Genomic DNA, 56,639 nt, shown 5'->3' with positions numbered 1-56,639 from the left:
GGCATCACCAATGAACAGCGCGAACGCTACGCGGCGTTTGCCTGGTATTTTGCCGACAAATACAGCCTGATCGTACGCAAGGACAGCGGCGTGCAGACGCTGGCGGATTTCGCCGCCCGCAATGACGTGAAGCTGGGTGGCATCCTGAGCTTCCGCTACAGCAACACCATCAATCAGCTGGTGGACAAACTGGACCAGCAAGGACGGCTGATCGGCAGTTACGATTATGAAACCTTGTATCAGAACCTGCGCCAGGACCGCACCCAGGCCATCATCATCGAGCCGTTTGATTATTCCGACCTGGAAAAATACCAGGTGGCCAAGCTGGTCCGCATGGTGGAAACCAATGACCAGCCCACACCCCACGGCCTGATCATGTCGAAAAAAACCATCTCGCCCGAACAACAGGAGCGCTGGCGTGACCTGATCAACGACATGCGCCGCGATGGCACGCTGCTGAAAATATTCAGCAAGTACTTCAACCGGGAAGAAGCGCAGCAGATGACCAGCTTCTAGCCGCCCGGCCTGTCCGCTTGCGGCTGGCGGCGTGCATCAAACACCAGCTTCATCAGCAGCACCGCCATGCTCAGCAGCAAGGTCAGGCCATTGGCCAGCACCACCGGTCGTGAATGAATCAGCAGGCCGTAACTCAGCCACAAGGCCACGCCGCTGCACATCAGCAGATACATGCCCAGCGAGATATCCCCAGCCGATTTCTTGCGCCATACCAGCCACACCTGCGGCAAGAAAGACAGGGTTGTCAGGCAACCGGCCAACAGGCCCAGCCATTCCACCAGTGCGGCGTTCATCCGGCCTTACTCCGACAGCCATTGCATGGGTTGCAACAGGTCCAGCCGGTCGGTGCAGACGCTATCCACACCCCAGGCCATGATTTCGCGCGCCCGCGCCACATCGTTCACCGTGTAGCACAGCAACTGGTAACCGGCGGCCTTGATGGCGGCGGCCAGCTGCGGCGTCAGCGTGGCATGGTCGCAATGCAAGGCAATGCAGCCCAGCAACTGCAAGGTGGCCTGCCAATCCGCCGGAATCTCCTCCACCAGCCAGGCGCGTGGCAAATCCGGCTCGGCCAGCTGTGCGGCGCGCAGGGCGTCCACACTGAACGATGACAATAGCGGCGGCACGGCCGCACCAGCCCACAGTCGCGCAGCTTCTTGCGCCACCAGACGGCCGGTTTCATCATCGCGTCCCGGACAGGGTTTGATTTCCACATTCAGCAGCATGCCCTGCGCGCGGCAATAGGCCGCCACATTGGCAAAGCCGGGCAGCGCCTCGCCGGCAAACTGCGCACCCTTCCAGCCACCGGCATCCAGCTGCGAGAGCTGCGCCATGCTCAGCTCTGCGGCCAGACCATGGCCATTCGTGGTGCGATCCACCGTATCGTCGTGCAGCAGAAAGCACACATTGTCGGCGGACAGCTTCACATCACACTCGGCGGCCCGGTAGCCATATGCTACGCCGGCACGAAAACCGGCCAGCGTGTTTTCCGGAGCCATGACGCCGCCGCCACGATGAGCGACCAGCCGGGGATAGGGCCAGGGTGAGGTGTGCTGCTGCGACATGTGGTTCTCCATCCGGAAGGGTGTTCAGGAACAAGACAGATCATGCCTATCGTAACGCCAGGAATGCGCTCTGCCAGTGCTGATTTGCGGCTATTGCGTCAACGGCGGCCAAGGCAGGCCGCATTGTCCATTACACCGGCAAAAGGTTGCAATTATCTGGCCTGTATGTGACCCGGACATGACAAAACCCGACCTGCATGCGACAGGCCGGGCCGGAACCATCCACAATCACTGATATCGCAAAGTACCGGTCTTGCCCCAGAACACCCGGTAGGCAAAGGCGGTATAGCCGATGATGCAGGGCAGCACCAGCAGCGCGCCCCACAGCATGATCCACAAGGCTTCGGGGTCGCTGGCGGCCTGCCAGATATCCATGCGGCCCGGTATCACCTGCGGGAACACGCTATAGGCCAGCCCCCAGAAAGCCAGCAGCACCATGCCCACGGTGGTGGCAAACGGCAGCCAGCAATAGCTGTCGTTGCCGGCTGCCTGACGCCGGGCCAGCCGTGGCAGGGCCAGCCATTGCACCACGAACAGCGCCAGCGTCCCCAGCGGCAAGGGCAGCAGCAAGAACAGCTGCGGCAGGGCAAACCATTTGCCGGCGATGGCCGGATTGGCCAGCGGCGTCACGATGGACACCAGCAGCACGGCCAGGCCCGCGCCCGGCACACTGCGCCGCGCCCAGCCAAGTGCCTGCCTTTGCAAGGCACCTTCCGTCTTCATGATCAGCCAGCAGGCACCCAGCAAGGCATAGGCCGCAGTCAGCCCCGCTCCCACCAGCAAGGCAAACAGCCAGGGCAGCAAGCCGTCGGCAAAACCGGTCAGATAGCGGCCCAGCATCACGCCTTGCGCCAGCGAAGCCAACAAGGAACCGAAGGCAAAGATGGCATTCCACCATGGGCGGTGCGGGTCACGCGCCTTGACGCGAAAATCGAAGGCCACCCCGCGCAGGATCAGCCCCACCAGCATCAGCAGTACCGGAACGTACAAGGTACCAAACACCACACCGTGCGCCATGGGGAAGGCCACCAGCAACAGGCCCGCGCCCAGTACCAGCCAGGTTTCGTTGGCATCCCAGAACGGGCCGATGCTGGCCACCATGCGGTCCTTGCCGGCATCGTCCGCCAGTGGCAACAACAGGCCCACGCCCAGATCAAAGCCATCCAGCACCACATACACCAGCATGGCCAGCCCCATCAGCCCGGCGAAGATCACCGGCAACCAGTATGCAGCGTTCATGCTTGCACCTCCTTAAGCGCCACGGCAGCATCAGCCTGTCCTGCGGCTTTGCCGGCCAGATGAAACAGCACCGAGATGTAGGCCAGCAGCAGGCCGGCATACAAGGCGAGATAAGTCAGCAGCGAACCGGCCACCATGCTGCCGGTCGCCGCCCCGGCAGCCTGTGCGGTGGTGAGTACACCCGTCACCAGCCAGGGCTGGCGGCCGATTTCCGTCACATACCAGCCAGCCAGCGTGGCTACCCAGCCGGCAAAGGTCATGCCCACCAGCAAGTACAGCAGGCGACGGTCCAGTCCGGCAGCATCCCGGCGACGCAACTGCCAGGCAGTGAGCCAGGACGCCAGCAGCATCAGCACCCCTACCCCCACCATCACGCGGAAGCTCCAGAACACCTTGGCCACCGGTGGATGCTGGGCAAATTCGTTCAGGCCGCGGATTTCGCCGTCAGGGTCGTGCTTGATGATCAGGCTGGCGAGGCGCGGAATGCCCAGCGCGTAGTCATTGCTTTGGGTATCGGCATTGGGCAGGGCAAACAGCAGCAAGGGCGCGCCACGCTCGGTATGCCACACCCCTTCGATGGCCGCCAGCTTGGCCGGCTGGTGTGCCATGGTATTCAGGCCATGCGCGTCCCCCGCCAGGATTTGCAGCGGAATCAATAACGCCGCCAGCCATGCACCGGTTTTCAGTGCCACGGCATTGCCCGCGCTGCGGTCGGCCTTCAGCAGACGATAGGCCGACAACCCGGCCACCAGAAAGGCCACGGTCAGGCCGGAGGCCAACAACATGTGTGTCAACCGGTAAGGCATGGACGGGTTGAAAATCACCTCCAGCCAGCTGGTGACATGCGCGCGGCCATCCTTCATCACGAAACCGGCCGGAGTTTGCATCCAGGAATTGAGCGCGATGATCCAGAACGCCGACAGGCTGTTGCCAAAGGCCACCAGCAGCGTAGCCAGCGTATGTACCCGTTCTGATACCCGGCTGCGGCCAAACAGCATGATGCCGAGAAACCCCGCCTCCAGGAAAAACGCAGTGAGGATTTCATAGGCCAGCAAAGGCCCGGCGATATTGCCCACCGTTTGCATATAGCCCGGCCAGTTGGTGCCGAACTGGAAGCTCATGGTGACGCCGCTCACCACGCCCAGGGCAAAGGACAGTGCAAAAATCTTCACCCAGAACCCGTAGGCATCCATCCACGCCTGCCGGCCGGTGCGCAGGTAACGCAGCTTGAAGAACAACAGCACCCAGGCCAGCGCGATATTGATGCTGGGAAACAGGATATGAAAGCTGATATTGGCGGCAAACTGGGCACGTGCCAGTGCCAGGGCATCCAGTTCCATGACGGCTACTCCCTATCGGTATCTCGCCCGGTCAGCTTGCTCAGCGACTGGGTGAATTGCAGTACTTTCTGCACCTGCGAGCCCAGCTTCATCAGCCGCTGTAGGGTTTCCACATCCATGTGCTGGATGTCGGAGAACCAGGTGGTGACCAGCTCGATCAACTGATACATCTCGCTCATGCGCTGTTGTGCGTGACGCTCGGCATCGCTGGCCGGTTTCTCCATCATCGCCCCGCGCAACATGGTGAGGGTGGGTTCCACCTCGCGCTTTTTGCGCTCCTCGGCCAGGGTCTTGAAGATGGCCCAGACATCATCCGGGGTGGAAAAGTATTCGCGCCGGTCGCCGGGATAATGCTGCAGCTTCACCAGCCGCCACGACTCCAGCTCCTTCAGCCCCATGCTGACATTGGAACGGGAGAAACTCAGGCTTTCGGCAATTTCATCGGCATTGAGCGGTTTTTCGGAAACAAACAGCAGGGCATAAATCTGACCGACGGTGCGATTGATGCCCCAGCGGCTGCCCATTTCACCGAAATGCGCCACAAAGGACTGGACAAGGGGGGTGGTATTCATGACTTCCTCAATTTTCAGGAATTTCTGAAAGTTTGATAAAGATCATAATTTCATCACTTGGTTCTGGTCAATGCACAGATTGCTTGACCAAACAGCTTGCCAATCAGTACAGGCCATGGATGCAACATGTGCTTGCAGCCCGCCACCGCCGCGATGCTGGCCTGACACCCAGAGCCCGCTACGGTAGAATTCGCGTTTTGCGTCAGCGCCCCGCCTCGGTGGGGCGTTGTCATCTGCACCCGATATCAAAAGAGCACCACGCGCATGAGCACGCCCCAGCACACCCCGATGATGCAGCAGTACTTCGCCCTGAAAAGCCAGCATGCCGACAAGCTGCTGTTCTACCGCATGGGCGACTTTTACGAGCTGTTCTACGAGGATGCGGAAAAGGCGGCGCGCCTGCTGGACATCACCCTCACCACCCGCGGTGCCAGCGGCGGCAACCCGATCAAGATGGCAGGTGTGCCCTATCACGCTGCCGAAGGCTATCTGGCACGGCTGGTGAAAATGGGTGAATCGGTGGCCATTGCCGAGCAGATTGGCGACCCGGCACTAGCCAAAGGCCCGGTGGAACGCAAGGTGGTGCGCATCGTCACCCCCGGCACCCTCACCGATGCTGCGCTGCTGGACGACAAGCGCGACAACCTGGTGCTGGCGGTCAACATGATCAAGGGCACGCTGGGCCTGGCCTGGCTGTCCATGGCCAGTGGCGAATTCAAAATCATGCAAACCAGCGTGGAAGAGTTCGCCAGCGAAATGGAACGGCTGAAACCGGCCGAGCTGGTGCTGCCGGACGACAGCGGGCTGAATATCTTCGAACAGGTCAGCTGCCCGCGCAAAAAGCTGCCGCCCTGGCAGTTTGACCACGACTCCGCCCAGCTGGCGCTGACCCGCCACTTTGGCACGCATGATCTGGCAGGCTTTGGTGCCGACACCCTGCCGGTGGCGGTAGGTGCCGCCGGCGCGCTGCTGGAATACGTCAAATCCACCCAGAGCGTAAACCCGGCCCACATCGCCCAGCTGGCGGTGGAAGACGCGGGCGAGCTGATCCGCATGGATGCCGCCACCCGGCGCAATCTGGAACTGACCGAAACCATACGCGGCGAGCCCTCGCCCACACTGGCATCCATGCTGGACACCTGCGCCACCAGCATGGGCAGCCGCCTGCTGCGCCACTGGCTGCACCACCCCATCCGCCAGCACGGCAAGCTGCAACGCCGGCTGGAATCGGTACGCGCGCTGCTGCCGGTGCATCAGGATATCCACGCCCAGTTGCGCGAAGTGGCCGACATCGAACGCATTACCGCCCGCATTGCCTTGCGCAGCGCCCGTCCGCGCGACCTCGCCGCCCTGCGCGACTCGCTCAAGGCCCTGACCGGTGCCAAGCAACTGGCCGCCAGCCTGGACGCCCCGCTGCTGGGTGAACTGTCGCGCGTGCTGCCGGATGAGTCTCCGGTCGAACAACTGCTGAGCGCGGCCATCCTGCCCGAACCGGCAACTTTCCTGCGTGATGGTGGGGTGATCAATCACGGCCTGAATGCCGACCTGGACGAGCTGCGCGCCATCCAGACCGATTGCGGCGACTTCCTGCTGGCGCTGGAAGCGCGCGAGAAGGAGCGCACCGGTATCACCACCCTCAAGGTGGAATTCAACCGCGTGCACGGCTTCTATATTGAAGTCTCCCGCGCCCAGGGCGACAAGGTGCCGGACGACTATCGCCGTCGCCAGACCCTGAAAAATGCCGAGCGTTACATCACGCCGGAACTGAAGGAATTCGAAGACAAGGCACTGTCGGCGCAAGACCGTTCGCTGGCCCTGGAAAAGCAGTTGTACGAACAGCTGCTGGACCAGCTCGCGCCCTATATTCCCGATCTCAAGCTGATCGCCCAGGCCGTGGCCGGGCTGGACGTGCTGGCTGCCTTTGCCGAACGCGCCAGCAGCAATAATTATGTCGAACCGGAATTCGTCAGCGACACCCGGCTGGAAATCATCGAAGGCCGTCACCCGGTGGTGGAAGCCGAGGTGGAGCGCTTCATCGCCAACGACACACGCCTGAGTGACAGCCGCAAGCTGTTGCTGATCACCGGCCCCAATATGGGCGGTAAATCCACCTATATGCGGCAGAATGCGCTGATCACCCTGCTGGCACATATTGGCAGTTTTGTACCGGCCAACCGCGCCATCATCGGCCAGATCGACCGTATTTTCACCCGTATCGGTGCCTCGGACGACCTGGCAGGCGGCCGCTCCACCTTCATGGTGGAAATGACCGAAACGGCGAATATCTTAAACAACGCCACCGCCCAGTCACTTGTGCTGATGGACGAGGTGGGCCGTGGCACTTCCACCTTCGACGGCCTGGCGCTGGCCTGGGCCATTGCCAAGGCGCTGATCGAAAAAAGCCGTGCCTACACCCTGTTTGCCACCCACTATTTCGAGCTGACCACTCTCGCCGAGCAATACCCGTCCGTGGCCAATGTTCACCTGTCTGCCGTCGAGCACAAGGACCGCATCGTGTTCATGCACCATGTGGACGAAGGCCCAGCCAGCCAGAGTTACGGCCTGGCAGTGGCCCAGCTGGCCGGGGTGCCTCCCAAGGTGATTCGCGAGGCAAGACGCTATCTTGCCGAGCTGGAAAACCAGTCTGCCGCCCGCGTTCAACCCGACCTGTTTTCCGCTCCGCCAGTTACGGCAAGCACCGTGGAAACCGCACCGGATCCTGCCCTGGAAATGCTGGAAGAAATCGACCCTGACGAACTGACACCGCGCCAGGCACTTGAATTTCTCTATAAAGTGAAAAAAGTGCTGAAATGATTCAGCAAAATTTCTGCCGTCTTCTATGATGAAAAAATCATGACAACCAGAGAACAGGAGCATTAATCATGTCGTCGCAGAGCACTGCCAGTAATCCGGGATTGATTCGTCTGTTTGGTCACGCCGGAGAAGATGGCAGCATTTCCCTTCAAGCCATTCGCGATAGAGCCTCCAAGCAGTTGACACGTTTTGCCACGCTGGCAGAAGAAGAACTGGCTGCCCGCCAGATCAGCATGCCCCCGGCCATCAGCCTGGTCAGCTGTCCTGGTTGCAGTCTCACACTGGAAAACAATCACCCACAGGCCGACGACATCCTCACCTGGCTTGACGGCAATGCCAAAGTTTCCAGCCTGTTCAAAGAAGTGGAAGTCCTGTTTGAAATTATCCGCGCTACTGAGTACGCAGGTGAAACCTTCCCCGAATCATCCTGCTTCCATATCGGCCTGACCAGTGCGGGTCCGATTGCTTATTTTGAAGATCACGTGTGCAGTCAACAGTAATCCGCCAGGCCTGCGGCCTGACCGACAGGGAGACTCAGGTCTCCCTGTTTGCTTTTGGGCCTGACGTAATAGCTGGTCAATAGCCCTGGCCAGCCACCTGCAAAAGTGAAATTTCCTAGGGGATCATCAGACTCCCGGGTGCTCAAGTACTTCTACCATCAAGGTACGCACTTTTACTGGAGCCACCCCATGCCCCTCACCGAAACCATACGCCCGGCCATCGCGCCACAGCGCCCACCTTTGGCACCCCAAGAGCCTGGGCTGGCAGAAAACCTGTTATTGCAAGCCAAAACCCTGTTGGGCATGTTTGGCCAGCAAGCCCTGCAGGAAATGAAAGCCCGCAGCATCCATATCCCGCCAGCCATCTGCCTGATCAGCAACGCGGAAGGCACGCTGGAATTGCACAGCCAGCATCCGCAAGCCAGGGCCATACGCTTGTGGCTGTCCAACAGCCATGACTTGCGGCTGCCATTCCATGAAACACGCGCATTGTTTGAATTGCTCAATGCCTGCGCCCCCTCCAAAGGCTATGTACCAGGCATGTCCTTTTGCATCGGCCTCACCTCGGCCGGCCCACTTGCCTATTTTTCGCACTGAAACCAGGCCCCCGCCGCTGTCATCACAAAAAAAGGGGAAGCGACAGCTTCCCCTTGCTGCATTGATGCTCACACCTATAGCTGGCGAAAACGCATTTCCACCGGATACGGAAAAAAGTCCTCGATCACGCCATCCTTGATGCGCTGCTGACACTGCTGCCAGAACCGTGGATCCAGCAGGTCTCGGTGATAGTTGAGGAAAGTCTTGCGAATCTGCGGGTCACCCAGCAAAAAGGTGGCAAATTCTTCCGGAAAAACATCATGACGGCCAACCGGGTACCACACCTCGCCGGAGAGTTCCATTTCCGGATTGGGCGCAGGCGGTATGCGGCGGAAATGGCAGTCCGTCATGTATTCGATTTCATCGTAATCATAAAAAATCACCCGACCGTAGCGGGTCACACCAAAATTCTTGAACAACATGTCGCCCGGAAAAATATTGGCCGATGCCAACTCGCGGATAGCCATGCCGTAGTCGCGAATCACCCTCTCCTTTTCCGTCTCGTCGCATTGCATCAGGTATATGTTCAGCGGCTTCATGCGCCGCTCGATATACAGATGGCGAATGACAATGCTGTCGCCGCTTTCTTCTATCATTGATGCCGCCTGACTGCGCAGCTCATCTAGCAATTCCGGGGTAAAGCGGCTGCGTGGAAAGGCCACATTGGAAAACTCCAGCGTATCGGCCATGCGCCCTACCCGGTCATGCCGCTTTACCAGCCGGTATTTGCGCTTGACCGTATCGCGGTCCATTTCTTTGGGCCCGCCAAACACATCCTTGATCAGTTTGAACACATAGGGATAGGACGGCAGGGTAAACACCAGCATCACCAGGCCACGAATGCCGGGCGCAATGACAAACTGGTCATTCGAATGCTGCAGGTGCTGCACGAAATCGCGATAGAAGGTGTTCTTGCCCTGCTTTTGCAGGCCCAGCATGGTGTAAAGCTCGGCCTTGGTCTTGCTGGGCAGCATGCTGCGCAAAAACTGCACATAGGCCGACGGCACTTCCATGTCCACCAGGAAATAAGCCCGGCTGAAGGAAAACAGCACACCAATGCGCCATGGCTCCAGCAACACGGTGTCCAGATACAGCTTGCCGTTTTCATCGCGCAGTACCGGTACGGCAAACGGATAGCTCACGCCACCATTGATCACCTTGCCGAAAATATAAGCCGCCTTGTTGCGATAGAAAGCCGAAGACAATACCTGGATTTGCAGATTGGCTTCCGCACTTGGCCATTGGCCTGAAAAATACTGCGCTATCGCGCCCAGCACGCAGGCCAGATCCCGGTTCAAGCGGGCAAAAGGCAGCGCCCAGGCAAAATCTCGCACGATCTGCCGCATCACCTGGCGCAAACCACTGGCTGCCGGATAGTAACTACGATAGCAAGGGGGATCAGACTCGATATATTCGGTGGAAATGACCGGACGGATAAAGATGAAATCGTTGTTGAAGTAATCCCGGTGCAGCATGCGGGTGAACACCGAGTTGAAAAAGGTCTCGGCCAGTTCCGGCTGCTTGTGCTGGGTCAGCAGGCCGATGAAGTACAGCTTGGCCTGCTGCCAGATTTCATCATCCAGTAAATCAGCATGAAATTCGTGATGCAGCCGGCCAACCGTTTCTTCCACCCGCTCGTCGTAAAACTGGATGCGGTCGCGGATGGCCTGCTGCACGCCTTGCCAGTCCGCGCGCTCGAACAGGGATTTGGCCTGCTTGCTGCAGGCGCGAAACAAGCGGTAATGCTTGTTGAACCCGGCGACAAGCGCCAGGGCGATATCGCGGGCAACCGGGTTGTAGTACTCGGGAATATGCATGATGGGGCCTCATCGCTGTCGCGCATCCAGCCAGCCGCCCCAACGACAACAATCAGGACTTGTTTTTGCGGGCAAAACGGAAAGATGGTTGCGCTCGGGACTGACCGCCCCCCGCTCCCGCCTTCCCCTGGGGCAAGGGCGTCGGCTTGCCCAGACGCTCAGCATGGGACAGTGCCGGTAAATCTTCAAGACTCACCTCGATGCTGCGCAACTCGCCCGGCTGCATGTCACCCAGCCGCCACGGGCCAATGGCTGCGCGCACCAGTCGCAAGGTAGGCAGTCCCACCTTGGCCGTCATGCGGCGCACCTGACGGTTCTTGCCTTCGCTGATGATGATTTCCAGCCAGCAATCCGGTACGGTCTTGCGAAAACGCACAGGCGGCTTGCGCTCCCACAAGGCTGGCGGATCGATCTGGCGCACCTGGGCCGGTCGGGTGACAAAGTCGCCCAGATCCACCCCGGCGCGCAGCGCGGCCAATTGTTCTTCGCTGGCACGGCCTTCCACTTGCACCCAGTAGGTTTTGGGCAGTTTCCAGCGCGGGTCGCTGATGCGGTGTTGCAAGGCACCCTCCCCGGTCAGCAACAGCAAGCCTTCGCTGTCGGTATCCAGGCGGCCAGCCGGATAGATGCCCGGTGTGGAAATATGATCCTTCAGCGTCGGATGCAATTCGTGCCGGGAAAACTGGCAAATGACGCCATAAGGTTTATTGAACAGAAAAAGCGCGGGCATTGTGGCTGGACCATACAGAAAGTGAAGTCATGGCCCGGATGATACCAAGGAGCGCCAGCACTGGTCATGCCACCATTCCGCAACTTGCCGCATTGCCCCAGGCAAAGCACTCACTGCGACAAAGGAGGACAGCAAAAACCGGAACATGGAACTATGCTGTGGACTGCAACTCACAGCACCGGTGCGTAAAATTCACATTCGAACACGCGTTTAGCCAGTCGCAAGGGCAAAGTTCGGATACTTACAAACAGTGCGAACATTTGAGGGGTATAATTCACTTCCGAAAAGACAGCCGCAAGTTGAAGGCCATGCTGCCACGCCAAGGTCATTGCGACCAACGGGCAGCACGGTTGCATCATGCAGTATCTTTCCCACGCGCCTAGCGGAACATCCCCCGGTGTGCGAAAGCCGCCTCGCGCAGTCGTTCTGACGTCAAAATAATCATTGGAGATAGAGCAATGCCTTCGGAACAGCCGACCATCATCTACACCCTGACCGACGAAGCACCTGCGCTGGCCACCAGCGCCTTCCTGCCAGTCATCCGTACCTTTACCGGCAGCGCCGGCATCAATATTGAAACTGCCGACATCTCCGTCGCCGCCCGCGTACTGGCCGAATTCCCCGAATACCTGACCGACGAGCAAAAAGTACCGGATACGCTGAGCGAACTGGGCAAGCTGACCCAGGACCCGGACACCAACATCATCAAGCTGCCGAACATCAGTGCTTCGGTTTCGCAGCTGATTGCCTGCATCAAGGAACTGCAATCCAAGGGCTACGCCCTGCCGGACTACCCTGAACTGCCCACCACCGACGCCGATCACGCCTTGAAAGCCCGCTACGCCAAGTGTCTGGGTTCGGCCGTGAACCCGGTGCTGCGTGAAGGCAACTCCGACCGCCGCGCCCCGCTGGCGGTAAAGAATTACGCCAAGAAGCACCCGCACTCCATGGGCGAGTGGAAACAATGGTCGCAAACCCATGTTTCCCACATGCACCATGGCGACTTCTACCACGGCGAAAAGTCCATGACCCTGGACAAGGCCCGTGACGTGAAAATGGAACTGACCACCAAGAGCGGCCAGACCATCGTGCTCAAGCCCAAGCTTGCCCTGCAGGCCGGTGAAATCATCGACTCCATGTTCATGAGCAAGAAGGCACTGTGCGAATTCTACGAGCGCGAAATGGAAGACTGCCGTGAATCCGGCATCCTGTTCTCGCTGCACGTGAAAGCCACCATGATGAAGGTGTCCCACCCCATCGTGTTCGGTCACTGCGTCAAGATTTACTACAAGGACGCCTTCGAGAAACACGGCAAGCTGTTCGAAGAGCTGGGCGTGAACGTGAACAACGGCATGGCCAATCTGTACGAAAAGATCGAGACCCTACCGGCCACCAAGCGCGAAGAAATCATCCGCGACCTGCACGCCTGCCAGGAACACCGTCCGCGTCTGGCCATGGTGGACTCCGCCAAGGGCATCACCAACTTCCACTCGCCCAACGACGTGATTGTCGATGCCTCCATGCCGGCCATGATCCGTGGCGGTGGCAAGATGTGGGGTGCCGATGGCAAGCCCGCCGACTGCAAGGCCGTGATGCCGGAATCCACCTTTGCCCGTATCTATCAGGAGATGATCAACTTCTGCAAATGGCACGGCAACTTCGACCCGCGCACCATGGGCACCGTGCCCAACGTGGGCCTGATGGCGCAAAAGGCAGAAGAATACGGTTCGCACGACAAGACCTTTGAAATCGCTGAAGACGGCGTGGCCAACATCGTTGACCTGGCTACCGGCGAAGTCCTGCTGAGCCAGAACGTGGAAGCCGGTGACATCTGGCGTATGTGCCAGGTGAAGGACGCACCGATCCGCGACTGGGTGAAGCTGGCCGTGACCCGCGCCCGCAACTCCGGCATGCCGGCAGTGTTCTGGCTGGACCCGTACCGTCCGCACGAAAAGGAACTGATCAAGAAGGTAGAAACCTACCTGAAGGATTACGACACCAGCGGTCTGGAAATCCACATCATGTCGCAAGTCCGCGCCATGCGTTTCACCCTGGAACGCGTTGCCCGCGGTCTGGACACCATCTCGGTCACCGGCAACATCCTGCGAGACTACCTGACCGACCTGTTCCCCATCATGGAACTGGGTACCTCGGCCAAGATGCTGTCCATCGTACCGCTGATGGCTGGCGGCGGCATGTACGAAACCGGTGCCGGTGGTTCGGCTCCGAAACACGTACAGCAGCTGCTGGAAGAAAACCACCTGCGCTGGGATTCGCTGGGTGAGTTCCTCGCCCTGGCCGTTTCGCTGGAAGAACTGGGCATCAAGACCGGCAACAACAAGGCCAAGATTCTGGCCAAGACGCTGGATGCCGCCACCGGCAAACTGCTGGACAACGACAAGTCCCCGTCGCGCCGCACTGGCGAGCTGGACAACCGTGGCAGCCAGTACTACCTGGCCAGCTACTGGGCCGAGGCGCTGGCCAACCAGAGCGAAGACCTGGAGCTGCAAACCCAGTTTGCCCCGCTGGCCAAGCAACTGGCCGAGCAGGAAGCGCAAATCATTGCCGAACTGAAGGCCGTGCAAGGCAAACCGGCAGATATCGGTGGCTACTACCTGCCCGATGCAGCCAAGTGCCAGGCTGTGATGTGCCCGAGCAGCACCTTCAATGCCGCACTGAAGAGCGTTCACGCCTAAGTCCTCTTACCGGCCTTCACGGTCGGTAGCACCACACCAGCGCCAGGATTCCTCCTGGCGCTTTTTTATTGTCATGCCGGCATGCGTCAACCATCGGCCAATAAATTTGTCTGATCTTTCTCTGCAACAGCCGCGCCAAGGTCTAGGCTGAGTGAGTGGAAAACACTGCTGAACCCGGCAGTCCCTACCCTGTAACAAGGAGAGAACAACAATGAGTGCGTCCCATATCAAGGTTCCGGCTGAAGGACAGAAAATCATTCCGGGACAGGCCATTCCGGACAACCCCATCATTCCCTTCATTGAAGGGGATGGCATCGGGATCGACATCACCCCGGTAATGATCAAGGTCATCGACGCTGCCGTGGCAAAGGCCTATGCCGGGCGCAGGAAAATCCACTGGATGGAAGTGTATGCGGGGGAAAAATCCACCCGGCTGTATGGCCCGGACGAATGGCTGCCCAAGGAAACCTTCGATGCGCTGAAAGAATATTCGGTCTCCATCAAGGGGCCGATGACCACTCCGGTCGGCGGCGGCATCCGCTCGCTCAACGTCGCCCTGCGCCAGGAACTGGATTTATACCAGTGCGTGCGCCCGGTACAGTATTTCCAGGGCGTGCCATCCCCGCTCAAGCACCCGGAACTGGTCAATATGGTGATCTTTCGCGAGAACACCGAAGATATTTATGCCGGGATTGAATGGCAGGCCGGTTCGGATGCGGTGAAAAAGGTGATCGCCTTTTTGCAAAACGAAATGGGCGTGAAGAAAATCCGCTTTCCGGACAGCTCTGGTATCGGCATCAAGCCCATCTCGGTGGAAGGAACCGAGCGACTGGTGCGCGCTGCGCTCAATTACACCATCGCCAACGACCGCAAGAGCCTCACCATTGTCCACAAGGGCAATATCATGAAGTTCACCGAAGGTAACTTCCGTGATACGGCCTATGCGCTGGCCCGCAAGGAATTCGGGGCCGAGCCGATTGATGGTGGCCCGTGGTGCAAATTCAACAACCCCAATACCGGTCGGGAAATCATCGTCAAGGACGCCATTGCCGATGCCTTCCTGCAACAAATCCTGCTGCGCCCGGCCGAATACGATGTGATTGCCACCACCAACCTCAACGGCGACTACATCTCGGATGCACTGGCTGCCCAGGTTGGCGGCATCGGCATAGCACCGGGAGCCAATATTTCCGACCACTACGCCTGCTTTGAAGCCACCCACGGAACGGCACCCAAATATGCCGGCCTGGACAAGGTCAACCCCGGCTCGCTGATTCTGTCCGCGGAAATGATGCTGCGCCATCTGGGCTGGGTGGAAGCGGCGGATCTGGTGATCCGGTCCATGGAAGCAGCCATTGCCGACAAGCAGGTCACCTACGACTTTGCCCGCCTGATGGACGGCGCTACCGAAGTTTCCTGCTCGGAATTCGGCGATGCCATGATTGCCCGTATGTAACCCCTCCTCACATCATCCCCCGGCAAGGCCCGCTTCTATGCGGGCCTTGTGCGTTTCAACCGGCCACCAGCGCCCGCGCTGCATCCAGCACCTGTGCTTTGGCTGCATCCACCCGCTTGCCGGCACGCCAGGCCATCATCACTTCCCAGTGCCAGGCTGGCAGTTCTGGCACGCACAGGCGGACCAGGGTGCCATCCTGCAAATCAGCCTTGATCGACAACTCCGGCATGAAGGACACAAAACCATGACGCAACACCAGCTCGCGCGCAGCAGATGCCGGTTGCACCGCATGTATCGGGCTGGGCAGCTGCCGCAGCATGCGAATCTGCTGGATCAGGCTCTCACACTCATCCCCCCAGAACTGGGGCGCAATACGGTGCCGGGCAATATCAGCCAGTGCCAGCACCCCGCCAGCAGCGGCCAGGGGATGACTGGCAGCCACCACCGGAACAATAGGTGAGCGCCACAGCAGCTCCATCTGGATACCTGCCATGGCCGGGCATTTCAGTACAAACCCCACCTCAACCTGGCCAGTCAGCAAATCCTGCATGATTTGCTGGGAGTGATCGGTATTGCAGCGGATTTCCATCGGTGCGTCCGCCAGTTTCATCAGCAAGGGACCAAACACCGGAGAAGTCAGCGATGGCAGACAAGACAGGCGGATACGCCGTACCGCCGGCGTGCCCTGCATGGCATCCAGACCTTGCCGGTAAACCGTCAGCGACTGACGGGCAGACTCCAGAAAAGCCTCGCAGGCATTGGTGGCCACGGCGCCACGCCGATGACGGGTAAACAGGGTGACACCCCAGTGCTGCTCCAGCAAACCGATGCGCTGGCTGACCTGCGGCTGGGACCAGCCCCGTTTGGCCGCCGCCTGGCTGAAGCTGCCCAGTTCGGCCACATCCAGTAGAAGCTCCAGATCAGACAAGGCAACAGACATAATCAAAACCGATATGAAATATGAGGAGAAATAGACTTACATAATAGCAGGATGCCTCCCTAGAATGCTGTTCGAATGAGGAGAAGACATGGCATCCGCACAGCGTGCCCGCAAGCTTGGCAAGGCTTTCATCCTGCTGGACAACCTGCTGGTGATATTCGGTTTTTTCATGGTGTTTCCGCTGATCAGCCTGCACTTCGTCGATCAGCTGGGCTGGAGTGCCAGCACGGTCGGGCTGGCACTGGCACTACGCCAGTTCATGCAGCAGGGTCTTGGCTTGTTTGGCGGCTCGCTGGCCGATCGCTTTGGCGCCAAGCCGCTGATCGTCTCTGGCATGTTGCTGCGCGCAGCGGGCTTCGCCTGCATGGCCATCGCACATGCCCCCTGGCTGCTTTACCTGTCCTGCCTGCTCTCCGGCTTGGGCGGCACCCTGTTCGACCCACCCCGCACCGCACTGGTGGCCAAGCTGGTACTGGCCCGCCACCGCCCGCATTTCTACGCCCTGCTGATGATGCAGGACAGCGCAGGGGCGGTTGCTGCCGCCTTGCTGGGCAGCTGGCTGCTACAGTTTGACTTCCGCTGGGTTGGCCTGGCGGGCACCGCCATTTTTGTTCTGGCGGCCTTGGTCAATGCCTTGCTGCTCCCGCCCTACCGGGTTGCCACCGGTACCGCATCGCCCTGGCAATCCATGCGCGTGGTTCTGCAAGACCGCAGCTATATGCGCTTTGTACTGACCTTGAGCGGCTATTACATGCTTGCGGTGCAGGTCATGCTGCTGGTTCCGGTCACCATCAAGCAACTCACCGGCAGCTACCAGGCCGTCGGCTGGATGTACACGCTGGAAACCTGTCTGTCACTCAGCCTGCTCTACCCGTTGGCACGCTGGGGCGAACGTCACCTGCGCCGCGAGCAGCGCATGCTGATCGGACTCGGCCTGATGAGCCTGAGTCTGGCCGTCATGAGCAATGTGATGCATCCATTGGCCGCATTCAGCGTGCTGGGGTTGTTCTTTGTCGGCTCCATCATCATGGAACCGGCGCGGGAGACCCATGTTGCCAGCCTGGCGCGTCCACACGCCCGCGCCAGCTACCTGGGTTGCAGCCGGGTGGGGCTGGCTGTAGGCGGAGCACTGGGCTATGTCGGCGGCGGCTGGCTGCTGGATGCATCGCACCAGTGGCAGCTGCCCGCCTTGCCCTGGTTGTGCCTGTCACTGGTTGGCAGCATCACCTTGCTTGCCCTCTGGTCTCAGTGGCAACCGGACGCCAGCGGCAGCGCCTGTGCACGCAACAATGCATGAAAAACAAAACCCGCCAACTGGCGGGGTTCTGTTTGAAGCTGTCGGGACGTTGACCGGTCAGATCAGCGTGCCTGGCAATCCTGGCACATCCTCTGCCTGATCAGGCAGCCTGGATGTTCGACGCTTGCTTGCCTTTCGGGCCGCTAACAATGTCAAAGCTTACACGTTGCCCCTCTTTCAGGGTCTTGAAGCCTTGCATGTTGATGGCGGAGAAATGGGCAAACAGGTCTTCACCACCCTCATCCGGGGTAATAAAGCCAAAGCCTTTAGCGTCGTTGAACCACTTAACGGTACCAATTGACATGTTACTTCCTTGATTGACGATGGCTGGTGAGGCCGAACAACTTAAAGCCTGCTGTCCATTGCGGCTTATCCGACAATGCCAAACAGCTAAGCCAAGCACCTGACAGCATTTCTACGCAACCATTGTGATAGCGTCAAGCCCCTGAAGGAATTCGCACGCTCCCCTTGAAAAAAAGCCAGGGGGAACCAAAATTGAAGTAAACCGCGGTTTAACTGAAAGTCGACATGCCAACGCAGTTCAGCGAAGACGTCGTCAAAGAGGCGTCTCGGGTGAGGACCACCCCTCCCCCCATGTATAAGGTATTGTTATTGAACGATGATTTCACCCCAATGGAATTTGTGGTGGAAGTATTGCAACAGTTGTTCCACATGAATCGGGAAAAAGCGACCCAAGTCATGTTACAAGTCCATACGCAAGGTCACGGCGTGTGTGGCGTTTATACCAAAGACGTGGCTGCCACCAAGGTTGAACAGGTGTTGCAATTTGCCAAAGCACACCAGCATCCGCTTCAGTGCGTTATGGAGGAAAACTGATGATTGCCCAGGAGCTTGAAGTAAGCCTGCATATGGCGTTCATGGACGCCAGGCGCAAGCGCCACGAATTCATCAGCGTGGAGCACTTGCTGCTTGCCATGATCGACAACCCCTCCGCCGCCGATGTCTTGAGGGCCTGCGGGGCCAATCTCGACCAGCTGAAAAAGCAGCTGGGCGACTTCATTGACGAACACACACCTACCGTTCCGGGTGAAACCGAGGTGGAAACCCAGCCCACACTGGGGTTCCAGCGCGTTATCCAGCGCGCCATCCTGCACGTTCAGTCTTCCGGCAAAAAGGAAGTCACCGGCGCCAACATTCTGGTGGCCATCTTCGGTGAAAAAGACTCACATGCGGTGTACTACCTGCATCAGCAAGGTATTTCCCGCCTGGATGTGGTCAATTTCATTTCGCATGGCATCACCAAGCAACGCTCCCCGCAGCATCCGCCGGAATCGCGTGAACAGCACAATGAATCCGATGGCGAGGAGCAAAGCAACGGCCCAGGCGGCGCACTGGAAAACTATACGCTGAACCTCAATCAGCAAGCCCGTGACGGCAAGATCGACCCGCTGATTGGCCGTGAGCACGAGCTGGAACGCACCGTGCAAATCCTGTGCCGCCGCCGCAAGAACAACCCCTTGCTGGTGGGCGAGGCTGGCGTGGGCAAAACGGCCATCGCAGAAGGCTTGGCCCGACGCATCGTCAACAATGAAGTACCTGACGTACTGTCCAAGGCTACCGTCTACGCGCTGGACATGGGCGCGCTGCTGGCTGGCACCAAGTATCGCGGTGACTTCGAACAGCGCCTGAAGGCAGTCATCAAGCAGCTGACCGAAGATGAACACGCCATCTTGTTCATTGACGAAATTCACACGCTGATTGGTGCCGGTGCGGCCTCTGGCGGCACGCTGGATGCCTCCAACCTGCTCAAGCCGGCCTTGTCCAACGGCAGCCTGCGTTGCATTGGTGCCACTACCTACAACGAATATCGCGGCATTTTCGAGAAGGATAATGCCCTGTCACGCCGCTTCCAGAAGATTGACGTGGCTGAGCCCACCGTGGAGCAGACCATCGAAATCCTGAAGGGCCTGAAATCGCGCTTCGAGGCACATCATGGTGTGAAATACACCCAGTCGGCCCTGTCTACCGCTGCGGAATTGTCTGCCCGCTACATCAATGACCGTCACCTGCCGGACAAGGCCATCGACGTGATTGACGAAGCAGGTGCCGCACAGAAGATTCTGCCCAAGTCCAAGCAGAAGAAGGTGATCAACAAGGCAGAGATCGAAGAGATCGTCGCCAAGATTGCCCGCATTCCGCCCAAGACGGTCTCCAGCGACGACAAGAACGTGCTGAAGAACCTGGAGCGCGACCTCAAGAACGTGGTGTTTGGTCAGGACAAGGCCATCGAAAGCCTGGCCACCGCTATCAAGATGACGCGCTCGGGCCTGGGCAATCCGCACAAGCCGATCGGCTCTTTCTTGTTCTCCGGTCCTACCGGCGTGGGCAAGACCGAAGTAGCCAAGCAACTGGCTTATGTGCTGGGCGTGGAGCTGATCCGCTTCGACATGTCGGAATACATGGAACGTCATGCAGTAAGCCGGCTGATTGGTGCACCTCCGGGCTATGTCGGCTTCGAACAGGGCGGCCAAATGACCGAGGCCATCAACAAGCACCCCTATGCGGTGTTGCTGCTGGACGAAATCGAGAAGGCGCATCCGGACATCTACAACGTACTGTTGCAGGTAATGGATCACGGCACCCTGACCGACAACAACGGACGCAAGGCCGATTTCCGTAACGTGGTGATCATCATGACCACCAATGCCGGGGCTGAAGCCATGTCCAAGCCGACACTGGGCTTTACCCAGTCCAAGGAAACCGGGGATGAGATGGCGGACATCAAACGCCTGTTCAGCCCGGAATTCCGTAACCGGCTGGATGCCACCATTTCCTTCAAGATGCTGGATGAGCAGATCATCATGCAGGTGGTGGACAAGTTCCTGATGCAGCTTGAGCATCAGTTGGGCGACAAGAAGGTGGAAATCCACTTCACCGATGCCTTGCGCGCCTTCCTGGCCAAACGCGGCTTCGACCCGCTGATGGGTGCGCGTCCGATGGCCCGGCTGATTCAGGACACCATCCGCAAGGCACTGGCAGACGAACTGCTGTTTGGCCGACTGGCCCATGGCGGGGAAGTTACGGTGGATATCAATGACCAGGATGTGGTCGAGCTGCAATTCGACACCGAAGCACTGGCAGCAGAGCCCGCCTGAGCCTGATAACCAAATCGCCTCACAAAAACGCCCGCAATTGCGGGCGTTTTTTTGTACCGGACAAGGACATCATCACTCAGCCACGTGGATGATGCTGGGCATGCAGCTGCTTGAGTCGCTCGCGGGCAACGTGGGTGTAGATTTGTGTGGTGGATATATCCGAATGCCCCAGTAACAACTGTACAACACGCAGGTCAGCACCATGGTTCACCAGGTGGGTGGCAAAGGCATGTCGCAGCATGTGCGGCCCAACGGGTGGCAAACCTTGCGCACTGGCATAGCTGGCAATCAGATGCCAGGCCATCTGCCGGCTCATCCCGGCCTTGCGCTGGGTGACAAATACGGCATCGCACTGCGCTCCACCCAACAACAGCACACGGGCTTCCCTGAAGTAGCGCTCCAGCCATTCCAGGGCAATTTCTCCCAAGGGCACCATGCGCTCCTTGTTACCCTTGCCACGGGTGATGATCAGGCCCGTCACCATGTCCAGCTGCTGCAGCGTCAGCCCCACCAGCTCGGACACGCGCAAGCCGGTTGCATACAGCACTTCAAACATGGCCCGATCGCGTAGTCCCAGCGGCGTTTCCACATCCGGTGCCTGCAACAACAGCTCCACCTGCCCTTCAGATAGGGTTTTGGGCAGCCGCTGCCCCAGCCGGGGGTTATCCAGATACAGGCTGGGGTCGTCATTGCGCTGTTTTGTCCCTAGCAGATACTGGTAATAGCGCCGCAGACAGGACAGCTGCCTGGCTCGCGTGGCAGGTTTCTCGTGCTCGATACTTGCCAACAAGGCCTGCTGCAGCTGGACATGGCTGGCCGATTCCAGCGCGCTGTCCTGGCTTTGCAGCTGTTTTTGCATTTTGGCCAGATCACGGCGATAAGCCGCCAGGGTATTGGCAGACAAGCCATCTGTCAGCCACAGATGATCCAGAAACCGGTCTATGCTTTCCGTACTCATGATGTCGTTCCTGGCCGAAGACATAAAAAAAGCGCAAGGTGTGAACCTTGCGCTTTCATCATACCTGACGGTATCAGGATCAGCCTTGCTTGCGAGCCGGCAGTTTTTCCTTGATACGTGCGGACTTGCCGGTACGACCACGCAGGTAGTACAGCTTGGCGCGACGTACGTCACCACGGCGCTTCACTTCAACGGAAGCCACCAGCGGGGAGTAGGTCTGGAAAGTACGCTCAACACCTTCACCGGCGGACATCTTGCGCACGATGAAAGAGCTGTTCAGGCCACGGTTACGCTTGGCGATAACAACGCCTTCGTAAGCCTGCAGACGTTCGCGGTTACCTTCCTTTACCTTGACATTCACCACAACGGTATCGCCAGGAGCGAATTCCGGGATGGTTTTGCCCAGGCGGGCGATTTCTTCTTGCTCGAGTTTCTGGATCAGATCCATGTGTTACTCCGGTTTTTTACGGATATCTTGTTCCTGCTGGTACTCTGCCAGCAGCCGAGATTCCTGTTTTGTCAAAGTGCGGCCCTGCAACAGCTCTGGTCGACGTTGCCACGTTCTTCCCAGCGCCTGCTTGAGCCGCCATTTAGCAATCAGTGCATGATTTCCGGACATGAGTACATCCGGCACCCGCATGCCCTGATAGTCTTCGGGTCGGGTATAGTGCGGACAATCAAGGAGTCCGTTCACAAATGAGTCTTCATAAGCAGACTGGGCGTCGTTGAGAACACCGGGAAGCAGCCGGATGACCGCATCCATCAGCACCATGGCCGGTAGCTCGCCACCGGACAACACGTAGTCGCCAATGGAAACTTCCTCGTCCACCTGTCGCTCGATCAAGCGCTCGTCCACCCCTTCGTAACGTCCGCACAGCACAATCAGACCGGGACGACGGGACAGCTCAACCGCTTTTTCGTGCGTCAATGCACGCCCTTGCGGGGACAGGTAGATAACATGGCTCTCTTCGACACCTGCTGCCTGCTGACGTGCCTTGGCCGCCGTAATGGCAGCCTCCAGCGGTTCAATCAGCATCAGCATGCCAGGCCCACCACCATAAGGACGGTCGTCCACACGGCGGTAGTTGTCATGGGTGAAATCGCGTGGATTCCATTTCTGGAAATCCCAAATGCCCAGATCAAGCGCCCGCTGGCTTACACCAAAGCGGGCGATGGCATCGAACATTTCCGGAAACAGCGTAATGGCATCGATATGCATCAGTAATCCAGGCCCCAGTCGACTGAAATGCGGGCCTCGGCCAGACTGACATCCAATACGAACTGGCCAACGAAGGGAATCAGCCGCTGGCCGTGTTCACCTTCTACCACCAATACGTCGTTGGCACCGGTTTCCATCAATTCGGTCACCTTGCCAAGCACCACACCTTGCTGGTTGACGACAGACAGGCCGATCAGATCGGACCAGTAATATTCGTCAGCGCCAGCTTCCGGCAATTCACTACGGGGAACGGCTATTTGCAGGCCGCGCAGGGCTTCCGCCGCGTCACGATCTTCAATGCCCTGCAGCTTGACGGACAAGCCCTTGGGCTGCACCGCCCCGTTTTCAAATGTGTACGGCTTCCAGCTGTCATCCTTGCCCAGCCACCAGACCGGGTAGTCAAACAGACCGTCAGCGTATTCGGTATCGGCCTGGACTTTGATCCAGCCCTTGATACCGAAGGCGCCACGCACAAACCCCATCAAGACGAGATCTTCCTTGCGCATGCGCCTTAGTCCGCGAGTTGAGTCAACGAACGATTAGGCAGCAACCTTCTGCTCTTTCAGCAGCTTGGCTACAGCGTCGGTAACCTGGGCACCAACGCCGATCCAGTAGTTCAGACGATCGGAAGTCAGGCGCACGCGCTCTTCCTTCTCGTTAGCTACCGGGTTGTAGAAGCCAACGCGCTCGATGAAGCGACCGTCACGACGGTTACGGGAATCGGTCACCACGATGTTGTAGAACGGACGGTTCTTGGCGCCGCCACGTGCCAGACGAATCACTACCATTGTCGATTGTCCTTAGATAAAAACGGTATCGTAGAAAAGCCCACGATTCTATGGCACTTTTCCCTTATCTTGCAAGCGCTTAATACGCCTGCCAGTCCTGCCGCCCGATATCGGTCAGCAGAAGACCCCTGCTTTGACGAAAAAAACCACACCAGGGCGCTGCAATCAGCCAAGGGCACGGAGTGCAATGCATTAAAGAATCTTGGTGACGATGGTCAGCGCCCTGTCTTCCGGATGGGTTTCCACGGTAAAGCCCAGCTTGTGCATCAGCTTGAGCATGCCCTTGTTGCCGGCCAGCACTTCACCGCGCATCACGGTCAGCCCTTGCTCACGGGCGGCATCGAACAAGGCATTCATCAGGATGTAGCCAATGCCCTTGCCCTGCCATTTATCTGCTACTTCCAGCGCAAATTCGCAGCCTTCGTTGTCCGGATCGGTAATGAAACGGGCCACGGCTTGCTGCTCTTCACCGTTCTCGGTCTCGCACGTCATGGCCAGTGCCATTTCGCGGTCGTAGTCCAGCTGGGTAAAGCGCACAAGCATGGTTTGCGACAGCTGCTTGATGCTGGACATGTAACGGTTATAGCGGCTTTCGTCCGACAGCGTGCGGACAAACTCCTGCTGCATCTCGGCATCTTCCGGCCGCACCGGGCGAATGGTGACCTTCATGCCATCGTTCAGCGTGGCACTGCGCACCATATGCGTGGGGTAAGGCATGATGGCCATGTGACCGTAGCGTTTCACATCAGGCTTCAAGGGTTCAACGATGATGCGCGCATCCAGCGCAATGACCCCCTTCTCGTCCGCCACCAAGGGGTTGATGTCCATCTCGCGCAACTCTGGCAGCTCGCACACCATCTCCGACACATGCAGCAGCACATCCACCAGTTCTTCCATGTCGACGGCCGGCAGGTTCTTGAAGGCACCCAGCAATTGGCCGATACGGGTCTTGCGTATCATGCTGCCCACCAGGTACTGGTTCAGCGGCGGCAAGGACAGCGCACGGTCATGCATGACCTCCACCGCAATACCGCCGGCACCAAAGGTAATCACCGGGCCGAACGAGCTGTCGTGTGTCACCCCCACCATCACCTCGCGCGCAAAGCGGCGTTTACGCATGGGCTGTACCGAAATGCCATCAATGCGCGCCTCCGGCATGGCCTGGTGGGCCCGCTCCAGAATGCTGCGGAAGGCTGCGCGCAAGGTGGCTTCGTTACTGATGTTCAACTCCACACCGCCGACATCCGATTTGTAGATGATGTCCGGTGAATCGATCTTCAGCACCACCGGGTAGTGGATTTGCTCGGCCAGCACCACGGCTTCATCTTCGCTGCGCGCCAGCAAGGTGGGGTTGACCGGGATACGGAACGCCGCCAGCACCTCCTTGGACTCGCGCTCGGACAGAATGGTACGGCCTTCGGCCATGGCTCCGGCAATCACTGCACGGGCACGCAGCAGGTCTGGTGCTTCACGCTTGCCTTCCAGCGGCCCTGGGGTCTGCAACAGCAATTGCTGGTTGTAATGATAGGAAGCCAGGTTGCGGAATACCTCGATGCCGTATTCCGGCGCACGGAAATGCGCGCACTTGGCTTTGGAAAACAGATCGCGGCTTTCCGATACCTTGGCATCACCCAGCCAGGACAGGAACATCGGCTTGCTGGATTCCCGCTGCAAGCCAATCATCAACTGCGCCGTGGTCAGGTGGTCGGTACCGGCCTGCGGAGTGAATACCACCAGCACACCGTCGACATTCGGGTCGTCGATACAGGCCTTCACCGCAGTACGAAAACGCACCGGGCTGGCATCACCGATCAGGTCGATCGGGTTGCCGTGCGACCAGTTGCGTGGCAAGGCGTTATTGAGCAGGTCCATGGTGGCGTCGCTCAGCTTGGCCAGCTCCACACCATTGGTATATGCACTGTCGGCAGCCAGCACGCCGGGGCCGATCCCGTTGGTGACAATGGCCAGCCGCTTGCCTCCGACACGGAAATTGGCTGCCAGCACCTTGGCCGCAGTAAACAGCTGGGCAATGGAAGACACGCGCAGCACACCGGCTCGGGACAGCGCGGCATCGAAAACATCACCGCTTTCAATCAGGTTGCTCGAATGGGTGACACCGGTCACATCATCCTGATAACGGCCCGACTTGATCACCACCACCGGCTTGGTACGTGCGGCCGCACGCAGCGCACTCATGAAGCGGCGTGCATGATGGATGTGGTGAACATGCAACAAAATGCCCTGGGTGAAGTTATCCGCCACCAGGTAATCCAGAATTTCGCCGAAATCGACATCCAGCGCCTCACCCACCGAAATCACACTGGAAAAACCGATGCCCTTGCTGTCTGCCCAGTCCAGCATGGCCGTACACAGGGCTGACGACTGCGACACCAGCGCCATGTTTCCCGGACGGACCTTACTGGTGTAATTGGTGGCATTGAAGCCGGCCACTGGTCGCATCAGGCCCAATACATTCGGCCCCAGCACACGGATGCCATAGTGGCGGGCGATGGATACCGACTCATTCAGGATTTCCCGCTCCAGCTGCTCGCTATCGGAAAACTCCTTGGCCAGCAGCACGGCCTTGATGCCCTTCTTGCCACAATCCTTGATGATGGCCGGCAAAGTACGAATGGCTGTACAGACCACGGCCATGTCAACCGCCGGTTCGATCAGGCGTACCGAGGGAACGGCAGGAATGCCACCCACCACCTTGTGATTCAGATTGACCGGAAACAGCTTGCCTTGAAAATTGCCCGCCAACAGATTGGCAAACACCGCCTGGCCAATGGAGCCGGGCGTATCGCTGGCACCAACAACAGCAACAGTGCGCGGTGAAAACAGCGGAGTAAGGTAGTGAGGCTTCATGGAAGCGGTTCCAGTAGGGTTAATGCCAGCAGTCATCCAGCACGACACGCTGCCAGGGGCAGCCAGTCTTCTGGCCAGATCTGTTTGAATACATGGACTTGCAAAGGCAAATCCAGCTTGATACCTGTATGTTGCGATAGTATTGTGCAATGCACAATAAGGACAAACGAGCATGCGTCATGAAGCGACGGGACTGATCGGCCAAGCACAGCCTGTGCAGAATGACACCAACATGCTGCCGCAGACCTTGCCGCCTCATGTTGACCTCGGGCAAGCGCACCTCAGATGAATTTTATAGCAAAGACCGCCACCATCCGCGCATCGCACACAAGCTGGCGGTGGTAATCGCACTGCAATATTGCTACCCTTGACGGTTCAGCAGTCCACGGGAACTGCATCGCAACATATCAATTCAGCTCGCCTGCAACATGAAGCAGGGCGGGCAGGAGTCAGCCATCATGACGAAGCGCGTCGTCACCCTTGCCCACTACTACACCCAGCCGGAAATCCAGCAAATGGCTGACAAGGTGGGCGATAGCCTGGAACTGTCGCTGTATGCCAAGGAAGCCAACGCCGACATCATTGTGTTTGCCGGTGTCCGTTTCATGGCCGAAACCGCCAAAATCCTCAATCCGCAAGCCGAAGTCATCCTGCCGGATGCCGGTTCCACCTGTTCGCTGGTCACTCAGACCGATGTCACTGCACTCAAGGCATGGCGTGAACGTCACCCGGACCATGTCCATGTGTCGTACATCAACTCCAGCGCGGAACACAAGGCACTGTCGGACTGGATTGTCACCAGCCGCAATGTGGACGACATCATTGCCCACCTGTATGCCGAAGGCAAAAAAGTCATTTTCTCGCCGGACCGCAACATGGGCGGCTACCTGAACGACCAATACGGCTACGACATGCCGCTGTGGTCGGCCGTGTGTGAAGTACACGACAAGTTCAACGAAGCAGCGCTGGATGAGGCATTTGCCGCCGCAACGGGTGAAAAATACCTGATTGCCCACCCGGAAAGCCCGTTGCCGGTACTGAAAAAAGCCGATTACGTAGGCTCCACCTCCGGCATGCTGAACTGGGTAAAAGCTTTCAAGGGTGACAGCAAGGCCGTCATCTTCGTCGCAACCGAAGACGGTATCCTGTACAACATGGGTCTGGCGCGGCCCGACCTGGACCTGCGGCAGGCCCCCATCTACGCCGGTTGCCAGTGCAACTCCTGTCCTTACATGAAGATGAATACCATCGAGGCAGTCAAACGCGCCCAACAAGGCGAGGGCTTGCGCATCGACTACCTCACGGCAGAACAGATGGATGCAGCCCGCATCCCGATTGAACGCATGCTGGAATTCAGCCAGCGCTACTACGCCTGATCAGACCAACCCGCTGCGGCGGGTTTTTCTTTGTCTGAATGTGCTGCAATGGTTTCCCAGCACTCCCTCGCAGCGATACAATCATGCGTCCAACCCGGAAGCAGAGCATGAAGTTCCTCATCAGCAATGACGACGGTTATTTCTCACCCGGCATACGGGTACTGGCGGAAACCCTGGCACGCCATGGCGAAGTCGTCGTGGTCGCCCCGGAACGCGACCGAAGCGGCGCCAGCAATTCGCTCACCCTGGACCGCCCCCTGACCGTCCGCCAGGCCGCCAATGGCTTTTATTATGTCAATGGCACGCCTACCGACTGCGTTCACCTGGCAGTGACCGGCTTGCTGGATTTCCGTCCGGACATGATCTTCAGCGGTATCAACCATGGCCCGAACATGGGCGATGACACCATTTACTCCGGCACCGTCGCCGCCGCCAGCGAAGGCTTTTTGCTGGGCATTCCCTCCATCGCCATTTCGCTGGCCGGCTATAGCGGCAAGCACTTCGATACTGCAGCACTGGTGGTGGAACAACTGCTGGAACGCCATCGACAACATCCACTGAGCAGCCCTGTGCTGCTCAATGTCAATGTCCCGGACATCCCTGCCAACGAGCTGCAAGCGCTGCAAGTCACCCGTCTGGGGCGCCGGCATCATGCCGAACCGGTCATCAAAGCCAAGAATCCCCGTGGAGAAACGATATACTGGGTAGGCCCGGTGGGAGCGGCACAAGATGCCGGGCCAGGCACCGACTTTGCGGCCATTGCGGGCAAGCATGCCTCGCTGACTCCGCTCATGCTCGATCTAACTGCATTTGGCCAAATGGACGGAATCAATACATGGCTTCATCCGTGACACAAGACAGCCAAGCCTATGGCATGCTGTCTGACCGTACCCGCAAACGCATGGTGGAGCGCCTGCGACAATCCGGCATTCAGGACGAACGTGTCCTTGGTGCCATGTCTGATGTGCCACGTCACCTGTTTGTCGATCAGGCATTGGCAACACGCGCCTATGACGATGTATCCCTCCCCATCGGTCATGGCCAGACCATTTCGCAGCCGCTGACCGTAGCACGCATGACTGAAGTGCTACTTGCCGGTCGCAAGCCTGGCAAGGTGCTGGAAATCGGCACGGGATGCGGCTACCAGACAGCCGTATTGCTCAAGACCGGGGCTGAAGTGTATTCGATTGAACGACTCTCGGCCCTGCTGGACAAAGCAAGGCGGAATCTGCGTGCAGCCAAACTGGTTCACGCCCGGCTGGTTCACGGTGATGGTCACTTCGGGCTACCGGAAGCAGCACCGTTCGAAGGCATCATCATGACAGCAGCGGCTCGCAACATTCCGGAAGCACTGGTCGAACAATTGGCAGAAGGCGGCAGGCTCATCATGCCGGTCGGTGAAGCCGAGCAGTATTTGTGGCTGCTGGAGAAAACCACGCAGGGTTTGCAAAAGACCAGACTGGACCCGGTCAAGTTTGTACCTCTTCTGCCCGGTCGTAACTAACTCTTGCAAAAACACAACACATACCAAGTGTAAATGTTTACAAACCTCAATTAACTGACATATAAAATCCATAGGCATGCATAAACAGCATTCAAAGCATTGGCTGACCGCATCGTTAACCTCCGTTGTTCTGGCAGGTTGCAGCAGCATGGCACAACAAGCAGCACCGGTTGAGTCAGCCCGCCCCGCTCCGGTGGCAACGATAACGAGCACGGCCAGCAAGCCCCAGGCACCGGTTGCAGCAGACACTGCCGTGGCAACGCCTTACAAGAGCGGCGGCGGACTGACTGCCAAGAAGTTGGGCAATGATTCGGCAGAAAAGACACATGTTGTTCAGGCAGGTGAAAACCTGTTTCGCATTTCGCTGAATAATGGTTTGAAATACAAAGATGTTGCTGCATGGAATAATCTGTCAGACAACAATATCAAGGTTGGCCAGGTGTTACGTCTGACGCCACCGACCAGCAATGAAGCCACGCCCCAACCCGTCCTGAAACAGCAAACGACGGTACCGGCAACAGAACAACCAAAACCAGAACAAGCCACCATTGAAAGTGGTAATCCTGCCGCTGGCAGCAAAAACTATCCGAAAGCACTCAAACTGCCTTATTCGGAAGAAGCTGCCAAAACACTGGCACAACAGAGCGAAGGAAGTGGCAATAAAAAGACAATGCCACCCAAAGTAGCTGCGACGACGTCCGCAAACAGTCAATCCGACAAAAAGGACAGTAGTACTCCAGCTGCAATATCGGAAAATAAGAACAAAATTGAAGAAAAATCTCAGGCAACAATCAGTGAAGATGCAGTCGCCTGGGGTTGGCCGACCGAAGGAAAAGTGATACGCGGCTATTCGGAAAGCAATAAAGGTGTCGATATCAGTGGTCGTGCAGGTCAAAGTGTCATAGCAGCAGGTGATGGCAAGGTCGTTTACAGCGGAAATGGCTTGAGGGGCTACGGGAAGCTCATCATCATCAAGCACAACAAGACTTTTCTGTCTGCATACGCTCATAACAGTCAGTTGATGGTCAAGGAGGGCCAGTCTGTCAGGAAAGGGCAAAAGATTGCCGAAATGGGTAATACTGATGCCGATCAGGTAAAACTGCATTTTGAGATCCGCCGCTTCGGGAAACCGGTTGATCCGATGCAGTACCTAGACAACAAGTCCTGAACAGAGGTATTTCCCTCTGCCAGGATCCACCGTAGCGGGGGGAAATAATGAACCAAGACAGCGATATCCTCGAAGAAGAGGAAGTTCTTGAAGAAGAAGTTGCCGAAGACGTTGCCGCTGAAGCAGAAACCGAAGAGGCTGCCGAACGTCAGAGCGTGACCGAGGAAGTGGCCGATGTCACCCAGATTTACCTTAACGACATCGGAAACAATGCCTTGCTGACACCAGCCCAGGAACTGGAACTGGCACGTCGTGTAGTCGCTGGCGATTTTGATGCCCGTCAGAAGATGATCGAGCACAATCTGCGTCTGGTGGTCAATATTGCCAAACATTACATCAATCGCGGCCTTGCGCTGCTTGATCTGATCGAAGAGGGCAATATCGGGCTGATGCATGCGCTGGAAAAGTTTGATCCAGAACGCGGCTTCCGTTTTTCAACCTATGCAACGTGGTGGATTCGTCAGAGTATCGAACGGGCCATCATGAACCAGTCGCGCACCATCCGCCTGCCGGTTCATGTCATCAAGGAGCTGAACGTCTACCTGCGTGCTTCCCGTCAGCTGGAAAGCCAGATGGGACGTGAACCGACACTGGAAGAAATTGCCCAGCACGTCGGCAAACCGGTGGAAGATGTGCGCAAGGTGATGAACCTGAACGAACGCATGGCTTCTCTGGATGCCCCGCTCGACATAGACCCGATGCTGTCCATTGGTGAATCCATCCCTGATGAACAACACGAAGAGCCTGAAATCCAGTTGCATAACAATCAGCTGGAACTCTTCGTCAAGGAATGGCTGGCACAGCTCAATGACAAGCAGTGCATGGTGATCGAGCGCCGCTATGGCCTGAACGGTCATGAAATCTGCACGCTGGAAGAGCTGGCTGCTGCGCTTAACCTGACCCGGGAGCGCGTGCGTCAGATTCAGATAGAAGGGCTGGAGCAACTGCGTCGCATTCTGCGCCGCAAGGGTATTTCACGCGATTTTGTCCTGTAAGCATCGCGCCTTACCTGCCCTGCCAACAGCAGCATGACCCCGCCCTGAACGGCGGGGTTTTTGTTTGGTTGTGGCAAGACGCGCGACAAGTCTTATCTGGGGAAGGCCGATGCAGTCCGGCCCCACCCGACATCTTGCACATCCACTCAACTGCGCCGCCTCTGCTGCTTACGCGCCTGCTGCGCAAAACGGCGCACTTGTCCGAGCCAGGCCTGCACTTGCCTGGCAGGCAATTCAGCATGCCGATAACGCATGGCAGCATACTCCTTGAGCAATTGCTTGAGCAGGACACGCACGTCCTTTGGCAGATGCGCAGCCTTGTTCAGCATGTCCAGCGGCCCGTCACTGGGCAGGATCGTGATGCCGTGACAGTGCAATGCAGCTACCAACAAGTTGCGGCCCACTTGCAATGGTGCCATCGCGGGTCGCCTGCGCCACCACCACAACAATGGCAACAGACCCAGAGCACCACCTAGCAGCAATGCGCGCAAGACGGCTGCGGCATCCACCGCCTCACCAAGGCCCAGCAGACGGTACAGATTGAGCTGTCGGGTGGCATCGTAGTCCACCACCCACTGCTGCCAGGCAAAACCGGCGGCTTGCCAGCTTTGCTGCAGAGGCAGCAACCAGCCAGGGATACGGCTGCCCATCAAGGGCATGGCAGGTTGCAATGAAGGAATGCTTTGGCTGACACCATCGCTGACCCGTTGTGGCGCAACAGCGGCTGTCGGATCAACCCGCAGCCACTCACCGCTTTCCTTCAACCATACTTCGACCCAGGCATGCGCATCCGATGAACGGACTTGCCAGAACCGGCCTACCGGGTTGTACTGCGCGCCCTGGTAACCGGTAACTACCCGGGCCGGAATGCCAGCAGCCCGTGCCAGGAATGCAAAGGCCGAGGCGTAATGCTCGCAAAAGCCCTGGCGGGTGGAAAACAGGAAGGCATCCGTCGAGTTGTCGCCTTCGAGCAAGGGCGGGGTCAAGGTATAGCGATAACCGTTCAGACGGAAATGCAGCAGGGCCTCGTGCACGAAACCGGCATCATCCTGACTTTGCATGCGCCACTGCATCGCCAGCTGCCGACTGGCCGGATTGCCCGGAGGCAGGCGGCGGTAGAAATCCTGATCGCTCAGGCTCAGAGACTGCCGGTAATGACTGCCAAGCAGGCTGGCAGCATCAATGCGCACCGTGTCATCGCTGTCACTGGCCAGACGCAATAGGCGGCCCGGCTCCAGCACGCCGCCTCCGGGTGCTTGCAAGGGGTACTCCAGCAAGGGGAGCCGGGAGCGGGCGGGCTTGCCGGTCAGACGGTAAGGAATCAGCTGGCCGCCTTGCAATTGCACGGTTTCTTGTTGCAGGCCATGTACGTTCTGCCAGCGACGGCCATCAAAATCGTCCAGGATCATGATGCGCCAATACATCTGGCTGACGGCGGGTGTCTGGCCGGCAAACACCACGGAAAACGCAGCATCCTCGCGTTGAACCAGCTGGCTGATACTGCCTGGTTCCATGCTGTCGGACAGGCCGGTCTGTGCGGTATGACTATCGTGCGGCATGCTCCACAAGGGGCCGGGCAAGCGCGGCATCACCACAAACAACACCAGCATCAGCGGCAAGGACAGCAACAAGGCTTGTACCGCGGTGCGGGCACTGCCTGATGGAATATCCCCGGCCAGTCGCAACATGGCCCAGGTCAAGGCGAGCAGACTGATGACCAGCCACAACGCGGACCAGGGGCTCTGATCGAATAACAAGGGGATGGCGCTCAGGAAGAACCCCAGCGCCAGGACGACCTGCCAGTCACGCTGCTGGCGGGACTCAAAAACCTTGAAGCCCAAGAGCAGGATCAACAATGCTGCCCCACCTTCCCGGCCAATCAAGGTATTCAGATTCAGCCATACACCAGCCGCTGCCAACACCAGCAAGGGCAGAAGCACAGCCAAACCGGGCAGGCGGGACTGGCGCAGCAGCAGGCATGCGCGCAGCAACAGCATCAGCTCGACCAGGGCCGGTAACCAGAACGGCAGATAGAACAACAAGGGGACGATGACCAGCGCCACGGCCAGTAGCACCGCCATTTCTGGGGGGCGGAACAGAGAATGTTTCATGATGGCAGTGAGCAGTTGGCCAGTGCGGCCAATGCCCTTTCCCGTTGACCTGCCTGCGGTTCGATCACCGTATCGGGCAAACGCACGCGATAGTGCTGACCGGCCTTCTCGCACTGCAACAGGCGCCAGCACAAACGGGACAGCCGGGTTTCCACGTCCAGTGCTGCCGGGTAATCCTGCCAGGCCAGCTCGTGCACGGCATGGCCACGCGGCTGACTGACAAAGCGTTTGCTGGCCAATACATCGCGCCGCGCCAGCATGCTCCAGGCAATCTGGCGTGGCGTATCGCCCGCCTGATATTCAGCCAGATGGGAAAAGTCTTCCTCGTCTTCACCCCGGCTGCGCCCTTTGCCCGTTTGCAAGCCATCAGCATGACGAATGCGGTCTGGCAAAGGGTGTGGGTAGGCCAGCACAGTGGCGTCCGGACGCCACCAGGAAAAAGCACGAATCAGGCCAAAAGGCGCCGTGCTCCATATTTGCAGCACCGGATAAGCATGCGGCCCACGCCGATTGAGCAACAGCGGAATGCTGACCGACTGCTGGCCACCCGCCGGTAGCTGGCAATGTACAGCGCTTTCTCCTTCTTCTGCCCACAGATGTATTTGTCGCTCCACACCAGCCTGATTGATCAGCGACAGACGGCAGTTGGCCACCTGGCCAAGAAAAGTGTTTTCCCCGGCTTCCACCTGTAATTGCAGGCCGGCCAATTGCCGGTAGGCCATCAGCACGGCAAGCAACAACAGGCTGATGATCCAGAATGCCAGCCCGTAAGCCAGGCTGACCGCGTAATTGAGCGCGCCCACCCACACCGCAGCGGCCACGGCCAACAGCAGCAAGCCAAAACGGGTGGGCAACAGATAGATGCGCCGCTGGCTCAGCCGACATTCTTTCTCCAGCGGCAGGCGTCGCCACCACCAGCTACGCAGGCGCTTACGGAATGGCAACATGGTCGAGCAAGGCAGTGAGGCTGGCCGTGGCATCCCCGGTCAAACCCAGACGATGGCCGGCCACTGCCGGGAAAATCGCTTTCACATCTTCCGGCAATACGTGGTCACGCCCTTCCAGCATCGCCCATGCCCTGGCCGCCGACAACAAGGCAAGGCCAGCCCGCGGACTCAGGCCGCTCAGGAAACTGCTTTCCTGCCGGGTGGCCTGCAACAGCGCCAGCACATAATCAGCCAGATCGGCAGTGACGGTCAGCGCGGCTGCTTTCTGCTGCAGTTGCAACAAACCATCGCCCTGCAAGCAGGGAGTCATGTCTGCCAGCAAGCTGCGCCGGTCTTGTCCCAGCAGCAGTGCCCGCTCGGCATCGGCCGCGGGATAGCCAAGGGAGATGCGCATCAGGAAACGGTCCAGCTGCGATTCCGGCAACGGAAAAGTCCCAAGCTGCTCGGACGGGTTCTGGGTGGCAATCACAAAAAACGGCTGGGGCAGCGGATGGCTTTCACCATCAATCGAGACCTGACGCTCTTCCATGGCTTCCAGCAAGGCAGATTGCACCTTGGGCGAGGCACGGTTGATTTCATCGGCCAATAACAGCTGGCTGAACACCGGCCCCTGGTGAAAGCGGAAAGTGCCGGTTTCACGCTGGTAGATATTGACGCCGAGGATGTCGGCCGGCAGCAAATCGCTGGTGAATTGCACCCGCTGGTAATGCAGGCCCAGTACCGCAGCCAGACCATGGGCAAGCGTGGTTTTCCCCACGCCGGGCACGTCCTCGATCAGCAGGTGGCCCCGGGCGATCAGGCAGGTCAGCGCCAGCCGGACGGCACGGGACTTCCCCAGGATAAGCGTGTTCAGTTGACGATAGGCAAGGCTGAGTGATTGCATTTGGACCCGGTTGCGCGCAGTATTTATCGAAAATACATAAAGATAAAACTCGCGTCCATTGTACGCAAACAATCGTACGCAACAAGGAAACGCTCGTGTTAACTTGGCTCAAAAACCGTCTACAGAGAAACGGACTCACTGCCTATATCACCCATTCTGTCTGCCTGCAGCACAATATGGGGGTGGGCCACCCGGAATGCCCGGAACGCCTGGTTGCCATCAAGGATCAACTGATGGCCGCACAGATTTACGACAGCCTGCATGAGGTGGAAGCACCGGAGGTCACCGAGCAGCAATTGGCCCGGGTGCACCCGCCACGCTATGTGGAATACATCGAGGCCTGTGCGCCATCGGTTGGCACCTTTCGCATGGACCCGGACACCGCCATGGCACCAGGTACCCTGCCTGCCGCACGTCGCGCCGCCGGCGCGGTGATCAAGGCGGTGGAAATGGTGTGCGAGGACAAGGCACCCAATGCCTTCTGTGCCATTCGTCCGCCGGGCCACCATGCCGAACACGACAAGGCGATGGGCTTCTGCTTCTTCAACAATATCGCCGTCGGCATTGCCCATGCGCTGTCCACCTACAAGTTCGAGCGGATTGCGGTGATCGACTTCGACGTGCATCACGGCAACGGCACCGAAGACATCTTCCGTGACGACCCGCGCGTGATGATGGTGTCCATCTTCCAGCACCCCTTCTACCCTTACTGCGGTGACAACCCGGTAGGGCCGAACATGGTGAATGTGCCGCTCAAGGCCGGCAGCACCGGGCGGGAATTCCGCGAAGTGGTGGAAAACGTGTGGCTGCCCAGCCTGCACGACTTCCAGCCGCAGATGATCTTTATCTCTGCCGGTTTTGATGCCCACCGCGAGGATGACATGGGCTCACTGGGGCTGGTGGAGGCCGACTACGAGTGGGTGACCCGCCACCTGATGCAGATTGCCGACCAGTATGCCGATGGCCGCATCGTCTCGGTACTGGAGGGCGGCTATGACTTGTCCTCGCTGGCACGCAGCGTAACCGCCCATGTGAAGGTGCTGTCAGACGGCTGATGGCCAAAGGCTGCAAAAAAAGCCACCGCATGCGGTGGCTTTTTAGTTTGACGGCAAGCGACTAATTGCCCTTTTTCTCGGCCTTCTCGCCAATCTTGCCTTCCTGCCCGGTCAGCAGCTTGATCAGATTGGATTTGTGGCGGTGAATCACCAGGATGGCAATGATGATGCAGGTGCCAAAATACGGCGAGGACGGCTGCACGATGAAGTAGGCGTATACCGGCACCATCACGCAGGCCACGATGGCGGACAGCGAGGAAATCTTCACCACAAAAGCCATGAACAGCCAGGTGGCAATGGCCGCCAGTGCCAGCCAGATATTGAAACCGAACAGCACGCCCACTGCGGTGGCCACACCCTTGCCGCCCTTGAAGCCGAAGAATACCGGCCACATGTGGCCGATCAGCACCGCCAGTGCCGACATGGCAATGGCCTGCTCACCCAGTCCATATTGCGGGCCGAACCAGGCCGTTAGCGCCACCGCCACCCAGCCCTTGGCCCCATCGCCCAGCAGGGTGAGTACCGCGGCCAGTTTCTTGCCGGTACGCAACACATTGGTGGCGCCGGGGTTGCCCGAGCCGTAGCTGCGCGGGTCGGCCATGCCCATGGCCTTGCTCACGATCACGGCAAAAGACAGCGAGCCCAGCAGGTAGGCCGCAACAATGAAGGCAAATGCTGTCGTGGTCATGGTGTATCCATTAGAATAGAAGGCTTCGGATTTTACGGTATCGGGCGACGAAGCCCAACTCCCGGCATAGCAATGGACATCATTTTCCTGCGCGAAGTACGCGCCGACACCATTATCGGTGTTTATGAGTGGGAGCGGAAAAATCCGCAAACCATCGAAATCGACCTGGAAATCGGCATTCCCAGTGAAGTGCCCTGCCACACCGACAATATCGGCGACACCATTCACTATGGCGTGGTGGTGGAACGCTTGCGCAAGGCACTGTCGGAACAGCACTTCCTGCTGCTCGAAGCGCTGGCGGAATATATCGCCAAGGTGATTCGCGAAGACTTTGGCGCACCCTGGGTGCAGGTTTCCGTCACCAAGCTGGGCATTCTGCCCGGCGTGCGCCGCGTTGGCGTGCTGATCGAGCGTGGTCACCGTCCGCGCTGAAAATTTCACCACGGATTGTCCTGGCCGCCATCAGGTCATGGATGATGCCAGCAAATTGACGTTAACGTAATGGTCATGCACCATGGTGCCCTGCCATCACCAGAGCGAACCATGAGCCAGATCAGCGTTGCAGAGTTCCAGGCCTTGATCGACAGCGAACTGCCGCTGGTCAAACTGTTCGGCATGCGTACCGAGGACATTGCCCATGGCACCGCCCGCATGCGCATGCACTTCAACCCCGACCTGATCCGCCCCGGCGGCACCATTGCCGGTCCGGCCCTGATGGCACTGGCCGATGCCACCCTGTATGCCGTAGTACTGGGCATGATAGGCAAGGTGGAACTGGCGGTGACGACCAGCCTGAATATCAATTTCCTGCGCAAGCCACCGCAGGAAGATGTGATTGCCGAAGGCCGCATCCTCAAGCTGGGCAAGCGCCTGGCCGTGGGCGAGGTGCTGTTGTATTCCGCGGGCAGTGACGAGCCGGTGGCCCATGTCACCGGTACTTATTCCATTCCGCCGTTGCCCGATAACAGATAAACAAAAACCCTCTGCCGGCAATGACCGTGCAGAGGGTTATCCGGTTACGCTGAATCAGACCGGCGCTTACTCTTCCTGATTGCGCATGAAGTCTGCGGTGTTATAGAAGGCTTCCAGCAGCTTGGCCTTGAGCCAGTCCTCCACCAGCAGTTCGTTCACTGCCTGGGTCATGCACTGCATCCACTGGTCGCGCATTTCCCCATCCACGGCAAACGGCATGTGACGCATGCGCAGGCGCGGATGGCCAAACTTTTCCATGTACAAGCCAGGCCCGCCCAGCCAGCCGGACAGGAACATGAACAGCTTTTCCCGCGAGCCGGCCAGATCAGCCGGGTGCATGTCGCGCAGCACCTTGACCGAAGGGTCGCTGTCCATGATGTCGTAGAAGCGGTTGGTGAGCCAGCGCACCACGCCTTCACCCCCCATCAGCTCGTATGGCGTCATTTCCTGCATGGCTTAGTCCTTTACCGGCTTGACCAGCGAAGCGGCCAGCAAGGCACGCTCACGCGCAGTGGCCACATCATCGGCCTGGGCCACCGCCACGCCCATGCGACGGCGGACAAAGCTTTCCGGCTTGCCGAACAGGCGCAGGTCGGCACCCGGCACCGCCAGTGCTTCGGCCACGCCTTCAAAGGCAATGCCCTGCTCTTCCATGCCACCGTAAATCACTGCAGAGGCACCGGCACTGCGCAGGCTGGCATCCACCGGCAAGCCCAGAATGGCGCGCGCATGCAGTTCGAATTCGGAGAAACGCTGGGTGGCCAGTGTCACCAGCCCGGTATCGTGCGGGCGCGGGCTGACTTCGGAAAACCATACCTGATCGCCCTTGACGAACAGCTCCACCCCGAACAGGCCACGTCCGCCCAGTGCATCGGTCACGGCCTTGGCCATTTCACGGGCGCGCAGCAGTGCCAGTTCGCTCATCGGCTGTGGCTGCCAGCTCTCCACGTAGTCGCCGTTCTTTTGCAGATGGCCGATGGGGTCGCAGAAGTGGGTGGCAATACCGCCCTGACCATCGCTGGCACGTACGGTGAGCTGGGTGATTTCGTAATCGAAGTCGATGAAACCTTCGACAATCACCCGGCCCTTGTCCACACGGCCGGCACTGACGGCATATTCCCAGGCTTTGGCCACATCATCCGGCCCACGCAGCAGCGACTGGCCCTTGCCACTGGAGGACATCACCGGCTTCACCAGGCAGGGGTAGCCGATGCCGGCGTCGATGGCCTGCTGCAATTCGTCCAGCGAGGAAGCAAAGGCAAACGGCGAAGTGGGCAGGCCCAGCTCGTCCGCCGCCAGACAGCGGATGCCTTCGCGGTTCATGGTGAGGTTGGTAGCACGGGCGGTGGGGATTACCTCGGCCAGACCGTCAGCCTCGATGCGCAGCAGCTCTTCGGTGGCAATGGCTTCGATTTCCGGCACGATCAGATGCGGGCGCACCCGCTCCACCAGCGCGCGCAGCGCGGCGGCATCCGACATATTGATGACATGGCTGCTGTGCGCCACCTGCATGGCCGGAGCACCGGCGTAGCGGTCAACCGCAATGGTTTCCACCCCCAGGCGCTGCAATGCAATGACAACTTCCTTGCCCAGCTCGCCGCTGCCCAGCAGCATGACACGCAGCGCAGTGGCGCTGTGCGGGGTTCCGATACGCATGGTCCGACTCCAGTTAGAAAATGAAATAATCCAGGCCGGCATTTTAGCATTGCTGCTGTGCTACCCGCTGCGCCGGATCAAACACCCTGAAAGGCAAAATCAATCGGCGGGGTGCGGCCGCTGATGATTTCCGCCAGCGCCCTGCCGCTGCCCGCGCCTTCGGTCCAGCCCAGCGTGCCGTGCCCGGTATTGAAGTAGAGATTGGCATAGCGGCTGCGGCCGATCAGCGGCACATTGCCGGGCGTAGCCGGGCGCAAGCCGCTCCAGAACTCGGCGGCATCCCAGTCGGCCACCTCCGGCATCAAGGCCTGGCCACGCTTGATCAAGGCCTGACAGCGCACCGCATTCAGGCTGCTGGAGTAACCGGCCAGCTCTGCCGTCCCGGCAATGCGCAGGCGCGAGCCCAGACGGGAAATCACCACTTTGTAGGCTTCGTCGGTAATGCTGGCCAGCGGGGCCGTGGCCGGGTCGCGCAGGGGCAAGGTGGCGGAATAGCCCTTCCACGGGTAGATAGGCAGGCGCAGCCCCAACGGTGCCGCCAGCAAAGGCGAATAACTGCCCAGCGCCAGCACGTAGGCGTCGGCAGTCACGCGGCGGTAATTGCCCTCCGGCAGATTGACCGACACGCCGCTGATGCGGCCATTGTCAGTCTCCAGCGCATTGATGCGGGTATTGAAACGGAACTCCACCCCGGCACGCGCTGCATGCTCGGCCATGGCGCAGGTATACAGGTGCACATCGCCGGATTCGTCCGACGGGCAGTAGCTGGCACCGGCCAGGCTGGGGGCAATGCCAGCCAGTGCCGGCTCGATGCGTGCCAGTTCTTCACGGCTGATGATGTGCTTGTCCATGCCCAGCTCGCGCATTTGCGCGGCCACATGGGCGGCCTCGTCCAGCTGGCGCTGGGTATGAAACAAGGACACGATGCCACGCGTCTGCTGCTGGTAATCCAGATTCAGTTCGGCGCGCAGCATTTGCAGGGTATCGCGGCTGTAGCGGCCCAGCGCCAGCATCTGGCGCATATTGCGTTCGGCACGGCTGCCACGGCATTCCAGCAGGAACTGCCAGCACCAGCGCCACTGGGCCGGGTCCAGCCGCAGGCGGAACAATAGCGGGGCATCGTCGCGCAATAGCCACTGCAGGATTTGCCAGGGGGCGGCCGGGTTGGCCCAGGGCTCGGACTGGCTGACGGAGATTTGCCCGCCATTGGCGAAACTGGTTTCACGCGCCGGCCCGCTGGCACGGTCCAGCACCACTACCTCATGCCCTGCACGGGCCAGAAACCAGGCGGTGGACACCCCCACCACGCCTGATCCCAGCACTGCTACCTTCATGTTGACTCCAGCAGACGTGACAACGGGCAAGTCATGCTTGCCCGTCCGGCTCAGCCGATTGAGACCCCGGATACTACGCCGCAGCGCAGCAGGGCTCAATGGGGGAAACGCTACTTTTTCGGTGTGTGCTGATACACCGTCTTGCCGCGCAGCTGGAAGTAGTCCGAGGCGAAATAGAAGTTTTCCGAGTGGCCAACAAACAGCAAGCCATCAGGCTTGAGTAGCGGGGCAAACTTTTTCAGCACGGCAAACTGGGTGTCGCGATCGAAATAAATCATCACGTTGCGGCAGAAAATGGCATCAAACTGCTTGCGCAGCGCCCAGTTGTTTTCGATCAGGTTCAGGCGCTGGAAGGTAATCATGTTGCGCAGCACCGCCTTGGCCTGATAGGTGCCATCCGGCAATTTGTCGAAATACTTGTGGGCATGGCCGGGCGGCAGGCGGGCAATCTTGTCTTCCGGATAAATGCCCTTGCGGCCGGTTTCCAGCACGCTGGTATCCAGATCGGTCGCCATGATGCTGATGGCAGGCTTGCCGGACAGCGGAAAGGCCTCCAGCGCGGTAATGGCCAGCGAATACGGTTCTTCGCCGGTGGAGGATGCCGCGCACCAGATGGACAGCTCACTGGCACCTGCCGCCGCCCTTTGCTTCAGGTGATCCGCCAGAATCGGGAAATGATGTTCTTCGCGGAAAAAGAAGGTGAGGTTGGTGGTGAGGGCATTCACAAACTGCTCGAACTCGCGCTTGCCGGAGACCGACTCGAGATAATCCACATAGGCGGCAAAGGTGGCCAGCTTCAGCTCACGGATGCGTCTTACCAGGCGGCCGTACACCATGTCTTTCTTGGACGGGTTCAGCGAAATACCGGCTTCCTTGTAAATCAGTTTGCGAATACGCTCGAAGTCCGCATCGCTGAAACTGAATTCACGGTTGAATTCAACCTTGGGCAACACCAGTGGTGGCAGTTTATTCATCTTGTTTCCCCCGATACAAAAAAACCCGGACTGAGTCCGGGTTTTCATTCTACTCCTGTTTGTCTGCCCGCCGGTTTACACCGAGAAGGAAGAACCACAACCGCAGGTGGTGGTGGCATTCGGGTTACGAATGACAAACTGGGAGCCTTCCAGGCTTTCCTGATAGTCGATCTCCGCACCCACCAGATACTGGTAGCTCATCGGGTCGACCAGGAAAGTGACACCGTCTCTCTCTATAGCGGTATCGTCCTCATTGGCGATTTCGTCAAATGTAAAACCGTACTGGAAGCCGGAGCAGCCACCACCAGTCACGAACACACGCAGTTTCAGGTCAGGATTGCCCTCTTCCGCGATCAGGTCCAGCACCTTGTTGCAGGCGCTGTCGGTAAAGTTGATCGGGGACGGCATTTCGGTAGTCTCGGACATGGTTCACCTCGCAAATCGATTTCGGCCTCGCAGCCATTCACCTACTATTTTAGTCGGATATCAGGGCGAATGGCCAATATTCAATCACTCCCGCATCACGGCAGCAGCGGAACAATGTCCAGACCGGCGTTTTCCGGCTGGCCGAACATCAGGTTCATGGTTTGCACCGCCTGACCGGACGCGCCTTTCACCAGATTGTCTTCCACCACCAGGATGATCAGCAGATCGCCGTTGCCCGGACGATGCACGGCAATGCGCACGGTGTTGGAACCACGCACGCTGCGGGTTTCCGGGTGACTGCCGGCCGGCAGCACGTCGACGAAATGCTCACCGGCATAGCGCTGCTCGAACAGGGTCTGGAAATCGGTATCCAGCGCCTCAGGCTTGATGCGGGCGTAGATGGTGGAATGGATGCCGCGAATCATCGGGGTGAGGTGCGGTACGAAGGTCAGCTTCACCGGGCCGCCATGAATGGCGGACAAGCCCTGCTCGATTTCCGGCGAATGACGATGGCCCTTCACGGCATAGGCCTTGAAGTTGTCACCGGCTTCGGCCAGCAGCGCGCCAACCTCGGCCTTGCGCCCGGCACCGGACACGCCGGACTTGCAGTCGGCAATCAGCGTCTGGGTGTCGATCAGCTGTTTGCCGCCTTCCAGCAGCGGCAGCAGGCCCAGTTGTACCGAAGTAGGATAGCAACCGGCCATGCCCACCAGACGCGCTGCGCGGATGGCATCGCGGTTGACTTCCGGCAGGCCGTAAACGGCTTCGGCCAGCAGGTCGGTACAGCTGTGCTCCATCGCATACCATTGCTGGAATACGGCAGGGTCTTTCAGGCGGAAATCCGCCGCCAGGTCGATGACCTTGACGCCGGCTGCCAGCAGTTCACGCGCCTGGGCCATGGCCACGCCGTGCGGGGTGGCAAAAAACACCACGTCGCACTGCTCCAGCGGGGTTTCATCCGGGGTGGAGAAGGCCACATCCACGCGACCGCGCAGGCTGGGGAACATCTCGGCCACTTTCATGCCTGCTTCCTTGCGCGAGGTAACGGCCACCACCTCGGCACCGGGATGCCCGGCCAGAAGACGCAACAGTTCGACACCGGTGTAACCGGTACCGCCGACGATGCCCACCTTGATCATGCTGTACTTCCTTGTGTAAATAAACGTCGCAAAAGCGACAGTCTAAGGACTAGGCCGAGACGATGCAACCGCGATCTGGCTTGTGCCACACAGGCCGCTGGCTTACAGCCGGAACTGGGCCACCATGGCTTGCAAATCGGCCGACAGCTGGTGCAGCTGGCTGACGGTTTGCATGGCACCTTGCACCGCCTGATCGGTTTCGATGGTAGCGCGGTTGGCCTGCTCAGAGGCGCGTGCCATTTCCGTGGTGGCCACCGACTGCTCACGCGTTGAATCGGCAATGTCGTGAATACCTGCCACAACCTCGGCAATCCGGCCCTGAATGCCGGACATGTCCTGTGCCACCGTGCGCGACGCTGCCACGCCACTGGCCACCGAACGCTGGGTATCAGCCATGTCGCCCAGTGCGGTATGAATGTCACCATGGGTGGCGTCGATGAGTTGGCCGATTTCCACGGTCGCCTTGGCGGTACGCTCAGCCAGCTTGCGCACTTCATCGGCCACCACGGCAAAGCCGCGGCCAGCCTCGCCAGCGCGTGCGGCCTCGATGGCGGCATTGAGAGCCAGCAGGTTGGTTTGGTCGGCAATGTCGCGGATCACGCCGATAATGGTATTCATCTGCCCGGAACGTTCACCCAGTGCATTGAGTGCCGTCCCCAAATGCCCTACTTCCTCGGCGATATTGGCAATATCGTCGGCCAGACGGCCGACCGCCTGGGCGGAATGGGCCGAAGTGGTGCCGGTCTCACTGGCCGCTTGTTCCGCCATCGCGGCATTGTCGGCAATGTGATTGATGCTGACGGTGATCTGCTCGATGGTGGCAGCGGCGGCGCTGGATACCTCCGACTGCCGCTCGGACTGGCGCGCCACGGTGTGAGTGACCTGTTGCAGACTGTCCAGTTCGCCATTGAGTGCAATCGCATGCTCGCGCACATCAATGAACATGCGGCGCAGGCTGGCCACAAAGCGGTTGAATGCTTCCGCGGTCTGGCCGATTTCATCCTGCTGTCCGACATGCAGCTGGTGGGTAAGGTCGGCATGGCCGCTGGAAATCTCCAGCAAGGCATCACGCAAGCGCATCAGTCCGCGCAGCAGACGGGTGAGTACCAGCTGTGCCAGTGCGATGGCAAGCACGCCGCACAGCACACCGGCCACCACCAGCGTAATCAGCAAGCCCTGCAACGGCGCCAGGATGACGTCCTTGTCCACCACGCTGCCCAGCACCCAGTCAGAACCGGGCACCGGCGACAGTTGCAGATATACCGTGCGGCCACCGATTTGCAGCTCCTCCAGCTTGCTGCCGGCATCGGCCTGCTGCAGCAGGGCGGCATCCAGGCCTGGCATTACCTCCGCCACCGGCTTGAGCGTACTGTCGGCAGCAGGGTGCGCCACGATCTTGCCACTGCGGGTGGCGAGAAAAGCGTAGCCATCGCCCCGCAGTTTGATGCCCTGCACCAGGCTGATGATGCCTTCCAGCGAAATGTCGCCGCCCACCACACCCAGCAACTGCTGGTTGCGCAGCAAGGGATGAGCCACGGTCACACCCAGCTTCTTGGTGCTGGCAAACACATAAGGCTCAGTCACGATGCTGCCGCCGGCACTAGCCGCCTGCTTGTACCAGGGACGGGAAGTCGGGTCGTAACCTTCCGGCGCATGCTTGTCAGCCAGCTGGTAAACCATGCGTTTGTCGGCATAACCGGCAAACAGCTGGTCGAAGCGGCCTGCCGTCTTGCCTTCCTGCAACTGGGGCAGGATGTCACCAGTATCCAGCAGCGATGTCGCCGTGGCCTCCACCGCATCCTTTCGCTGGCCCAGCCAGTTGGCCAGCGCGCTGCGGTTTCCCAGCATGGCGGCGTCCAGCTCATGACGCACCCCGACGATGATTTCTGCGCGCATGCGTTGGTATGACAAGACTGCCAGAAGAGTAATGACAATCACTAACAGTAGTGCGACAAAGGCGAGCAGGCGTTGCTTCAAAGACATCTGGATTTCCTGTTGATCTGCATCCTGGCGGCAGCCTTACCGGGCTACAACCTGCCCACTGGACGGCGTGGGCCAAAAGACAAAAGGGGGCCACCATACACCGACTATTCACCAGGGTAAACCCGTTAAACTTGCTGCCATTTTCTTTGTAAACTAATCAATTTAAATGACAGCTTAAAGACATTAATATGAATAGGGTATTATTTCAGGTAAAGAAACAGCGACCGCAAGCAAGTACCAGCGGTACTGTTTCGACTTGGGCAAGCAAGATGGGAGCAACAGGAAAGAAGCAATGCGGCAGGGAAGAAAGACAACCAACAGCAAAAGAAAAAGCCGCCCGAAGGCGGCTTTTGCATAAACAGCACCAGGCGATTAACGCTTGGAGAACTGCTTGGCGCGGCGAGCTTTGCGCAGGCCGACTTTTTTACGTTCAACTTCACGCGCATCGCGGGTTACGTAGCCTGCAGCGGACAGAGCCGGCTTCAGGACTGCGTCGAAGTCGATCAGAGCGCGGGTGATACCGTGACGGATAGCACCTGCCTGACCAGTTTCACCACCACCAACAACATTAACCTTGATGTCGAAGGATTCGGTGTTTTCGGTCAGAACCAGCGGCTGGCGGATAACCATGCGACCGGTTTCGCGGGAGAAGTATTCGTCAACCGGCTTGCCGTTAACGATGATCTGGCCGCTACCCTTTTGCATGAACACGCGAGCTACGGAGCTCTTGCGACGGCCGGTGCCGTAGTAGTATTTACCGTTCATTCTCTATGCCTTAAAAACGAAATTCCAGCACTTTGGGCTGCTGGGCAGTGTGCGGATGTTCGGTACCAGCGTACACCTTGAGCTTCTTGATCATGGCGTAGCCCAGCGGACCCTTCGGCAGCATGCCTTTAACGGCTTTTTCCAGAACGCGTTCCGGGAACTGGTTTTGCAGTTCGGTGAAGTTGCGTTCGTAGATACCGCCCGGGTAACCGGAGTGACGGTAGTACTTCTTGTCCAGCGCTTTGGTACCAGTAACACGCAGTTTGTCAACGTTGACTACAACAATGTAGTCACCGGTATCAACGTGCGGAGTGTATTCCGGCTTGTGCTTGCCACGCAGGCGGTGAGCGATTTCGGCGGCGAGGCGACCCAGCACCTTGTCTTCGGCGTCGACCACGAACCACTCGCGCTTAACCTCATGCGGCTTGGCAGAAAAGGTCTTCATGGAACTCTTCCATCGTAATTCTTGAAAGTTACGGATTCTAATGCAGTGCCCTTCCCACTGTCAAACCATTGTGTAACAAAGCAAATGACAATGCTGAAACGGGACGGGAAAGCGGTCTTTTTTGCCACAACCGGGCAGAAAAACGCCATATGGACGAGAGAATACTTGATTGCCGGCAGCCGGACATGCGCCGGGCAAAAAAAAAGCGCAATCCATGTTGATTGCGCCAAGTTTCACCTAAAAGAAGGAGGATGGAGGAGACAACACCAAAACGCACACATTGCATGCCACGTCCTGATGCAGGTTTCATTATCAGGACCACCCCCTGGTTTGGCAAGTATTTTTTGTGCACTGCACTAAAAATAGTGCGCCAACTGCAACACATCAGCAAGCCACTGATATTAAACAACAAATCAGACAGACAACTTGCTTGCCATTCTGATGTGCATTCAGAAAACCTGCTTTGCAGCGGCAGGGCAGCAGTAGCTGAGCGCGTTTTAGCGAAACCACGCTGCTGCATGGCAGCATGTTGCTATAAGCGGATTGCCGTCTCCAGCGCCAGCTCCATCATCTCGCGGAAGGTGGTTTGCCGCTCTTCCGCACTGGTGGCTTCACCGGTCGGGATGATGTCGGACACCGTCAGGATTCCCAGCGCACGCGCACCGTACTGCGCAGCCACGCTGTAGATACCGGCCAGTTCCATTTCGATGACTTGCACGTTCATCCGCTCCAGCACTTCCAGCATGGTGGGTTCCACGCCGTAGAACAGGTCTGCGGAAAACACATTCCCCACATTGACGGTACGTCCCAGTTGCTGGGCGGCATCCATGGCGGTACGCAGCAGGGTGTAATCGGCAATGGCGGCAAAGTCATGATTGTTGAACCGCATGCGGTTGACCTTGCTGTCGGTACAGGCACCCATGGCGATGTACAACTCGCGCAACTGGGTTTTGGCGGTCACGGCACCGCAGGAGCCGACACGGATGATGTTTTTCACTCCGTAGTGCTGGATCAGCTCGGTGGTGTAGATGCTGGCAGAGGGGATGCCCATGCCGTGTGCCATCACCGACAGACGCTTGCCCTGGTAGCTGCCGGTATAGCCCAGCATATTGCGCACGCTGGTAACTTCGCGGGCATCCTGCAAAAAGGTTTCGGCAATCATTCTGGCGCGCAGCGGATCGCCGGGCATCAGCACGGTTTCGGCAAAATCGCCCTTCTGGGCATTGATGTGCGGGGTAGCCATTGTGCTTCTCCTTGTGTGGCGTGCTCAGTTCAGAAAGGAAGACCCGTAATCCATGGCAGGCAGGCCAAGATGGCTGGCCACGCTCTGGCCGATGTCGGCAAAGGTGCTGCGCGCGCCAATGGAGCCGGCGGGCACGCCATGGCCATAACACAGCACCGGAATATGCTCGCGCGTGTGATCCGTGCCGGACCAGCTAGGGTCGCAGCCATGATCGGCCGACAGAATCAGGATATCGTCCGGCTGCAAGGCAGCCATGACTTCGGGCAGGCGGCGATCGAACTCTTCAAGCGCTCTGGCGTAACCGGCGATATCACGCCGATGACCATAGCTGGAATCGAAATCGACGAAGTTGGCCATGATGATGGCGCGCTGTTGCGTGTTGCGCATGGCCGCCAGCGTGGCATCCCAGATCTGGTCGAAACCGGTGGCCTTGTGCTGTTCGGTAATGCCGACATGGGCATAGATATCGGCAATCTTGCCGATGGACACCACCTGCCCGCCGGCGTCGGCCAGCTTTTGCAGCACGGTGGCAGCGGGCGGCGGCAGTGCCAGGTCCTTGCGGTTGCCGGTGCGGACAAAGCCGCCCTTGCCCTCTCCCAGAAACGGTCGGGCAATGACGCGGCCGATATTGTAAGGCTCCAGCGCTTCGCGGGTGATCTGGCACAGCTGGTACAAGCGCTCCAGCCCGAAGGTTTCTTCGTGGCAGGCGATCTGGAATACCGAATCGGCCGAAGTATAGAAAATGGGCTTGCCGGTGCGCATGTGTTCCTCGCCCAGGCGGTCGAGAATTTCCGTGCCCGATGCATGGCAATTGCCGAGGAAGCCTGGCAAACCGGCCTTGCTGACAATCTCATCCAGCAAGGCAGGCGGAAAACTGTTGTCCTTGTCGGTGAAATAACCCCAGTCGAACAGCACCGGCACACCGGCGATTTCCCAATGGCCGGACGGCGTGTCCTTGCCGCTGGACAGTTCGCGGGCATAACCGTAGGCAGCGATGGGGGTTGCCGGCTCCATGCCTTCCGGGAAATAGCCGGAGGACAGCTGGCAGGCATGGCCCAGTCCCATGCGTGACAGATTGGGCAATTGCAAGGGGCCGCTGCGCCCCTTGTCGGCACGGCCGGCAGCGGCTTCCATGGCGATATGGCCCAAGGTGTTGCTGCCTGCATCGCCGAACAGTGGCGCATCTGCAGCCGCCCCGATGCCCAGCGAATCCAGTATCAGAATGATGGCGCGTTTCATTGCGATGGCTCCTGTTCCGGCTGGCGGATGGTCTGATACACCAGCGGCAGTGCTGCGGGTGCTTGTGGCGCGAGTTGAATGGCCTCGCGCACCCGGCGTTCGGCTTCGTCGGCACTGGCGGCGTCGGCGGCATGGATGAACAGCAAGGGGGTGTCCGGCATCAGTTCGGCACCCAGTTCGGCAAAGCCACTCAGTCCGACACGGTAGTCCAGCTGGTCGCTGGCCTGACGACGACCACCGCCCAGGGCGCACACAGCCATGCCCAGTGCTCGGGTATCCATGGCGCTGACAAAGCCGCCATGCTCAGCATAGACCGGACGTACCAGCGGTGCTGCTGCCAGATGGCGTTCCGGCTGTTCCAGCAGGTCGGCCGGCCCACCCAGTGCCGATACCATGCGACCGAAAATTTCGGCGGCACGACCGGAGTCCAGTGCTGTTTGCAGCCGCTGCCCGGCATCCACCATATCCTTGGCCAGGCCGCTGGCCAGCAGCATTTCACTGCACAAGGCCATGGTGACGGCATGCAGGCGCGGGTTGGTAGCCTCGCCACGCAGGTAGCGCACGGCTTCCAGGGTTTCCAGGCTGTTACCGGCGGTGCTGGCCAGCGGCTGGCTCATGTCGGTAATGAGGGCGCGGGTACGGACCCCGGCGCCATTGCCGACATGGACAATGCGTTCGGCCAGCGCAATGGACTGTGCCATGGTGGGCATGAAGGCACCGCTGCCGGCCTTGACGTCCATCACCAGCACATCCAGCCCGGCAGCCAGTTTCTTGGACAGGATGGAGGCGGTGATCAGCGCGATGGATTCCACCGTGGCTGTGATGTCTCGCGTGGCGTAAAAGCGCCGGTCTGCCGGGGCCAGATCGCGGGTCTGGCCGATGATGGCCACGCCGACTTCGCGCACCACCTGACGCAGGCGTTCCGGCGTGGGAAACGGGTTGTAGCCGGGAATGGCCGACAGCTTGTCCAGCGTGCCCCCGGTATGCCCCAGACCGCGTCCGGAAATCATCGGCACAAAGCCGCCACAGGCGGCAATCAGCGGCCCCAGCATCAGCGACACCACATCGCCCACCCCACCGGTGGAGTGCTTGTCCAGCACCGGTCCTGGCAGGTGCAGGTCGTCCCAGCGCAGACAGCGTCCCGAATCACGCATGGCCATGGCCAGTTCAACATTTTCCGACAGCTCCATGCCCTGGAAATACACCGCCATGGCCAGGGCGGCTATCTGGCTGTCGGCCACGCTGTCATCAGTGATGCCGGCCACGAACTGGCGGATTTCCTCGGCCGACAGTGTCTGGCCGTCGCGCTTCTTGCGGATGACTTCCTGAGGTAAAAACATGGGTTTCTCCTGCTGGATGGGCAAGGCCGACCGCCCTGCCAATAGACAAGGCCGAAGACGGGCTTCGGCCTGCATGCAGCTGATTGCGGTGGCGTGGCTCAGTAAGCGCCACCGGCAGTAGCTGCCCCGCCGCTGATTTCTGCCTGCAGATTGGCCAGCAGGCTGGAGGCACCAAAGCGGAAATGTTCCGGGCTCACCCAGTGCTCGCCCAGCAGGTGTTCGGCCAGGTCGATATATTCAGCGGCTTCGGCTGCCGTGCGCACGCCGCCCGCCGCCTTGAAGCCACACAGCGCGCCGGTGGAGCGGATGGCGGCCAGCATGATGCCGGCGGCATCCAGCGTGGCATTCACCGCCACTTTGCCGGTGGAGGTCTTGATGAAGTCGGCCCCGGCCTCGATTGCGATCAGGCTGGCCTGGCGGATCAGGGCCGGTTCTTTCAGTTCGCCGCTTTCGATGATGACCTTGAGCAGCTTGTCGCCGCAGGCTTCCTTGCAGGTGGCCACCAGCTCGGCCCCGACTTCGGCATTGCCTGCCAGCAGGGCACGGTACGGAAACACCACATCCACCTCGTCAGCACCGTCTGCGATGGCCGCTGCGGTTTCGGCGACAGCCAGCGCGATGTCATCGCCACCAGCCGGGAAGTTGCTGACCGTGGCCACCTTGACTTGTTGCAGGCCCAGCTCATCCAGCGTGCGGCGCGCCAGTGCAACAAAACGGGGATAGACGCAGACTGCCGCCACCGTACCGGCACTACTGCTGGCTTGCTGGCACAGGGCAACGATGCGTGCATCGGTATCGTCATCGTTCAGAGAGGTGAGGTCCATCATGGACAGGGCGCGACGCGCGGCAGTGATGAGTTCTGACATGGGATTCCTGCTTGGTTGTCATCTGCATGGCTGGCGATGGCCGGCAGATTCAGAGGAGCGATTATGGAAATATCTTCAATTGAAATCAATCGGCAATGACCGTACTGTCACCTGACATGAGCGCCATGCGGCATTTATTGCGTGCGTATTGCCGCTGCCTGCAGATAGTCCTGCAAGCGTTGCTGCAGGTAGGGGACCGCTGCGCTTTGTGCCAGATAGTCCCCGGGTTTCATCCAGCACCAGTATTGGCCTTCGTCGCCAAAGCGGATGGCCTCAGCCTGGGAAGTTTCCAGCCTGCCCGCCATGAACACGCTTTGCGCGCCGGGCCGATGCCAGCTGGGATAGCTGCGCTGCCAGACGATTTGTGCAGGCTGTAACAGGATGCCGAATTCTTCCCGCGTTTCGCGTTGCAGGCAGGCAAACGGGCTCTCCTGCCCTTCCCGCCCGCCGCCGGGAAAATCCCAGCAGGCGGCAAAGGGCAGCCCCGCTTTGTCATCGCGCAGATACACCAGCAGGCTGTCCTGATAAAACAGCGCTGCCTTGGTACCGCAAAACGGCTCGCTCATGACCAGTGCTTACACCCGGCGCGCATCGGTGACGCCCGGCAGCTCCATCATGCGCGCCAGCACGCGGCTGATGTCCTGCACCTGGCGTACTTCCACGGTGAAGCGCATCTTGGCACGCATATCGCGCGACAGGGTGTGGACGGCAATCAGGTTGAGCTTTTCGCGGGACAGCACATCGGAAATATCGCGCAGCAGACCGCCACGATCCAGCGACACCACCTCGATATCAATCGGAAACACGCTGCTTTTCTGATCGCCCCAGCCGGCGGCAATCAGCCGTTCCGGCACATCGGCCGACAGGCGCTTGAGCGTGAGGCAATTGGTGCGGTGAATGGAAATGCCACGCCCCTTGGTGACGAAGCCGACCACGGCATCCGGCGGTGCCGGCTTGCAGCACTTGGCCAGTACCGTCATCAGGTTATCCACCCCTTCAATCAGGATGCCGCCCGCATCATGGCCGCCCTTGCTGGCGCGGATGATGCTTTCCGGCTCCACATCCGCCGGTGGCGGCGGGGCAAAGCTGGCAATCGCATTGGCGACCGCACGGACGCTGAGTTCGCCATGGCCCATCGCGCCGTACACTTCTTCCAGCTTGGCGTAACCCAGTTTTTCCGCCAGCAGGGTGAGGTTGGGTTGTTGATGCGGGTGGCGGGCCAGCTCGCGCTCAAACAATTGCTTGCCGGTTTCGCGCACCGTGTCCGCATTCTGCATGCGGATGTACTGGCGGATCTTGGAGATGGCGCGGTGGCTTTTCACCCAGCCATCGTGCAGCCAGTTGACCGAAGGTCCGCCTTCCTTGGCGGTCAGCACTTCTACCCGCTGGCCGTTTTGCAGCGGGGTGGACAGGGGCACGATCTGCCCTTCCACCTTGGCCCCCCGGCAGCGATTGCCAAGGCCAGTGTGAATGGCGTAGGCAAAGTCGATGGGGGTGGCGCCATGTGGCAGCGCCAGCACCCGGCCTTGCGGGGTCAGTACGTAGATGGTGTCGGAGAACAGCTCGGTCTTGAAAGCTTCGGCCAGGCCTTCGCGGTCGGACATTTCCTCGCGCCAGTCCAGCAGTTGGCGCAGCCAGGAAATCTTTTCCTCGTATTGCGCATCGCCCTTGCCGCCTTCCTTGTAGCGCCAGTGCGCGGCCACGCCGAATTCGGCATGTTCGTGCATTTCGAAGGTGCGGATCTGCACCTCCAGCGCCTTGTCCTCCGGGCCGATCACCGCGGTGTGCAGGCTGCGGTAATTATTGGCCTTGGGGTGGGAAATGTAGTCGTCAAACTCGCCGGGAATCGGCTGCCACATGCCGTGGATGATGCCCAGCGCGGTGTAGCAGTCCGGCAGTTTTTCCACCAGGATGCGTACGGCGCGGATGTCGTACAGCTCGGTAAAGTCGAGCTTTTTCTTTTTCATCTTCTTCCAGATGGAGAAGATGTGCTTGGGCCGCCCGGCCACTTCGGCCTTGACCCCGGCAGCCTTGAGTTCGGAGCGCAGGGTATCCAGCACCCGGTCGATATAATCGATGCGCTCCAGCCGGCGCTCGTCCAGCAGCTTGGCAATTTTCTTGTAGCTGTCCGGTTCGGTGTGGCGGAAGCCCAGGTCCTCCAGCTCCCACTTGATCTGCCACACACCCAGGCGGTTGGCCAGCGGGGCAAACAGGTCCAGCGTTTCGGTGGCAATGGCGCGCCGCACCGCTTCGTCATGCACATGGGGCAGGTAATGCATGGTCTGGGTACGCCAGGCCAGCTTGATCAGCACCACGCGGATATCCGCCACCATGGCCAGCAGCATCTTGCGCATGGTTTCCGCCTGGCGGGCACGTTCTTCCGGGGTTTCCAGCTTGTCGATGCGCGCCAGTTCGGTAATGCGGCGCACGCCGCCCACCCCATCCACCAGCACGGTGACGGTCTGGCCGAAATTCTCGGTCATCCACCCTTGCCAGTCGGGCTTGTGATCCGGCACGGCAAACAGCAGGGTGGCGACAATGGCGTCGGTCAGCAGGTTAAGGTCGGCCACAATGGCCGCGGCAGACACCGCATGGCTGAACAGGTCCTCGCCGGTGCTCACCAGCCCCTTGCCGCGATACAGCTCGCGCGCGGCTTCAAAGGCACGTGCCAGCAGGCTGGCTTCGGCCTCGGGCAGAGCTGCGGACATCTGTTCCAGCCACCGTTTCGGGTCGGCTGCATCGGCCAGGGTATCGGCCATCGAACGCACTACGGAAACCATATTTCACACCTGGGCAGCAAGGCTGCACGAAAAAAGAATACCAATACGCCGCACTCACGCATTCAAACGCTGCAACAGCCGTTTGACCGGGGCGGGCAATCCGGCCTCCAGTGCCTGCGCCAATGGCAGCCACTGGCCGGCGGAATCCTGTATCCGGGAGCCGGCCAGCGTATCCAGCCGTACCGGCACCGGGGTGATGATCAAGCGAAAATGGGTAAACACATGTTCCAGCTCCGGCCAGGAGGGCAGCACATCACCACTGCCCTGCTCGGCCAGCCAGCTTTCCACTGCCATGGAGTCGGCAAATTCTGGCAGGGATAACAAGCCGCCCCAGATACCCGTAGGCGGCCGGCGCTCCAGCCACACCTTGTCGCCATGCTGTGCCAGCAACATGACGGTGTGACGGGTGGGCACCGCCTTCTTTGGTCGCGGAGTGGGCAACTCATGGGTACGCCCCTGCTGTGCGGCTACACAGCCATCCACCATCGGGCACACGGTACAGGCCGGCTTGCGGCCGCACACAGTGGCGCCAAGATCCATCAGGCCCTGGGTGTAGGCAGTCATCTGCGCAGCGTCAGCCGGCAGCAAGGATTCTGCCAGCGTCCACAGCCGGTTTTCCACTGCCTTCTCACCGGGAAAACCACTGATGCCGAAGCAACGTGTCAAGACGCGTTTGACATTACCGTCCAGAATGGTTTCCCGCTGGCCAAAGGCAAAGGCTGCGATTGCGGCAGCAGTAGAGCGCCCGACACCGGGCAGGCGCTGGATGTCCTCGCGCTGTTGCGGGAACCGTCCGCCAAATTCATCCATCACCATGCGGGCGGCCTTGTGCAGATTGCGCGCCCGGCTGTAATAGCCAAGGCCGCTCCACAAGGCCAGCACCTCATCGACAGACGCGGCCGCCAGGCTGACCACGTCAGGGAATTGCTGCAGGAAGCGGGCGTAATAGCCCAGCACCGCAGTCACCTGCGTTTGCTGCAACATGATCTCGGACAGCCATACCCGGTAAGGGTCACTCACCTGCCAGGGCAGATCGTGCCGGCCGTGCTGTTCCTGCCAGGCCACCAGACGGGTGGCAAATGAATCCTGCAACATGGCAAAGCCGCGCCAAAACAAAAGGGAACCGGACATGCTACCTGAAAGGCGGAGCAGCACCAAGCAGTGCGCCTGCAAATAAGGTAAAATGGAAGATTGCTTAAAGCTTGCTTATTTGAAGGATGTACCCATGGCCACTTTCCGTTCACGCCAGCGCGCCAATCTGCGCCGCGATGTCAGCAGCAGCGACACCTCCTCCGCTCAGCCTGCCGCTGGTAGTGCCGCCGCACCCGCCGATGGCACGGCCAAGGGACCCATCATCCAGAAAAAGGCAGCGTCAGCCGATGGCCCGCGCGATCCTTATTCCTCGCGCCGTCCGGCAGCAGGCCAGCCGCCACGCCAGGGAGAACAGCGCCGCTTTGATACGCGTGACGGTGAACGCAAACCGTTCAACCGTGACGACCGCGAACGCAAGCCTTATCCGCCACGCGACGGCGAGCCGCGCCGTTTCGATGCGCGTAATGGCGAGCGCAAACCGTTCAACCGTGACGACCGCGAACGCAAGCCCTATCCGCCACGCGACGGCGAGCGGCGCCGTTTCGAGCCGCGTGATGGCGAGCGCAAACCGTTCAACCGTGACGACCGCGAGCGCAAGCCTTATCCGCCGCGTGATGGCGAGCCGCGCCGTTTCGAGCCGCGTGATGGCGAGCGCAAACCGTTCAACCGCGACGACCGCGAGCGCAAGCCCTACCCGCCGCGCGAGCGCGATGCCTCGGCACCGCGCAGCCTGCATCCGGCCGATAGCCGTGGCGATCTGCATGAATCGCGCCGTCCGGAAGGCGAGCGCAGCTATCAGCGTGACCGCGGCCCGTCCGGCCGCAAACCGCTGAACAGCCAGCCGGATCGCCAGATCGAACACAAACCTCATGTGCCGCGTCATGTGGAACGCGACACACCAGCGGCGGCACCGACCATTCCGGCGGCAGAGCAAGGCCCGCGCAAGCTGTTCTCCAAGCCGGCCGAGCGCCGTGAAGACAGCGCGCCGCGTGATAACCGCTTCCGCCGTGACGAGCCGCCACGGGAACAGGCTCCGCGCCGTTTCGAGCGCAATGATGCCGCCCGTCACTACGACCCGGAAATCCTGCCGGCACCGACTGCTGAACGGGAAAACCGCTTCCGCCGTGACGA

At 59.4% G+C, this 56,639-nt stretch carries 54 protein-coding genes (1 of these 54 only partly in view); 18 read left to right on the top strand and 36 right to left on the bottom strand.

Annotated elements, in window-relative coordinates:
• Positions 1-516: the 3' portion of a substrate-binding periplasmic protein gene (locus ACE3SE_RS14885; protein WP_374556349.1), read on the top strand. The gene continues 270 nt to the left of window position 1, outside the view; only the last 516 of its 786 coding nucleotides appear in the window; the start codon falls outside the window, past its left edge; it ends in the stop codon at positions 514-516.
• Here ACE3SE_RS14885 and ACE3SE_RS14880 read toward each other — a convergent pair.
• The 5 genes from ACE3SE_RS14880 to ACE3SE_RS14860 all read right to left on the bottom strand — a co-directional run bounded on the left by ACE3SE_RS14880 (position 513) and on the right by ACE3SE_RS14860 (position 4,731).
• Positions 513-809, bottom strand: coding sequence for a SemiSWEET family sugar transporter (locus ACE3SE_RS14880; RefSeq protein ID WP_045846582.1), 297 nt, complete (start codon positions 807-809; stop codon positions 513-515). The genes ACE3SE_RS14885 and ACE3SE_RS14880 overlap by 4 nt on opposite strands.
• Positions 810-815: 6 nt before the next feature.
• Positions 816-1,580 carry a glycerophosphodiester phosphodiesterase gene (gene ugpQ / locus ACE3SE_RS14875; RefSeq protein WP_374556347.1) on the bottom strand — a complete coding sequence of 255 codons (765 nt, stop codon included), beginning with the start codon at positions 1,578-1,580 and terminating at the stop codon, positions 816-818.
• A 228-nt stretch (positions 1,581-1,808) separates the two neighbouring features.
• Positions 1,809-2,819 (bottom strand): cytochrome d ubiquinol oxidase subunit II, encoded by a 1,011-nt coding sequence (locus ACE3SE_RS14870; protein WP_374556345.1) that lies wholly within the window; start codon positions 2,817-2,819, stop codon positions 1,809-1,811.
• Positions 2,816-4,159 carry a cytochrome ubiquinol oxidase subunit I gene (locus tag ACE3SE_RS14865; protein WP_374556343.1) on the bottom strand — a complete coding sequence of 448 codons (1,344 nt, stop codon included), beginning with the start codon at positions 4,157-4,159 and terminating at the stop codon, positions 2,816-2,818. Before ACE3SE_RS14865 ends, ACE3SE_RS14870 begins: the two co-directional genes overlap by 4 nt.
• A gap of 5 nt (positions 4,160-4,164) precedes the next feature.
• Positions 4,165-4,731: a GbsR/MarR family transcriptional regulator gene (locus ACE3SE_RS14860; protein WP_131357866.1), complete on the bottom strand. Its 567-nt coding sequence runs from the start codon at positions 4,729-4,731 to the stop codon at positions 4,165-4,167.
• A gap of 264 nt (positions 4,732-4,995) precedes the next feature.
• Between ACE3SE_RS14860 and mutS the strand changes: the two genes are divergently transcribed.
• The 3 genes from mutS (at position 4,996) to ACE3SE_RS14845 (ending at position 8,642) form a co-directional block, all read left to right on the top strand.
• Entirely contained in the window at positions 4,996-7,545 is a 2,550-nt protein-coding gene (gene mutS / locus ACE3SE_RS14855; RefSeq protein WP_374556341.1) for a DNA mismatch repair protein MutS, read from the top strand.
• A 68-nt stretch (positions 7,546-7,613) separates the two neighbouring features.
• Positions 7,614-8,045 carry a hypothetical protein gene (locus ACE3SE_RS14850; RefSeq protein WP_199101948.1) on the top strand — a complete coding sequence of 144 codons (432 nt, stop codon included), beginning with the start codon at positions 7,614-7,616 and terminating at the stop codon, positions 8,043-8,045.
• A 189-nt stretch (positions 8,046-8,234) separates the two neighbouring features.
• Positions 8,235-8,642 carry a hypothetical protein gene (locus ACE3SE_RS14845; protein WP_374556339.1) on the top strand — a complete coding sequence of 136 codons (408 nt, stop codon included), beginning with the start codon at positions 8,235-8,237 and terminating at the stop codon, positions 8,640-8,642.
• Between the two features lie 74 nt (positions 8,643-8,716).
• On the opposite strand, the gene aceK is transcribed toward ACE3SE_RS14845, so the two are convergent.
• On the bottom strand, positions 8,717-10,459 hold the full coding sequence (gene aceK, locus ACE3SE_RS14840) for a bifunctional isocitrate dehydrogenase kinase/phosphatase (protein WP_374556337.1): 1,743 nt from the start codon (positions 10,457-10,459) through the stop codon (positions 8,717-8,719).
• A gap of 52 nt (positions 10,460-10,511) precedes the next feature.
• Positions 10,512-11,189 (bottom strand): pseudouridine synthase, encoded by a 678-nt coding sequence (locus tag ACE3SE_RS14835; protein ID WP_374556335.1) that lies wholly within the window; start codon positions 11,187-11,189, stop codon positions 10,512-10,514.
• Positions 11,190-11,647: 458 nt separating this feature from the next.
• Between ACE3SE_RS14835 and ACE3SE_RS14830 the strand changes: the two genes are divergently transcribed.
• Both ACE3SE_RS14830 and icd read left to right on the top strand, forming a co-directional pair.
• Positions 11,648-13,885 (top strand): NADP-dependent isocitrate dehydrogenase, encoded by a 2,238-nt coding sequence (locus tag ACE3SE_RS14830; RefSeq protein ID WP_374556333.1) that lies wholly within the window; start codon positions 11,648-11,650, stop codon positions 13,883-13,885.
• A gap of 211 nt (positions 13,886-14,096) precedes the next feature.
• The gene (icd, locus tag ACE3SE_RS14825) at positions 14,097-15,341 is read left to right on the top strand and encodes an NADP-dependent isocitrate dehydrogenase (protein ID WP_045846592.1); all 1,245 of its coding nucleotides are present in this window, start codon (positions 14,097-14,099) and stop codon (positions 15,339-15,341) included.
• A gap of 55 nt (positions 15,342-15,396) precedes the next feature.
• On the opposite strand, the gene ACE3SE_RS14820 is transcribed toward icd, so the two are convergent.
• Positions 15,397-16,281 (bottom strand): LysR family transcriptional regulator, encoded by an 885-nt coding sequence (locus ACE3SE_RS14820; RefSeq protein ID WP_045846593.1) that lies wholly within the window; start codon positions 16,279-16,281, stop codon positions 15,397-15,399.
• An 88-nt stretch (positions 16,282-16,369) separates the two neighbouring features.
• On the opposite strand from ACE3SE_RS14820, the gene mdtH reads away from it, so the two are divergent.
• The gene (gene mdtH, locus ACE3SE_RS14815) at positions 16,370-17,578 is read left to right on the top strand and encodes a multidrug efflux MFS transporter MdtH (protein WP_374556330.1); all 1,209 of its coding nucleotides are present in this window, start codon (positions 16,370-16,372) and stop codon (positions 17,576-17,578) included.
• 100 nt (positions 17,579-17,678) lie between these two features.
• Here mdtH and ACE3SE_RS14810 read toward each other — a convergent pair whose 3' ends face one another.
• Positions 17,679-17,882 (bottom strand): cold-shock protein, encoded by a 204-nt coding sequence (locus ACE3SE_RS14810; RefSeq protein WP_045846595.1) that lies wholly within the window; start codon positions 17,880-17,882, stop codon positions 17,679-17,681.
• A 224-nt stretch (positions 17,883-18,106) separates the two neighbouring features.
• Here ACE3SE_RS14810 and clpS point away from each other — a divergent pair, with 224 nt between their 5' ends.
• Both clpS and clpA read left to right on the top strand, forming a co-directional pair.
• Positions 18,107-18,415, top strand: a complete 309-nt coding sequence (gene clpS, locus ACE3SE_RS14805) for an ATP-dependent Clp protease adapter ClpS (protein ID WP_178972176.1) — start codon at positions 18,107-18,109, stop codon at positions 18,413-18,415.
• Positions 18,415-20,694 carry an ATP-dependent Clp protease ATP-binding subunit ClpA gene (clpA, locus tag ACE3SE_RS14800; RefSeq protein WP_045846597.1) on the top strand — a complete coding sequence of 760 codons (2,280 nt, stop codon included), beginning with the start codon at positions 18,415-18,417 and terminating at the stop codon, positions 20,692-20,694. Before clpS ends, clpA begins: the two co-directional genes overlap by 1 nt.
• Positions 20,695-20,770: 76 nt before the next feature.
• On the opposite strand, the gene xerD is transcribed toward clpA, so the two are convergent.
• The 6 genes from xerD to ACE3SE_RS14770 form a co-directional block, all read right to left on the bottom strand.
• Positions 20,771-21,652, bottom strand: a complete 882-nt coding sequence (xerD, locus tag ACE3SE_RS14795; protein ID WP_374556327.1) for a site-specific tyrosine recombinase XerD — start codon at positions 21,650-21,652, stop codon at positions 20,771-20,773.
• Between the two features lie 79 nt (positions 21,653-21,731).
• A complete protein-coding gene (rplS, locus tag ACE3SE_RS14790) occupies positions 21,732-22,100 on the bottom strand; it encodes a 50S ribosomal protein L19 (protein ID WP_045846598.1) in 369 nt (122 codons plus the stop codon).
• A 3-nt stretch (positions 22,101-22,103) separates the two neighbouring features.
• Entirely contained in the window at positions 22,104-22,871 is a 768-nt protein-coding gene (gene trmD, locus ACE3SE_RS14785) for a tRNA (guanosine(37)-N1)-methyltransferase TrmD (protein WP_062789100.1), read from the bottom strand.
• Positions 22,871-23,377: a ribosome maturation factor RimM gene (gene rimM / locus ACE3SE_RS14780; protein ID WP_131357843.1), complete on the bottom strand. Its 507-nt coding sequence runs from the start codon at positions 23,375-23,377 to the stop codon at positions 22,871-22,873. The genes trmD and rimM overlap by 1 nt, the downstream gene beginning before the upstream one ends.
• Positions 23,378-23,410: 33 nt before the next feature.
• Positions 23,411-23,659 carry a 30S ribosomal protein S16 gene (gene rpsP, locus ACE3SE_RS14775; RefSeq protein ID WP_045846601.1) on the bottom strand — a complete coding sequence of 83 codons (249 nt, stop codon included), beginning with the start codon at positions 23,657-23,659 and terminating at the stop codon, positions 23,411-23,413.
• 192 nt (positions 23,660-23,851) lie between these two features.
• Positions 23,852-26,527 (bottom strand): bifunctional acetate--CoA ligase family protein/GNAT family N-acetyltransferase, encoded by a 2,676-nt coding sequence (locus ACE3SE_RS14770; protein WP_045846602.1) that lies wholly within the window; start codon positions 26,525-26,527, stop codon positions 23,852-23,854.
• Between the two features lie 458 nt (positions 26,528-26,985).
• On the opposite strand from ACE3SE_RS14770, the gene nadA reads away from it, so the two are divergent.
• From nadA to rpoS, 5 genes are all read left to right on the top strand, one after another.
• Positions 26,986-27,903: a quinolinate synthase NadA gene (gene nadA, locus ACE3SE_RS14765; protein WP_131357837.1), complete on the top strand. Its 918-nt coding sequence runs from the start codon at positions 26,986-26,988 to the stop codon at positions 27,901-27,903.
• Positions 27,904-28,010: 107 nt separating this feature from the next.
• Positions 28,011-28,754, top strand: a complete 744-nt coding sequence (gene surE, locus ACE3SE_RS14760) for a 5'/3'-nucleotidase SurE (protein WP_062789098.1) — start codon at positions 28,011-28,013, stop codon at positions 28,752-28,754.
• A complete protein-coding gene (locus ACE3SE_RS14755; protein ID WP_045846604.1) occupies positions 28,739-29,407 on the top strand; it encodes a protein-L-isoaspartate(D-aspartate) O-methyltransferase in 669 nt (222 codons plus the stop codon). Before surE ends, ACE3SE_RS14755 begins: the two co-directional genes overlap by 16 nt.
• 148 nt (positions 29,408-29,555) lie before the next feature.
• Positions 29,556-30,575 carry a peptidoglycan DD-metalloendopeptidase family protein gene (locus ACE3SE_RS14750; protein ID WP_131360952.1) on the top strand — a complete coding sequence of 340 codons (1,020 nt, stop codon included), beginning with the start codon at positions 29,556-29,558 and terminating at the stop codon, positions 30,573-30,575.
• 47 nt (positions 30,576-30,622) lie between these two features.
• Positions 30,623-31,570, top strand: coding sequence for an RNA polymerase sigma factor RpoS (gene rpoS, locus ACE3SE_RS14745; protein WP_045846606.1), 948 nt, complete (start codon positions 30,623-30,625; stop codon positions 31,568-31,570).
• A gap of 146 nt (positions 31,571-31,716) precedes the next feature.
• Here rpoS and ACE3SE_RS14740 read toward each other — a convergent pair whose 3' ends face one another.
• From ACE3SE_RS14740 to ACE3SE_RS14730, 3 genes are read right to left on the bottom strand one after another with little or no spacing between them, the layout of a single operon-like run.
• Complete coding sequence (locus tag ACE3SE_RS14740; RefSeq protein ID WP_374556322.1) at positions 31,717-33,681, bottom strand: transglutaminase family protein; 1,965 nt, start codon at positions 33,679-33,681, stop codon at positions 31,717-31,719.
• Positions 33,678-34,628, bottom strand: coding sequence for a DUF58 domain-containing protein (locus ACE3SE_RS14735; RefSeq protein WP_374556320.1), 951 nt, complete (start codon positions 34,626-34,628; stop codon positions 33,678-33,680). Before ACE3SE_RS14735 ends, ACE3SE_RS14740 begins: the two co-directional genes overlap by 4 nt.
• Positions 34,612-35,511 carry an AAA family ATPase gene (locus tag ACE3SE_RS14730; protein ID WP_045846608.1) on the bottom strand — a complete coding sequence of 300 codons (900 nt, stop codon included), beginning with the start codon at positions 35,509-35,511 and terminating at the stop codon, positions 34,612-34,614. The genes ACE3SE_RS14735 and ACE3SE_RS14730 overlap by 17 nt, the downstream gene beginning before the upstream one ends.
• 95 nt (positions 35,512-35,606) lie before the next feature.
• On the opposite strand from ACE3SE_RS14730, the gene ACE3SE_RS14725 reads away from it, so the two are divergent.
• A complete protein-coding gene (locus ACE3SE_RS14725; RefSeq protein ID WP_045846609.1) occupies positions 35,607-36,566 on the top strand; it encodes a histone deacetylase family protein in 960 nt (319 codons plus the stop codon).
• A 61-nt stretch (positions 36,567-36,627) separates the two neighbouring features.
• On the opposite strand, the gene plsY is transcribed toward ACE3SE_RS14725, so the two are convergent.
• Positions 36,628-37,254: a glycerol-3-phosphate 1-O-acyltransferase PlsY gene (gene plsY, locus ACE3SE_RS14720; protein ID WP_062789095.1), complete on the bottom strand. Its 627-nt coding sequence runs from the start codon at positions 37,252-37,254 to the stop codon at positions 36,628-36,630.
• A gap of 72 nt (positions 37,255-37,326) precedes the next feature.
• Here plsY and ACE3SE_RS14715 point away from each other — a divergent pair, with 72 nt between their 5' ends.
• Entirely contained in the window at positions 37,327-37,686 is a 360-nt protein-coding gene (locus ACE3SE_RS14715) for a dihydroneopterin aldolase (RefSeq protein ID WP_045846611.1), read from the top strand.
• A 111-nt stretch (positions 37,687-37,797) separates the two neighbouring features.
• On the top strand, positions 37,798-38,226 hold the full coding sequence (locus ACE3SE_RS14710) for a PaaI family thioesterase (protein WP_045846612.1): 429 nt from the start codon (positions 37,798-37,800) through the stop codon (positions 38,224-38,226).
• 66 nt (positions 38,227-38,292) lie between these two features.
• Here ACE3SE_RS14710 and ACE3SE_RS14705 read toward each other — a convergent pair whose 3' ends face one another.
• The 17 genes from ACE3SE_RS14705 to mutY form a co-directional block, all read right to left on the bottom strand.
• On the bottom strand, positions 38,293-38,679 hold the full coding sequence (locus ACE3SE_RS14705) for a group II truncated hemoglobin (protein ID WP_045846613.1): 387 nt from the start codon (positions 38,677-38,679) through the stop codon (positions 38,293-38,295).
• Positions 38,680-38,682: 3 nt separating this feature from the next.
• Positions 38,683-39,882, bottom strand: coding sequence for a formate-dependent phosphoribosylglycinamide formyltransferase (gene purT / locus ACE3SE_RS14700; protein WP_374556316.1), 1,200 nt, complete (start codon positions 39,880-39,882; stop codon positions 38,683-38,685).
• Between the two features lie 77 nt (positions 39,883-39,959).
• Positions 39,960-41,216 (bottom strand): D-amino acid dehydrogenase, encoded by a 1,257-nt coding sequence (locus ACE3SE_RS14695; RefSeq protein ID WP_374556314.1) that lies wholly within the window; start codon positions 41,214-41,216, stop codon positions 39,960-39,962.
• A gap of 110 nt (positions 41,217-41,326) precedes the next feature.
• Positions 41,327-42,190: a CheR family methyltransferase gene (locus tag ACE3SE_RS14690; RefSeq protein ID WP_045846616.1), complete on the bottom strand. Its 864-nt coding sequence runs from the start codon at positions 42,188-42,190 to the stop codon at positions 41,327-41,329.
• A gap of 75 nt (positions 42,191-42,265) precedes the next feature.
• The gene (gene erpA, locus ACE3SE_RS14685; RefSeq protein WP_045846617.1) at positions 42,266-42,616 is read right to left on the bottom strand and encodes an iron-sulfur cluster insertion protein ErpA; all 351 of its coding nucleotides are present in this window, start codon (positions 42,614-42,616) and stop codon (positions 42,266-42,268) included.
• 95 nt (positions 42,617-42,711) lie between these two features.
• Positions 42,712-43,755, bottom strand: coding sequence for an N-acetyl-gamma-glutamyl-phosphate reductase (argC, locus tag ACE3SE_RS14680; RefSeq protein ID WP_045846618.1), 1,044 nt, complete (start codon positions 43,753-43,755; stop codon positions 42,712-42,714).
• Positions 43,756-43,857: 102 nt separating this feature from the next.
• On the bottom strand, positions 43,858-45,738 hold the full coding sequence (locus ACE3SE_RS14675; RefSeq protein ID WP_131357819.1) for a methyl-accepting chemotaxis protein: 1,881 nt from the start codon (positions 45,736-45,738) through the stop codon (positions 43,858-43,860).
• Positions 45,739-46,110: 372 nt separating this feature from the next.
• Positions 46,111-46,503: a 30S ribosomal protein S9 gene (rpsI, locus tag ACE3SE_RS14670; RefSeq protein WP_045846620.1), complete on the bottom strand. Its 393-nt coding sequence runs from the start codon at positions 46,501-46,503 to the stop codon at positions 46,111-46,113.
• A 10-nt stretch (positions 46,504-46,513) separates the two neighbouring features.
• Entirely contained in the window at positions 46,514-46,948 is a 435-nt protein-coding gene (gene rplM / locus ACE3SE_RS14665; protein ID WP_045846621.1) for a 50S ribosomal protein L13, read from the bottom strand.
• Between the two features lie 37 nt (positions 46,949-46,985).
• The gene (locus tag ACE3SE_RS14660; RefSeq protein ID WP_374556310.1) at positions 46,986-47,468 is read right to left on the bottom strand and encodes a hypothetical protein; all 483 of its coding nucleotides are present in this window, start codon (positions 47,466-47,468) and stop codon (positions 46,986-46,988) included.
• Between the two features lie 12 nt (positions 47,469-47,480).
• Positions 47,481-48,191: a purine-nucleoside phosphorylase gene (gene deoD / locus ACE3SE_RS14655; protein ID WP_045846622.1), complete on the bottom strand. Its 711-nt coding sequence runs from the start codon at positions 48,189-48,191 to the stop codon at positions 47,481-47,483.
• A 24-nt stretch (positions 48,192-48,215) separates the two neighbouring features.
• Complete coding sequence (locus tag ACE3SE_RS14650; RefSeq protein ID WP_374556308.1) at positions 48,216-49,430, bottom strand: phosphopentomutase; 1,215 nt, start codon at positions 49,428-49,430, stop codon at positions 48,216-48,218.
• Complete coding sequence (deoA, locus tag ACE3SE_RS14645) at positions 49,427-50,770, bottom strand: thymidine phosphorylase (RefSeq protein WP_374556306.1); 1,344 nt, start codon at positions 50,768-50,770, stop codon at positions 49,427-49,429. The genes ACE3SE_RS14650 and deoA overlap by 4 nt, the downstream gene beginning before the upstream one ends.
• Positions 50,771-50,868: 98 nt before the next feature.
• A complete protein-coding gene (gene deoC / locus ACE3SE_RS14640) occupies positions 50,869-51,636 on the bottom strand; it encodes a deoxyribose-phosphate aldolase (protein ID WP_374556304.1) in 768 nt (255 codons plus the stop codon).
• A gap of 134 nt (positions 51,637-51,770) precedes the next feature.
• The gene (locus ACE3SE_RS14635; protein ID WP_374556303.1) at positions 51,771-52,202 is read right to left on the bottom strand and encodes an NUDIX hydrolase; all 432 of its coding nucleotides are present in this window, start codon (positions 52,200-52,202) and stop codon (positions 51,771-51,773) included.
• 9 nt (positions 52,203-52,211) lie between these two features.
• Positions 52,212-54,416, bottom strand: coding sequence for a RelA/SpoT family protein (locus tag ACE3SE_RS14630; protein ID WP_374556301.1), 2,205 nt, complete (start codon positions 54,414-54,416; stop codon positions 52,212-52,214).
• A gap of 54 nt (positions 54,417-54,470) precedes the next feature.
• Complete coding sequence (gene mutY, locus ACE3SE_RS14625) at positions 54,471-55,511, bottom strand: A/G-specific adenine glycosylase (RefSeq protein WP_374556299.1); 1,041 nt, start codon at positions 55,509-55,511, stop codon at positions 54,471-54,473.
• A 130-nt stretch (positions 55,512-55,641) separates the two neighbouring features.
• Between mutY and ACE3SE_RS14620 the strand changes: the two genes are divergently transcribed.
• On the top strand, positions 55,642-56,639 hold a 998-nt coding region (locus tag ACE3SE_RS14620; RefSeq protein WP_445290652.1), incomplete at its 3' end, for a hypothetical protein.

The sequence above is a fragment of the Aquitalea pelogenes genome (genome assembly GCF_041914625.1).
In the GTDB taxonomy this organism is placed as follows: Bacteria; Pseudomonadota; Gammaproteobacteria; order Burkholderiales; family Chromobacteriaceae; genus Aquitalea; species Aquitalea pelogenes.
This window is presented reverse-complemented; position numbering and strand designations above follow the sequence as displayed.

Coding starts and splice junctions, on each gene's coding strand:
- ACE3SE_RS14880 (WP_045846582.1), bottom strand. CDS start 809: ATGAACGCCGCACTGGTGGAATGGCTGGGCCTGTTGGCCGGTTGCCTG.
- ugpQ (WP_374556347.1), bottom strand. CDS start 1,580: ATGTCGCAGCAGCACACCTCACCCTGGCCCTATCCCCGGCTGGTCGCT.
- ACE3SE_RS14870 (WP_374556345.1), bottom strand. CDS start 2,819: ATGAACGCTGCATACTGGTTGCCGGTGATCTTCGCCGGGCTGATGGGG.
- ACE3SE_RS14865 (WP_374556343.1), bottom strand. CDS start 4,159: ATGGAACTGGATGCCCTGGCACTGGCACGTGCCCAGTTTGCCGCCAAT.
- ACE3SE_RS14860 (WP_131357866.1), bottom strand. CDS start 4,731: ATGAATACCACCCCCCTTGTCCAGTCCTTTGTGGCGCATTTCGGTGAA.
- mutS (WP_374556341.1), top strand. CDS start 4,996: ATGAGCACGCCCCAGCACACCCCGATGATGCAGCAGTACTTCGCCCTG.
- ACE3SE_RS14850 (WP_199101948.1), top strand. CDS start 7,614: ATGTCGTCGCAGAGCACTGCCAGTAATCCGGGATTGATTCGTCTGTTT.
- ACE3SE_RS14845 (WP_374556339.1), top strand. CDS start 8,235: ATGCCCCTCACCGAAACCATACGCCCGGCCATCGCGCCACAGCGCCCA.
- aceK (WP_374556337.1), bottom strand. CDS start 10,459: ATGCATATTCCCGAGTACTACAACCCGGTTGCCCGCGATATCGCCCTG.
- ACE3SE_RS14835 (WP_374556335.1), bottom strand. CDS start 11,189: ATGCCCGCGCTTTTTCTGTTCAATAAACCTTATGGCGTCATTTGCCAG.
- ACE3SE_RS14830 (WP_374556333.1), top strand. CDS start 11,648: ATGCCTTCGGAACAGCCGACCATCATCTACACCCTGACCGACGAAGCA.
- icd (WP_045846592.1), top strand. CDS start 14,097: ATGAGTGCGTCCCATATCAAGGTTCCGGCTGAAGGACAGAAAATCATT.
- ACE3SE_RS14820 (WP_045846593.1), bottom strand. CDS start 16,281: ATGTCTGTTGCCTTGTCTGATCTGGAGCTTCTACTGGATGTGGCCGAA.
- mdtH (WP_374556330.1), top strand. CDS start 16,370: ATGGCATCCGCACAGCGTGCCCGCAAGCTTGGCAAGGCTTTCATCCTG.
- ACE3SE_RS14810 (WP_045846595.1), bottom strand. CDS start 17,882: ATGTCAATTGGTACCGTTAAGTGGTTCAACGACGCTAAAGGCTTTGGC.
- clpS (WP_178972176.1), top strand. CDS start 18,107: ATGCCAACGCAGTTCAGCGAAGACGTCGTCAAAGAGGCGTCTCGGGTG.
- clpA (WP_045846597.1), top strand. CDS start 18,415: ATGATTGCCCAGGAGCTTGAAGTAAGCCTGCATATGGCGTTCATGGAC.
- xerD (WP_374556327.1), bottom strand. CDS start 21,652: ATGAGTACGGAAAGCATAGACCGGTTTCTGGATCATCTGTGGCTGACA.
- rplS (WP_045846598.1), bottom strand. CDS start 22,100: ATGGATCTGATCCAGAAACTCGAGCAAGAAGAAATCGCCCGCCTGGGC.
- trmD (WP_062789100.1), bottom strand. CDS start 22,871: ATGCATATCGATGCCATTACGCTGTTTCCGGAAATGTTCGATGCCATC.
- rimM (WP_131357843.1), bottom strand. CDS start 23,377: ATGCGCAAGGAAGATCTCGTCTTGATGGGGTTTGTGCGTGGCGCCTTC.
- rpsP (WP_045846601.1), bottom strand. CDS start 23,659: ATGGTAGTGATTCGTCTGGCACGTGGCGGCGCCAAGAACCGTCCGTTC.
- ACE3SE_RS14770 (WP_045846602.1), bottom strand. CDS start 26,527: ATGAAGCCTCACTACCTTACTCCGCTGTTTTCACCGCGCACTGTTGCT.
- nadA (WP_131357837.1), top strand. CDS start 26,986: ATGACGAAGCGCGTCGTCACCCTTGCCCACTACTACACCCAGCCGGAA.
- surE (WP_062789098.1), top strand. CDS start 28,011: ATGAAGTTCCTCATCAGCAATGACGACGGTTATTTCTCACCCGGCATA.
- ACE3SE_RS14755 (WP_045846604.1), top strand. CDS start 28,739: ATGGCTTCATCCGTGACACAAGACAGCCAAGCCTATGGCATGCTGTCT.
- ACE3SE_RS14750 (WP_131360952.1), top strand. CDS start 29,556: ATGGCACAACAAGCAGCACCGGTTGAGTCAGCCCGCCCCGCTCCGGTG.
- rpoS (WP_045846606.1), top strand. CDS start 30,623: ATGAACCAAGACAGCGATATCCTCGAAGAAGAGGAAGTTCTTGAAGAA.
- ACE3SE_RS14740 (WP_374556322.1), bottom strand. CDS start 33,681: ATGAAACATTCTCTGTTCCGCCCCCCAGAAATGGCGGTGCTACTGGCC.
- ACE3SE_RS14735 (WP_374556320.1), bottom strand. CDS start 34,628: ATGTTGCCATTCCGTAAGCGCCTGCGTAGCTGGTGGTGGCGACGCCTG.
- ACE3SE_RS14730 (WP_045846608.1), bottom strand. CDS start 35,511: ATGCAATCACTCAGCCTTGCCTATCGTCAACTGAACACGCTTATCCTG.
- plsY (WP_062789095.1), bottom strand. CDS start 37,254: ATGACCACGACAGCATTTGCCTTCATTGTTGCGGCCTACCTGCTGGGC.
- ACE3SE_RS14715 (WP_045846611.1), top strand. CDS start 37,327: ATGGACATCATTTTCCTGCGCGAAGTACGCGCCGACACCATTATCGGT.
- ACE3SE_RS14710 (WP_045846612.1), top strand. CDS start 37,798: ATGAGCCAGATCAGCGTTGCAGAGTTCCAGGCCTTGATCGACAGCGAA.
- ACE3SE_RS14705 (WP_045846613.1), bottom strand. CDS start 38,679: ATGCAGGAAATGACGCCATACGAGCTGATGGGGGGTGAAGGCGTGGTG.
- purT (WP_374556316.1), bottom strand. CDS start 39,882: ATGCGTATCGGAACCCCGCACAGCGCCACTGCGCTGCGTGTCATGCTG.
- ACE3SE_RS14695 (WP_374556314.1), bottom strand. CDS start 41,216: ATGAAGGTAGCAGTGCTGGGATCAGGCGTGGTGGGGGTGTCCACCGCC.
- ACE3SE_RS14690 (WP_045846616.1), bottom strand. CDS start 42,190: ATGAATAAACTGCCACCACTGGTGTTGCCCAAGGTTGAATTCAACCGT.
- erpA (WP_045846617.1), bottom strand. CDS start 42,616: ATGTCCGAGACTACCGAAATGCCGTCCCCGATCAACTTTACCGACAGC.
- argC (WP_045846618.1), bottom strand. CDS start 43,755: ATGATCAAGGTGGGCATCGTCGGCGGTACCGGTTACACCGGTGTCGAA.
- ACE3SE_RS14675 (WP_131357819.1), bottom strand. CDS start 45,738: ATGTCTTTGAAGCAACGCCTGCTCGCCTTTGTCGCACTACTGTTAGTG.
- rpsI (WP_045846620.1), bottom strand. CDS start 46,503: ATGAACGGTAAATACTACTACGGCACCGGCCGTCGCAAGAGCTCCGTA.
- rplM (WP_045846621.1), bottom strand. CDS start 46,948: ATGAAGACCTTTTCTGCCAAGCCGCATGAGGTTAAGCGCGAGTGGTTC.
- ACE3SE_RS14660 (WP_374556310.1), bottom strand. CDS start 47,468: ATGCAGCAGCGTGGTTTCGCTAAAACGCGCTCAGCTACTGCTGCCCTG.
- deoD (WP_045846622.1), bottom strand. CDS start 48,191: ATGGCTACCCCGCACATCAATGCCCAGAAGGGCGATTTTGCCGAAACC.
- ACE3SE_RS14650 (WP_374556308.1), bottom strand. CDS start 49,430: ATGAAACGCGCCATCATTCTGATACTGGATTCGCTGGGCATCGGGGCG.
- deoA (WP_374556306.1), bottom strand. CDS start 50,770: ATGTTTTTACCTCAGGAAGTCATCCGCAAGAAGCGCGACGGCCAGACA.
- deoC (WP_374556304.1), bottom strand. CDS start 51,636: ATGTCAGAACTCATCACTGCCGCGCGTCGCGCCCTGTCCATGATGGAC.
- ACE3SE_RS14635 (WP_374556303.1), bottom strand. CDS start 52,202: ATGAGCGAGCCGTTTTGCGGTACCAAGGCAGCGCTGTTTTATCAGGAC.
- ACE3SE_RS14630 (WP_374556301.1), bottom strand. CDS start 54,416: ATGGTTTCCGTAGTGCGTTCGATGGCCGATACCCTGGCCGATGCAGCC.
- mutY (WP_374556299.1), bottom strand. CDS start 55,511: ATGTTGCAGGATTCATTTGCCACCCGTCTGGTGGCCTGGCAGGAACAG.